The 57,671-nt window shown below is 35.7% G+C and carries 52 protein-coding genes (2 of these 52 cut by a window edge); 50 read left to right on the forward strand and 2 right to left on the reverse strand.

Features of this window, described 5'->3' with window-relative positions; all coding sequences use genetic code 11:
* The 21 genes from KW2_RS04490 to deoD all read left to right on the forward strand — a co-directional run.
* Positions 1-1,858: the 3' portion of a glycosyltransferase family 2 protein gene (locus KW2_RS04490; RefSeq protein ID WP_021037055.1), read on the forward strand. The gene continues 344 nt to the left of window position 1, outside the view; 1,858 of the gene's 2,202 nt are visible here — the last part of the coding sequence; its start codon lies beyond the left edge, outside the window; the stop codon is at positions 1,856-1,858.
* Positions 1,855-2,883, forward strand: coding sequence for a hypothetical protein (locus tag KW2_RS04495; protein WP_021037056.1), 1,029 nt, complete (start codon positions 1,855-1,857; stop codon positions 2,881-2,883). The genes KW2_RS04490 and KW2_RS04495 overlap by 4 nt, the downstream gene beginning before the upstream one ends.
* Positions 2,870-4,219: an XcbB/CpsF family capsular polysaccharide biosynthesis protein gene (locus tag KW2_RS04500; RefSeq protein ID WP_021037057.1), complete on the forward strand. Its 1,350-nt coding sequence runs from the start codon at positions 2,870-2,872 to the stop codon at positions 4,217-4,219. Before KW2_RS04495 ends, KW2_RS04500 begins: the two co-directional genes overlap by 14 nt.
* A 3-nt stretch (positions 4,220-4,222) precedes the next feature.
* Positions 4,223-6,571, forward strand: coding sequence for a glycosyltransferase family 2 protein (locus KW2_RS04505; RefSeq protein ID WP_021037058.1), 2,349 nt, complete (start codon positions 4,223-4,225; stop codon positions 6,569-6,571).
* Positions 6,544-7,881: an XcbB/CpsF family capsular polysaccharide biosynthesis protein gene (locus KW2_RS04510; RefSeq protein ID WP_144063209.1), complete on the forward strand. Its 1,338-nt coding sequence runs from the start codon at positions 6,544-6,546 to the stop codon at positions 7,879-7,881. Before KW2_RS04505 ends, KW2_RS04510 begins: the two co-directional genes overlap by 28 nt.
* 1 nt (position 7,882) lies before the next feature.
* On the forward strand, positions 7,883-11,002 hold the full coding sequence (gene menD / locus KW2_RS11760) for a 2-succinyl-5-enolpyruvyl-6-hydroxy-3-cyclohexene-1-carboxylic-acid synthase (protein ID WP_021037060.1): 3,120 nt from the start codon (positions 7,883-7,885) through the stop codon (positions 11,000-11,002).
* A complete protein-coding gene (locus tag KW2_RS11765; RefSeq protein WP_021037061.1) occupies positions 10,999-12,471 on the forward strand; it encodes an NAD-dependent epimerase/dehydratase family protein in 1,473 nt (490 codons plus the stop codon). Before menD ends, KW2_RS11765 begins: the two co-directional genes overlap by 4 nt.
* Positions 12,472-12,489: 18 nt before the next feature.
* Entirely contained in the window at positions 12,490-13,647 is a 1,158-nt protein-coding gene (locus tag KW2_RS04525) for a hypothetical protein (protein ID WP_021037062.1), read from the forward strand.
* Positions 13,648-13,680: 33 nt separating this feature from the next.
* Positions 13,681-14,103, forward strand: coding sequence for a hypothetical protein (locus KW2_RS04530; protein ID WP_021037063.1), 423 nt, complete (start codon positions 13,681-13,683; stop codon positions 14,101-14,103).
* Positions 14,104-14,122: 19 nt separating this feature from the next.
* Positions 14,123-15,253 carry a UDP-galactopyranose mutase gene (glf, locus tag KW2_RS04535; protein WP_021037064.1) on the forward strand — a complete coding sequence of 377 codons (1,131 nt, stop codon included), beginning with the start codon at positions 14,123-14,125 and terminating at the stop codon, positions 15,251-15,253.
* A complete protein-coding gene (locus KW2_RS04540) occupies positions 15,246-16,532 on the forward strand; it encodes an SGNH/GDSL hydrolase family protein (protein ID WP_021037065.1) in 1,287 nt (428 codons plus the stop codon). Before glf ends, KW2_RS04540 begins: the two co-directional genes overlap by 8 nt.
* Before the next feature lie 17 nt (positions 16,533-16,549).
* On the forward strand, positions 16,550-17,536 hold the full coding sequence (locus KW2_RS04545; protein WP_244878748.1) for a glycoside hydrolase family 43 protein: 987 nt from the start codon (positions 16,550-16,552) through the stop codon (positions 17,534-17,536).
* A 96-nt stretch (positions 17,537-17,632) separates the two neighbouring features.
* Entirely contained in the window at positions 17,633-18,814 is a 1,182-nt protein-coding gene (locus KW2_RS04550; protein ID WP_021037067.1) for a DUF6270 domain-containing protein, read from the forward strand.
* Positions 18,815-18,865: 51 nt separating this feature from the next.
* Positions 18,866-19,321, forward strand: coding sequence for a glycerol-3-phosphate cytidylyltransferase (gene tagD, locus KW2_RS04555; protein WP_021037068.1), 456 nt, complete (start codon positions 18,866-18,868; stop codon positions 19,319-19,321).
* Positions 19,318-19,749 carry a hypothetical protein gene (locus KW2_RS04560; protein ID WP_021037069.1) on the forward strand — a complete coding sequence of 144 codons (432 nt, stop codon included), beginning with the start codon at positions 19,318-19,320 and terminating at the stop codon, positions 19,747-19,749. Before tagD ends, KW2_RS04560 begins: the two co-directional genes overlap by 4 nt.
* A gap of 22 nt (positions 19,750-19,771) precedes the next feature.
* Positions 19,772-20,959, forward strand: coding sequence for a CDP-glycerol glycerophosphotransferase family protein (locus KW2_RS04565; RefSeq protein ID WP_021037070.1), 1,188 nt, complete (start codon positions 19,772-19,774; stop codon positions 20,957-20,959).
* Entirely contained in the window at positions 20,949-22,064 is a 1,116-nt protein-coding gene (locus KW2_RS04570) for a CDP-glycerol glycerophosphotransferase family protein (RefSeq protein WP_021037071.1), read from the forward strand. The genes KW2_RS04565 and KW2_RS04570 overlap by 11 nt, the downstream gene beginning before the upstream one ends.
* Positions 22,065-22,074: 10 nt before the next feature.
* On the forward strand, positions 22,075-22,995 hold the full coding sequence (locus KW2_RS04575; RefSeq protein WP_021037072.1) for an LCP family protein: 921 nt from the start codon (positions 22,075-22,077) through the stop codon (positions 22,993-22,995).
* Positions 22,996-23,181: 186 nt separating this feature from the next.
* Positions 23,182-24,417: a phosphopentomutase gene (locus KW2_RS04580; protein WP_021037073.1), complete on the forward strand. Its 1,236-nt coding sequence runs from the start codon at positions 23,182-23,184 to the stop codon at positions 24,415-24,417.
* 57 nt (positions 24,418-24,474) lie between these two features.
* Positions 24,475-24,744, forward strand: a complete 270-nt coding sequence (locus KW2_RS04585; RefSeq protein ID WP_021037074.1) for a zinc ribbon domain-containing protein — start codon at positions 24,475-24,477, stop codon at positions 24,742-24,744.
* 70 nt (positions 24,745-24,814) lie between these two features.
* Positions 24,815-25,519, forward strand: coding sequence for a purine-nucleoside phosphorylase (deoD, locus tag KW2_RS04590; protein ID WP_011675883.1), 705 nt, complete (start codon positions 24,815-24,817; stop codon positions 25,517-25,519).
* A gap of 238 nt (positions 25,520-25,757) precedes the next feature.
* Here deoD and KW2_RS04595 read toward each other — a convergent pair whose 3' ends face one another.
* Positions 25,758-26,246: a hypothetical protein gene (locus tag KW2_RS04595; protein WP_021037075.1), complete on the reverse strand. Its 489-nt coding sequence runs from the start codon at positions 26,244-26,246 to the stop codon at positions 25,758-25,760.
* A 611-nt stretch (positions 26,247-26,857) separates the two neighbouring features.
* On the opposite strand from KW2_RS04595, the gene KW2_RS04600 reads away from it, so the two are divergent.
* The 13 genes from KW2_RS04600 (at position 26,858) to KW2_RS04660 (ending at position 39,335) form a co-directional block, all read left to right on the forward strand.
* Positions 26,858-27,304 (forward strand): ASCH domain-containing protein, encoded by a 447-nt coding sequence (locus tag KW2_RS04600; protein WP_021037076.1) that lies wholly within the window; start codon positions 26,858-26,860, stop codon positions 27,302-27,304.
* A gap of 83 nt (positions 27,305-27,387) precedes the next feature.
* A complete protein-coding gene (locus KW2_RS04605; RefSeq protein ID WP_011675885.1) occupies positions 27,388-27,714 on the forward strand; it encodes a heavy metal-binding domain-containing protein in 327 nt (108 codons plus the stop codon).
* 160 nt (positions 27,715-27,874) lie between these two features.
* Positions 27,875-29,542 carry a formate--tetrahydrofolate ligase gene (locus KW2_RS04610; protein ID WP_021037077.1) on the forward strand — a complete coding sequence of 556 codons (1,668 nt, stop codon included), beginning with the start codon at positions 27,875-27,877 and terminating at the stop codon, positions 29,540-29,542.
* A 126-nt stretch (positions 29,543-29,668) separates the two neighbouring features.
* Positions 29,669-30,244, forward strand: coding sequence for a C40 family peptidase (locus tag KW2_RS04615; RefSeq protein ID WP_051303728.1), 576 nt, complete (start codon positions 29,669-29,671; stop codon positions 30,242-30,244).
* Between the two features lie 143 nt (positions 30,245-30,387).
* Positions 30,388-31,236, forward strand: coding sequence for an amino acid ABC transporter substrate-binding protein (locus KW2_RS04620; protein ID WP_021037079.1), 849 nt, complete (start codon positions 30,388-30,390; stop codon positions 31,234-31,236).
* A 268-nt stretch (positions 31,237-31,504) separates the two neighbouring features.
* On the forward strand, positions 31,505-32,392 hold the full coding sequence (locus KW2_RS04625; RefSeq protein WP_021037080.1) for an amino acid ABC transporter permease: 888 nt from the start codon (positions 31,505-31,507) through the stop codon (positions 32,390-32,392).
* Positions 32,393-32,403: 11 nt separating this feature from the next.
* Positions 32,404-33,156: an amino acid ABC transporter ATP-binding protein gene (locus KW2_RS04630; RefSeq protein WP_021037081.1), complete on the forward strand. Its 753-nt coding sequence runs from the start codon at positions 32,404-32,406 to the stop codon at positions 33,154-33,156.
* Between the two features lies 1 nt (position 33,157).
* Positions 33,158-33,385 (forward strand): DUF4059 family protein, encoded by a 228-nt coding sequence (locus KW2_RS04635; protein WP_011675891.1) that lies wholly within the window; start codon positions 33,158-33,160, stop codon positions 33,383-33,385.
* A 197-nt stretch (positions 33,386-33,582) separates the two neighbouring features.
* Positions 33,583-34,509, forward strand: coding sequence for a thioredoxin-disulfide reductase (trxB, locus tag KW2_RS04640; RefSeq protein WP_021037082.1), 927 nt, complete (start codon positions 33,583-33,585; stop codon positions 34,507-34,509).
* A gap of 140 nt (positions 34,510-34,649) precedes the next feature.
* Positions 34,650-34,898: a preprotein translocase subunit SecG gene (gene secG / locus KW2_RS04645; protein ID WP_011675893.1), complete on the forward strand. Its 249-nt coding sequence runs from the start codon at positions 34,650-34,652 to the stop codon at positions 34,896-34,898.
* A 241-nt stretch (positions 34,899-35,139) separates the two neighbouring features.
* Entirely contained in the window at positions 35,140-37,593 is a 2,454-nt protein-coding gene (gene rnr, locus KW2_RS04650) for a ribonuclease R (protein ID WP_021037083.1), read from the forward strand.
* 18 nt (positions 37,594-37,611) lie between these two features.
* Positions 37,612-38,199 (forward strand): isochorismatase family protein, encoded by a 588-nt coding sequence (locus KW2_RS04655; RefSeq protein ID WP_021037084.1) that lies wholly within the window; start codon positions 37,612-37,614, stop codon positions 38,197-38,199.
* Positions 38,200-38,276: 77 nt separating this feature from the next.
* Positions 38,277-39,335: an endonuclease/exonuclease/phosphatase family protein gene (locus KW2_RS04660; RefSeq protein ID WP_021037085.1), complete on the forward strand. Its 1,059-nt coding sequence runs from the start codon at positions 38,277-38,279 to the stop codon at positions 39,333-39,335.
* Between the two features lie 23 nt (positions 39,336-39,358).
* Here the strand turns inward: KW2_RS04660 and KW2_RS04665 are convergent, their stop codons facing one another.
* Positions 39,359-40,300, reverse strand: a complete 942-nt coding sequence (locus KW2_RS04665; RefSeq protein ID WP_021037086.1) for a UbiA family prenyltransferase — start codon at positions 40,298-40,300, stop codon at positions 39,359-39,361.
* Between the two features lie 153 nt (positions 40,301-40,453).
* On the opposite strand from KW2_RS04665, the gene KW2_RS04670 reads away from it, so the two are divergent.
* The 16 genes from KW2_RS04670 to KW2_RS04745 form a co-directional block, all read left to right on the forward strand.
* On the forward strand, positions 40,454-40,717 hold the full coding sequence (locus KW2_RS04670) for an ACT domain-containing protein (protein WP_011675898.1): 264 nt from the start codon (positions 40,454-40,456) through the stop codon (positions 40,715-40,717).
* A gap of 116 nt (positions 40,718-40,833) precedes the next feature.
* A complete protein-coding gene (locus tag KW2_RS04675) occupies positions 40,834-42,171 on the forward strand; it encodes a PFL family protein (RefSeq protein WP_011675899.1) in 1,338 nt (445 codons plus the stop codon).
* Between the two features lie 95 nt (positions 42,172-42,266).
* Positions 42,267-42,746: a hypothetical protein gene (locus KW2_RS04680; protein WP_021037087.1), complete on the forward strand. Its 480-nt coding sequence runs from the start codon at positions 42,267-42,269 to the stop codon at positions 42,744-42,746.
* Between the two features lie 70 nt (positions 42,747-42,816).
* On the forward strand, positions 42,817-43,512 hold the full coding sequence (locus KW2_RS04685) for a histidine phosphatase family protein (RefSeq protein ID WP_011675901.1): 696 nt from the start codon (positions 42,817-42,819) through the stop codon (positions 43,510-43,512).
* Positions 43,509-44,255, forward strand: coding sequence for a M15 family metallopeptidase (locus KW2_RS04690; protein WP_021037088.1), 747 nt, complete (start codon positions 43,509-43,511; stop codon positions 44,253-44,255). Before KW2_RS04685 ends, KW2_RS04690 begins: the two co-directional genes overlap by 4 nt.
* A 14-nt stretch (positions 44,256-44,269) precedes the next feature.
* Complete coding sequence (locus tag KW2_RS04695; RefSeq protein WP_021037089.1) at positions 44,270-44,674, forward strand: hypothetical protein; 405 nt, start codon at positions 44,270-44,272, stop codon at positions 44,672-44,674.
* A gap of 147 nt (positions 44,675-44,821) precedes the next feature.
* The gene (gene hrcA / locus KW2_RS04700; protein ID WP_021037090.1) at positions 44,822-45,865 is read left to right on the forward strand and encodes a heat-inducible transcriptional repressor HrcA; all 1,044 of its coding nucleotides are present in this window, start codon (positions 44,822-44,824) and stop codon (positions 45,863-45,865) included.
* A gap of 29 nt (positions 45,866-45,894) precedes the next feature.
* The gene (gene grpE, locus KW2_RS04705; protein ID WP_011835409.1) at positions 45,895-46,434 is read left to right on the forward strand and encodes a nucleotide exchange factor GrpE; all 540 of its coding nucleotides are present in this window, start codon (positions 45,895-45,897) and stop codon (positions 46,432-46,434) included.
* 71 nt (positions 46,435-46,505) lie between these two features.
* Complete coding sequence (gene dnaK, locus KW2_RS04710) at positions 46,506-48,329, forward strand: molecular chaperone DnaK (RefSeq protein ID WP_011675956.1); 1,824 nt, start codon at positions 46,506-46,508, stop codon at positions 48,327-48,329.
* Between the two features lie 163 nt (positions 48,330-48,492).
* The gene (locus KW2_RS04715) at positions 48,493-50,337 is read left to right on the forward strand and encodes a glycosyltransferase family protein (RefSeq protein WP_021037091.1); all 1,845 of its coding nucleotides are present in this window, start codon (positions 48,493-48,495) and stop codon (positions 50,335-50,337) included.
* 169 nt (positions 50,338-50,506) lie between these two features.
* Positions 50,507-52,270 (forward strand): oleate hydratase, encoded by a 1,764-nt coding sequence (locus KW2_RS04720; RefSeq protein WP_021037092.1) that lies wholly within the window; start codon positions 50,507-50,509, stop codon positions 52,268-52,270.
* A 66-nt stretch (positions 52,271-52,336) separates the two neighbouring features.
* Positions 52,337-53,476, forward strand: a complete 1,140-nt coding sequence (locus KW2_RS04725; protein WP_021037093.1) for a M20 peptidase aminoacylase family protein — start codon at positions 52,337-52,339, stop codon at positions 53,474-53,476.
* Between the two features lie 121 nt (positions 53,477-53,597).
* Positions 53,598-54,299 (forward strand): DeoR/GlpR family DNA-binding transcription regulator, encoded by a 702-nt coding sequence (locus KW2_RS04730; protein WP_021037094.1) that lies wholly within the window; start codon positions 53,598-53,600, stop codon positions 54,297-54,299.
* Between the two features lie 82 nt (positions 54,300-54,381).
* Complete coding sequence (pfkB, locus tag KW2_RS04735) at positions 54,382-55,299, forward strand: 1-phosphofructokinase (protein ID WP_021037095.1); 918 nt, start codon at positions 54,382-54,384, stop codon at positions 55,297-55,299.
* On the forward strand, positions 55,299-57,203 hold the full coding sequence (locus KW2_RS04740) for a PTS fructose transporter subunit IIABC (protein WP_015082323.1): 1,905 nt from the start codon (positions 55,299-55,301) through the stop codon (positions 57,201-57,203). The genes pfkB and KW2_RS04740 overlap by 1 nt, the downstream gene beginning before the upstream one ends.
* A gap of 216 nt (positions 57,204-57,419) precedes the next feature.
* On the forward strand, positions 57,420-57,671 hold the 5' portion of the coding sequence (locus KW2_RS04745; RefSeq protein ID WP_021037096.1) for a DUF805 domain-containing protein. 1,080 nt of this gene lie beyond the right edge of the window; 252 of the gene's 1,332 nt are visible here — the first part of the coding sequence; it begins with the start codon at positions 57,420-57,422; its stop codon lies off the right edge, out of view.

Genomic DNA, 57,671 nt, shown 5'->3' on the forward strand with positions numbered 1-57,671 from the left:
TAATGTCGGACTACTTCACGCGCGGGGGAACTATCTTGTGATTTTGGACGCTGATGATTGGTATGCGACTGACGGACTTGAAAACTTATATCAGCTACTCGAAAAATCTGGCGATGATATGGCTTTTGGTGGAGTCGCTCGCAGTAAAAATGGTCAGCTTGATTTGCTATCACGCGCTTATATTGACATTGAGAACGAGATCAGCAACCGTCCAATTTCTGACTTACCTTATGATTTTTATAACTGGCTTGGTCCTCAAGGGAATATGGTCCGTCACAGTCTAGTCAAAGAAAATAATCTGCATTTTATTGACCAAAGAGTAGCAGATGACGTGACTTTTTTCTACCAAGCTCTGCAACTTTCACAGACAATCTCTCAAACACAAAAGATAACAACCTATGTCAATCGTGATGATGACAATATTTCTTTGAGTAAAAATATCAATGAAACTTTTTTGCTCGGTTGGTTGCGCTCATTGAGTTATATGCTGACAAATTATCCAAATACCGAGAGTTTACAAAAATTTATCACGCGCCGTTTGGAATGGTTGCTGGTAGATTTTACTCTGCGTTGGGATACAAAGTATGGTTTAAGTTTGACCTCTTTACGTCATTTTAGGGAACTTTTGGCAGACTATTTGCCCGATTTGACATTTAACCCAGAAAAATACTTTAGTCTGGATATTTATTCTTATATTTGGCAATTTTTACAAGCAAAAAAAGATGAAAAACTACTGAAATTTGTCGCTTGGCATAGCTTACCAAGTATTGATAAACAACTTAAAAAAATTGACAACCTCTATTATTTTGTACCAGAAGACAAAAACTTACCGTCAGTAAATTTGCCACTGATTAAAGCTAAAAAATTACTGATTGATGATAAGGAAATCAAAATTTACTTTGAATATTACATTGCCGAAGAACCTGATTATATTGAGTTTCGTAATGACAGCGCCCTTGATACTAGCTTACGAAAGAAAGCACATAAACTTTCAGAAGTAAGCTATGAAACGCAAATGACGCGTGCCGAATATGAGCAGTTAAAAGCCGGCGACTACAAACTCCACGTTGTCCTTGAAAATCAGACAGAATATCTGATAGCCATTGACCAACTCCAAACCTATTGTGGCGCTGACACGCTTCTGTCAGACAGAGAGGGTGTCCTTGCGCTCCATAAGATTGTGGATACAAGACTCTACCTTGCTTTCAAGGCACTTGACCCTACCTATTTAGGACAATTTATTCAAGTTGTTTCAACACTTGATGACGATGGCAACTTTGTATTTAAATTGCCTCATGGCGAAAAAATCTCTCGTGAAGAATACAACAATTCACTGATAGCATTTCCTCAGACTTACACTAGTCTTTTGGAAAGTGAACTTAGTCAAAAATACAGCTGTCAGGCAGGTATTTATCGATTGGTCAAAGAAATGACCCTTCATCAGGAAAATGAAACGACGGAGCTGACCTTAAAAGTGGGTACTGTCCTCACAGTCACTCACGTCAGATTTGACGCAAATGATGAAATGCTCCTTGTTACGTCACTCGGTCAGGTCAAATTTGACGCAAGTGCGCTCGAAGCCATTACTGAGCTAGTAGAAGTGGTAGCCCTGAAAAATATCTATTCATACTCTGAATCCGACTTTAGTAAAGAAGCGAAGAAAAAGCATTATCTACAAGGAACGACCTTAAAAGTAAGCAAACTTGATTTTTCAAAATCCTATCGTCCCAGATTTGTAACAGAAGACGGCAACTACATCACGGAAAATCCAAATTTTGTTGCTTTCACAGCAAATGGAAATACCGCAACTAAACCACCGCTCTGGCAAGTCCTCGTCCCAAATAGGAGGTTAAAATGAAAAAAATATTTGATAATCTTCTCATAGAAAAATTCAATATTGACAATCAAACGCTCCATATCAAGCTTGAAAAAGAGGTCAAATTTGATGCCCTCTATTGGTCAGAAAATGCCTTGACGCCAAGCATCAAAATCCAGTCTAAGCATTATCAACTGGACGGTAAAAACCTGATGATTGACCTCAAAGATGACAAGCTGATTCCTTATATTCGTTATTATCTTGTCGCAAGTCAAAACGGATTACCTTTAAGACTTTATGATGCCAGACACAGTGAGCAACCGCGCCTGCAACGCTATTATGACTTAGGAAAAACGCAAACAAATACCAGTTTGCACAAGATTGTCTATCTTAACGATTATGGAAATATCGGTATGAAATTTGTCCCACAGGTTATTTTAGATACTTATGACAGACACTTGCCGATTAATGTTGAACTAGCTGATTTGGCAACACAGATGTCAGCCATCGTTGCAAAGCTCTCGCTCGACTGGAATCCAGACCGTTTAATGCTCTTAGAAAATATCAAACCAATTTTAATTCGACTAAACAGTCTGACGGACGAAAAAATTGAAGCAACAGATTTTTCCGTCAAATTTGACGGAAATGAAGCAGAAATTACAGCCAAATTTGACGAGTTGGCAGGATTAAAAATCAACACAGATTACGCTTTTGGACTTGAAGTGACGAGTGAAAAAGAAAGTTATCAACTCCTTGCAACACGTACGAGTTTCAAACTTTTCCAAAAGTTTAATCCCTTCTACAAAGGGATTAATATTGTCCCAAGCAACTTCATTGACTTTACTTTCACAATGAATGCTGCTGTCACGCTTCAACATAAACGACTCCTAGAAAGTAAAGAAGAAGTCCCAACATTGGAAAATTTCTTTGTAAGAAAGCAATTTTTGACAGCTAGCGAAAAAATACAGCTCAAAGAAAGCTATAAAGAATTAGAAAATACTTGGATAGCAAATGCAGCCTATCACAACTTCTTAAAAGAAAGTGAGGCGGATAATGAAAAACTTTGAAGTTTCGCCAGAAAAAGACCATAAGTCTATGGACACTTTCTTAGAAGACTGGGATTATTATGCGACACTCAGACAGTATGCCCTAGAAAACAAAACGATTGATGGTTACAAAAATGGCCGCTATATCGTCAAAAATCGCACAGAAATTGCGACAAAGCTAGACTCTTACGAAGAGGTTTATTATGACCTAGAAGCTCCGCATGAAAAAGAAAACTATCTCACAAATAAACTCATTGTCTTTTTCATGCCAGCTGACGCGATGACTTCGCCAAGCGCCGAAAAACGCTATTTTGGCAATGCTCATTGGGATTCACTTGCAGCATCTATCGCTAAAAATACCTATATTTTGCGGATTGCGGATACTAATCTCATCTCAGGCTCTTATTATCAAAATACTTCAAATTTCCCTAACTATGAAGAAATCATTCAAAACCTTATCAAAAAGATAGCTTTGGAAAACAATATTTCCCCTCGAAATATCATCACTTATGGAAATTCCCGAGGAGCGACAGGTGCACTCTATCACGGCTTACTTGGTAATTATAAAGTTGTCGCTGCTGACCCAGTGATAGACCGAAAAGCTTGGGTCGAACGCAAAGATATGCAACACATGTTTGATTTTATCGACTATAACATGTCCATGAAAATCAACCAATTACTGGCGCAAACAACTTTGAAATCTGAGGATATAAAAATTCTTTCGTCAGACGCGGCTTTTATTACCTATCCCTATATCAATCAGCTCACTCTTGATAAACTGACTTTACTTAATCTCAACTTGAGAAACCCCTATATGACGGATATGTTTCTCAGCCATGCCATTGTGATAGGAAAGACAGTGCCATTACAGCTTGCTCTGATAAATCAATTACTATATAATGTCGACCTGCAAGTACAAACAAAAAGTATTAGTTTTCCTGAGGAGGGTTGGGACGTTCTCTTACCATGGAGTTCCTCTTATTTTGATTTACATTTAAAATCTTCAAGCCTACAAATTGATAGAAATCAAAATGTTACGAAAAATGATAATCCATGGCTCAATTTCATGCTTACTCAAAGTTTAGAAAAAGGTAGAAACTACGTAATTACCCTTATAACAGATGCAACAGATATATTTGAAAAAAACAATCTGTTTTTTCACACGGACAATTATTTTGAAGAAGCCACATTGCAGGATAAAGAAGTAAGCGAAAGTCTCCCCCAAAAATATATCTGGAAATATGAAATTAGGCCTAAAAGAGAGTTATACTATTTTGGTTTAAATGCCACAACATGGACTTTAGGAAATTCAATTAATATTTATTTAATCAAAATAACAAAAAAGGAAGAAAATTAAAAAATGAAACAAGCAGCAAAAATTAAGCGTGCGGTCCGAAAAGTCGTCCCTAAAAACTCAAAACAACAGATACCTAATGTAGCGCTGAGAAATAAATTGACCGGTTCTATTTTCTCATTTGGTAAAGTAGATGAAATCCCGTTTACGACCAAATTTAAGTTGGGAGAAAGTTTAAAAATTGAAAATTATCAGGACGATAATGAGTACGCATGGGATATTTATGGGAACAAACTTCAAATTTTTAACCGTGAAGGAAAAGTGTCATCTGAATTTATAGTCAAAGACGACATATCCCTCCTGACAGGAAAAAGCCTCATCTATCGTGATGTTGACTTTGAACTCAAGTGGCTTTCGTCAGAAAAAGTAGCAAAATTGGATGAGAGCTTCACTGAAAATGATGCGTTTCGTATACAAAACATTATTTTTCCAACGACACTAGTTGATAGAACAACTCGACGTGAATTATTTTATAGAGGGGATGAGATTGGCAGTTTCGGTCAACTCAACATAATCGATGGGTACAATGATTTCAATACCTACATTAATATCCTATCTGCAAAAAAATGGAAAAAATATACAGCTGCTAAAAATTTTTACTTAAAGTTAACCATTAAAGGGAAATTTGAACTTGAGATAATCAACCACTGGTTGAACTTTAAATCCAAAGAACTGCAAAAAAAAGGATTGGAAAAAACTTTTCAAGAACTTCACGATTCACAAACAGATGATATTTTCAAAAGAAATTCAATGAATTATCAATCTACAAACTCAGATATCAAAAAAACAACCCTTAAATATGAATTTACTCTTGATAAAGCAACTGAAGTTATCATTCCAGTAGAGCAAGAGAACGAATCTGCTGTACTTGGTTTCACAATTAAAGGAAACGCAGAGATATCTGATGCGGGTTGGTACACAACAGTTAATGATGATGCCATCAATCCTGTAGATATCGTCATTAACACAACAACCTTTCAAAAAGAAAAATATATTCTTGGAAATCTTAGAAATATCAAAGAACAAATTATTGATTTTGAAAATAAAGATCGAGGGCTCAATCAGATTGGAGAAAAACATCTTTTCGTCAATGTTGTAGATAATGGTAGAACGTTGGATGAAAAAGTTATTAATTCCGATTTTTCGAGAGTATATGGGAATCCAAATGTTGGAGGTGCGGGTGGTTTTTCTCGCGGTATGATTGAAACCCTCAACCTGATTAAAAACAAGGAATTTCAACCTACTCATGTTATTTTCATGGACGACGACATTGAAGTCCTCCCTGAAAGTTTCAAGCGTGTTTATTCTATTCTAAGTCTGATAAAACCAGAATACAAAGATTATTTCATTGAAGGTGCAATGTTAGATAATATTGATGGAATTACTCAGTACGAAGACACGGGATTTATCTCTAAAAATGTAGATATTGTCTATTTCCCAACAAAAGACCGATACAATCAAACAAACCTAAAAGATGTATTGCGTAATGATATTGAATATCCTGTTGACAATGAATACGGAGCATGGTGGTATTGTACCGTCCCAATCAAGTATATCCATGAACAAGCAATGTCGCTTCCTATCTTCTATCGTGGGGACGATATTGAGTTTTCAATAAGAAATAATGCAAAATTTATCACTTTAAATGGATTGGCAGTTTGGCATTTACCATTTTATACAAAAAAATCCAAGGCTTTAGAAAATTATCTTGTCCCTAGAAACAGCTTTATTGATCAATCTATCAATGGTTTTGTCCAAGATGTCAATTACCTTGAAAAATACATTGAACTTTATAAAAAAGAGCTAAGAATGTTCAACTACGGAGCAGCAAGTCAAGTTCTTGATGCTCTTGATGACTATCTCAAAGGTCCAAGCTATGTTGCTTCTTTAAATGGCATTGAAACGCTCAAAAAAGAAGGAAAGAAAAACGAAGTGTTCTCAGCGGAAATTCCCGAAGAAATTCAGAAAAACGTTCATACTGCAAATGAATACTTTTTACTTAATCCACAAGACATGAAGTTGTTTCTTGATACAGACAATGGGCATGGATTACCAGAGATTGTCTTGAATAGTGAGGACGATCAATTAGACAAAGTAGCAATCGTCAATCAAGATATGCTTGATAATCCGGGCAAACAATTTATGAAAAAACGGATTGCAGTCTATGATACTTATAACAAAACTTACGTCATGCGTGAAAGAAATCAAGAAAAATACGAAGAGGCTCAAGCACGTTTTAACTCCTTAATGACCCAATTTGAAAAGCAAGGAGATAAAGTGGCAGCTGAATATCGTGCGGCCGCAGATAAGTTCCATAGTAAAGACTTTTGGATGGAACATTTAGAAAAAATGTAAAAAATAAGGAGGATATAATGGTCGACAACAGGCAGATTTATAAAGCTGAAAACAGATTTGAAATACTATCCTCTAATCAGGAACATTATCTAGCACTTAAAGAGCTTTCGTCGCAAGGAAAAACACTTGATGGCTATTCTCAAGAAAATCACGGATATTTCATTAAATCAATAACTAAGATTGATGCCTATGAGTTTGAAAGATTTGAAGAACTTTATTATTTACTTGAAACCCCTAAAAAAGAAGGTAAAACTCGACCTAAGCTCATTGTATTGTTTAGTCCAGCAGACGGAAAATTTAGCGATCAAGCTATTACAAGATATTTTGGAGTTGAACGATTTAGAAGCATATCGAAAATACTTGATAAAGATAATCTTTATATATTACGTATTGCAGATACTTCTGGAATAAGTGGCTCTTGGTATCAATCAACGGTATTTAATAAAAGATTTGAAGAAAAAATTCAGCAACTTATCAATAAAATAAGAAAGCAATTTGATATCCTCACTAATGATACTGTATTATATGGAAGTTCACGTGGGGGGGGAGGAGCGGTCTTACATGGTTTGATTGGAAGATATAAAACAATAGCAATAGATCCTGTGCTTTCATTGGGCTATACAGAGAAAGATGACTATTTTTTATATGGAGGATTATCAGTTCTTCTCAAGAAAATGAATGATTATCTCATGCAAGAAACGGTTGATTATAAAAAGCTGATTACAATTATAACTTCTGATCAGTCATTGAACACCTACCCTTATTATCAAAAACTATTAATAAATAAACTTGATTTTGTAAATATTTCGCAAGGAATTGCGATAAATGGTTCCAGTCAGTATCACGCCTCTTTTATTGGGAGCGCACTCGCTCTTAGTAAATATTATTTAAAAAAATCATTAGAAGAAACAAGTGAAGCCAATAATTTTTTGGAGCAATGGTCTGTTTTTCCTCCTCAATATGTTCCAAAGTATTACTTTACTGTGCGTTGGTCAATAGAAAAAGGTTGTTTGATTCTTGAACGAACAAATAAGGCTCTTAACGATAAAGAAATCGATCGATGGATACGCTTTGACTTCAAAGAAAAATTAGAAGCAGGTAAGAACTACCAACTTAAAATCGACGCAGATGATACACTAGAGTTCATTCTATTCCATGAAGACAACACATGGGAAAGACTGGCCGATGGAAAAAATTACTATAACTTTATAGCCTCTCGCGATTGGAAGGGTTTGTTTGTAACAGCAACTTTTGTGCCACAGATTTATGAACAAAGCAGGATATATAATATCAATATTAAGGAGATTTGACATGACAAAAAAATACGACGTAGCAATCTTAGGTTGGTGGCATAATAGCAATTATGGTTCAATCATGACCTACTACGCATTGAACAAAGCGATTTTAGAAAAAGGTTACTCGACATTACTTGTTAATGAGGCTTTAGGATATCCTGCACGAAACAAGTTAGCAGAAAATGCACCGGCCATTAAGTTTACTAAAAGACAAGGCTTTGATTATACAGAACAAACACATTTTTTAGAAAATGATAAACTCAACGAACAAGCAGACACGTTCATTGTTGGTTCTGATCAATTATGGAATCCTTTTATTCCAAGAATTAATGATGATTTATTTTTAAGTTTCACAAAACCTGAAAAAAAACGTATTGCTTACGGAACGTCCATTGGAAATTTTAATCGTGAACATTTTCAATCGGAACATTTTGGAATGGATTTTGAAGCTGTTCAAAAACAAAATTTGGAACGCTTTGATTGGATTTCAATGCGAGAAGATGATGGGATCGAATATTTTAAAAAAACTTTTTCCTTTGATGTGCCTCAAGTAGTTGACCCTGTCTTTTTGATTGACCCCCAAAACTATCGGAATTTAGCGGATATGGCGACTTATAAAACCGAAGGACGTTATATGTTAGCTTTTATTTTAGATCCAAATGAAGATAAACGTCGTGGTGTCCAAGCAGTAGCCGATAAATTAGGTTATGACCGAATTGTCATTTATACAGATGCTAATCCTGCTCAGCTCAAAAAGGCGAGAGAAATATTTGATGGTTCACAATATATTTTTGATGATGATATTCGTTCTGAAAATTGGTTGAATGCTTATCAAAATGCAGGATATGTGGTAACTGATAGTTTTCACGGTTCAGCATTTGCCTTTATTTTCCAAAAACCTTTTTCCGTTTTCTATAATAAAATCCGAGGCACTAATCGTTTTTCAAGCCTGATGCGGCTGTTTAAACTGGAAGATTCACGACGTATTTATGAAGAAAATACAACTGAAGACATTCAAAACAATCCAAATGTATCCATGAATATTGATTTTTCGCAAGGAAATCAAAATTTAGCAGAACAAGTGACAATATCTGATATGTGGTTACAGCAAGCATTACAAGCTCCTAAAGCTGAAGATAAAATCTTATCTGGAGCAACGATGCTAGCCAATCGTGAAGCTGGTTGGATGAATATTCCAAAAGATAAAAAAGTTCCTCTTTTAGATGCATTACTATCAAATAAATTCGTTTTCTACCGTGAAGCAATGCATGGGGAGGTTATTCGTCAAGATGTGCAGTTTTTACCAGATGGTTTCTTGGGCAACGTTTCAAATGTCAATGAGGCTTTTTGGAAACTGGAAGGAAACAAGCTTTTAATCCTAAGTAAAGATAAGCAAGTCACAACAAGGTTTGAAAATTTAGAGGCAGAGTACAGTGGATTAAATATGCGCATTGTCGGTGAGTTTGTTCCGAATCCCCAAGTGAAACACGTGCTAGAAACTCAAACAATGTCCATTAAAAGAAGTAATGATGATCCAGATTTTGCGCGTGTGAAACTTTTGGTTACGAAGTTACGTGATTATGGGGTCAAGGATATTATCTTAGCGGCTGGTGGTCGCGATGTGGTTCTGAACCGAGCGTTTGAAAATAACCAAAATGTATTTAATATTCATTATGTTATTGATGAAAGAAGTGCAGGATATTTTGCTCTGGGGGTTGCAAATAAAACGAAACGTCCAACGGCTGTTGTAGTGACTAGTGGTACTGCAGCCTCTAACCTAGCTCCAGCGATGACGGAAGCCTATTATATGAATCTTCCATTGATTGCAATTACAGCAGATCGTTATGTAGAGTACCATGGCATTGGTGAAGATCAAACCGTTGAGCAAGCCAAAATGTTTGAACCAATGATTCGTCGTTCTGTTGATCTCTCCAATAGAGTGAGTCCATTAACAACTTGGCAAAGTAATCGTCTGATTTCTCATGCGATTTTAGATACTCAATATGGGCCTACCCATATTAATGTTCCTATTCATAATCTTCCAGATATGGCACCTATACACTTGGCGTATAAACTTTTACCCGTCAAGCACATCAAAAGAATTAGTGCAATGGACACTGAGCAAGCATGGCAAGAATATGCAGATATTTTGTTGAAATCAAAACGGATTTTACTCATTTACCGTCAGAATTATAAGCCGACAGCAGAAGAACAAGAGCACATTAATGCATTCGCTGAGCGTTATAATGTAACGATTTTAGCAGATTGGCTTTCTAATATTCATGGGCCTCAAGTCGTTCATCCATACATTGCTTTGAGTTCAATATCACAAGCAGAATTTAATGAAAAACTACTTCCTGAGGTAGTCTTAACAGTTGGAACGAAGAACACGATGAACCATCCAATAAATTTCAAGCTAAGAGGCGCACCAGCCTTTAGACATTGGGATGTTGATAGACGTGGTGAATTGCGTGATATGTACTTCCATTTATCAACAGTATTTAATGTTACGGATGATTGGTTCTTTAAAAAATTTGGTGATTTTGCCCAAGGAAAAACTAATGACAACGAATATTTGAAAGTCTGGCAAGACTATGAACAAAAATATCCAGCACATCACTATCAAAACTATAATAGTCATTTTGTAACTCAAAAATTATTAGAGGCAATACCTGAAAATTCTCTCTTTCATATTGGTGTAGGGACTGCTTTTATTCAAGTGCATTCAGACAATACTGTTCCAAACAAAAACTTAGAGGTTTTCCTGAACATGGGAACAAATGGTATTGACGGTTCAGCCTCATCCTTCATGGGTCAAGTTGCTGTTGATGAAGATCCACGTTTAAAATTTTTAATTATCGGAGATGTGAGTTTCTTTTACGACATGAATTCCATTTGGAATAAGGAATTAAAAGGAAATATTAGAATCCTACTCATCAATAATGGTGGGTCAGGACTTTTGGAACACTATGGTTCTAAAGGCTCTAGGGCAACACATACTGCAGTAGCAGAAGGTTGGGTTAAGAGTTTAGGTTTTACTTATCTGTCCGCAAGAAATAAGGAAGAATTTGAAACAGGATTAGAGCGTTTTGTATCTTCTGAAACAGCTCCACTTTTCTTTGAGGTATTTCTATGAAGGAAATCTTAGTAATGGGAGGAACGGGTGCAATGGGAATGTATCTCGTCCCCCTGTTGTTGCAAAAAGAGTATAAGGTATGGGTCACAACCAGAAGAGAGTATAGTTCTACAGATAGTAATCTCGTTTATTTAATTGGCAATGCTAAAGATTCTGAATGGTTGTTAAAAGTGATTGGGGGTAGAAAATTTGATGCTGTATTTGATTTTATGATGTATAGTAATTTAGAATTTGAAGCAGCAGTTTCTAAACTTCTATGTATGACTAAACAATATTTTTATTTTTCTAGTTACAGAGCCTATGGAGACAACTCAGGTGAATTGACTGAACAAAACACGGATTTAAAAATTGATTTAGTTGATATAAATAGTAATTACAAAATAGACAACTATGGTTTAAGAAAAGGTCATCAAGAACAGCTTCTATGGAATTCTGGCAAAAAAAATTGGACAATCATACGCCCAACGATGACCTATGGGAAAAATAGAATTCAATGGTTTGCTGGAGATAATTTTGATGTCATGCGAGCAGTTAGAGGAGTTTTAACAGCTCTTCCATCGTCGGCATATAATTCTTATACAAGTTTTACGTATGGAAAAGATGTAGCTCTCATGTTAGAAGCCTTGATTGGTAACAAGAAAGCCCTTGGGGAAGATTTTCACACTTCAACTGAAGCAATAACGTGGGGAGAATCGATTGATATTTTTTATCGAGTTTTTGGTTTGCAGGTTCTCCTTGTCAAAGATGAAGAATATCTGAAAAGTATTGATATCGATGATGGACGCATAGTGGATAGATTTAGAAATAGAAACTTTTCTAATCACAAAATTTTGGGAGTGACAGGTTTAAGCAAAAATACCTTTCATACGTTGGAAAAAGGATTGAGCGAAGTTTGGCGAGAATCAGATACATCATCTTATCAAATAAGCAATATTGCCGCCTATCATCAAGCTAAATTTGATGCCTTAACTCATAGTTTGACTGACTTGAAATATATTCCTCAAACGACTCGAATACAATTTGATAGTATAAGAAAAAACAGTTTGTTCAAGGAGAAGGTAAAAATTGGAGCCTTTCGTCTTTGTGTTATCAACGACTACTGGAAAGTTCAACAGAGTATCGAAGGGGTGAAAATTTTTCGAACAGAAAAACTTAGTAATGGTCCTGTAATGGATAATCGTTGGTTGAACTTTGAAATTGATAACAGCGCCAATACAAAGGAAGGTGAAAATTATTGCTTAGCTCTAATCATTGAGTCAGAGATAGAAACAGAGTTCACGCCTTTCCTACATCACTGGGGAGTAGGTGTCCAGCTCTTAGGAAAGCAGCATTTAAGAATTGGACTAAATCAACTTGAAATTTATTTTAAAGCTGTCAGAGACAACTTTACAGATTTTTCTTTGACGGCTACAGATTTTACAATTCAAATTAGCTTTTTCATTAAAGAAATGCAATTAAAAAAAGTATAAACGGAAGTTGAGGTTATTATGGAAAATACTACCAGTGACTTTAAAGATCAAAAATGGTTGATTTGCCAGCCGATATTTTCAGAAATAATTGGCTCAACAATTCTTTCTCTTGAACTTGCTGAATATTTACAAGATGAAGGAGCAGAAGTTTGGCTTTATTCTTACCACATTGGTAATCCTATGGAAAAGATTGCCCAGAGTAGAGGAATAAAATTTATTGAGCATTCAAATTTCAAAGCAGAAGATTTTGATTATATTTGGAGTAATTCACAGTGTTTACCTCGATTTATTGTGGATAATTTAAGAGGACTCAAAGGGAAAACAAAACCAGTTTTTCTGTTTGCGCATCTTTCGTCTTTGAAGTTTATAGCGCCCGATGAATTTCCCTATATCCCTTTTTTGGAAGAAAGGTTAGCAAGTATGAATCTATTTGTTTCTAAAGAGGCTTTAGGTGTTCAAAAACCATTTTTCAATGAAAAACTTAATCCAGAACTTTTTGAAAATCCTGCCCCAGTAAAATTCGGAACCTATATCCATGAACGCCGAAAGAACTTAAAAAGAATTTTAATGGTAAGTAACCATCTCCCAAAAGAACTTGATGAAGCCAAAGAAAGACTAGAAGAAAGTGGAGTTCTTATCACTCAATTAGGATGGTTGAAAAATGATTATAAGTTGATTGAACCAGAATTTTTGGCACAGTTTGATGTGGTTATTACAATAGGAAAAACTGTTCAATATTGTTTATGTGAAGGAATTCCTGTTTATGTTTATGATCATTTCTCTGGAGATGGTTATCTGACAGTGCAAAATTTCGATGAAAATCGTCAAAATAATTTTTCAGGGAGAAAAAGAGGGAACAATTGGGCATTTATCCCAAGAAAGAAAAAAAGTGGTAAGGAGATTGTAGAAGAATTATTCACAGGCTATCAGTTCGCCGTTGATTTTCATACGAGCAAGCGCAAGGAAATGGTTGAAAATTTTTCTATTTCAAATGTTTTACCAAAAATCGTCAAAGCAATTCGACCGTTTGAATTTGGGGAGTTTACAGTTTCAGAAGTTCTAAACTTGATTGAAATGCAAGTGTTTAGTAAAAGAGCTTTTAAAAATCAGGTATTGCTAGGAAAATATAAAAAAGCTGTTTTGCAGTTACAAGAGCAGCTTGAAAATTTAAAATAAAAAGTTAAAAAGTGAGGGAAATAAACAGATACTATGCAAAGAAAAAATAAAAATAGTAAAAAAATATTTATCCCGATTATTATCGTTGTTTTAGTTTTAGTTATTGGAGGAGGTATCTATTTTATAAGAAAGCTACATCCTAGCACTGTCAGGGATAAAGTACAGACAACTCAAACGAGTCAAGTAGTTCAGACATTAATAGCTTCAGGTGAGTACACAGTTAATGCGCCATGGGAGTGGAAAACGGTAAAAATTGACGGTAACGCAGCGGTGGCTGATAATAATCCCAAGCGTACTTACATATTGAAGTCAGCAAGCAATAATAAAATCCAATTTCTGCAAAACGGGAAAATAGTAGCAAGTTATACTGTTGTAAAAAAAGGTACTAACTACTCACTTACACGACTTGATACAACAAAATATAAAGGAAAAATTGTGATCTTTACGCGTAAATAAGGAATCATGGAGAAAAATAATGAAATATAACACAAAAAATTACGATTATCTTATCGTTGGCAGCGGTCCTTATGGCGCAATTTTCGCTTATGAAGCTGCCAAGCGTGGTAAACGTTCGCTCATTATTGAAAAACGCACGCATATTGGTGGGAATATGTACACGCACAAAGAAAATGGCATTAATGTCCATGATTTCGGCGCACATATCTTCCACACGGATAACAAAGAAGTCTGGGACTATGTCAATCAATTTACTGAGTTCAATGGTTATATCAATCAAGTCGTTGCCAATTACAAAGGAGAACTCTATAATCTGCCTTTCAATATGAATACTTTTTATCAGATGTGGGGCGTGAAAACACCAGCAGAAGCAACCGCAAAAATTGCCGAAGAAAAGGCAGCCGCGGGGATTTCAGGCACACCGAAAAATCTGGAAGAACAAGCGATTTCGCTGATTGGGACGGATATTTACAGCAAACTCATCAAAGGTTACACAGAGAAACAATGGGGACGTAAGGCAACAGAACTCCCTGCTTTCATCATTCGTCGCCTGCCTGTGCGTTACACTTTTGATAACAACTACTTCAATCATCGTTATCAAGGCGTCCCAGTTGACGGTTATAGTGCGATTTTTGACAAATTGCTTGCGTCAGATTTGATAGATGTCAAAGTCAATACCGACTTTTTGACGGATAAAAAAACCTATCTGTCAGAATTTCCAAAGATTGTTTATACAGGCATGATTGACGCCTTCTTTGACTACAAACATGGCGAATTGGAATATCGCTCTGTCCGTTTTGAGAGTGAATTGCATGAGGCTGACAATGTTCAAGGCAATGCGGTCATTAACTACACTGACGCTGAAACTCCTTATACACGCGTCATGGAATGGCGCCATTTTGACAATCATGCAGATACTGGAAAATCAATTATCAGTAAGGAATTTCCACAAGATTGGGATAGAAGTAAAGAAGCCTACTATCCTGTGAATGATGAAAAGAACTCGGAACTTTTCAAGAAATATCGCAAAGAAGCAAATGAGCTAAAAAATGTTATCTTTGGTGGCCGGCTTGGAAATTATCAATATTATGATATGGATCAAGTTTTTGGAGCAGCGTTAAAGACTGTGGAGAAAGAGTTCAATGAGTAATAAAGCAAGAAGAAGAAAAAGGCGACAACCAAGAATTTTAAAAATTGGGCTTAGTTTGCTTCTTATCCTCATCGTGGCGCTCATTGGTCTGCTAGGTTATGAAAAAATTCGCTCGGCAGCACCTTCTGGCAAAGTTACTTCACTCAATGCATCAAAACATAACAAGGCTAGTTCTTGGGTTTCTACTTGGGCGGCTTCGCCTGTTGATATGGGAAATCATAACTACACAGGAACAATCCGCAATCTATTGGTGACTGATGTGAGTGGTACAGCCTTTCGCCTTAACTTTACGAATACTTTTGGTAATGCTGGTTTGCAGATAGAAGATGCTTATATCGGGATTGCGGACGCAAAAGGAAATATCATTGGGCAAAATGTACCAATTACTTTTCAAGGAAAGTCGGCAACAACGATTGCCCAAGGAAAAGAATTGCTCAGTGATACGATTAAACTAACTGTGCCAGCCAGAACAAGGTTAGCAGTGACTTTCTATACACCAAAGGCAATCGAGCAAACAGGACATTGGTTGGCAAATGAAACGTCTTATATCACCATCGGGACAAACCAAACGACAGCTAAGAATACAGCAGGTTGGCTTGAAACACCAAATTGGTGGTTTATTGATAGTCTTGATGTGCAAGCTTCTGATACGGGAGCATCAAAGACCATCGTTGCATTAGGAGATTCACTTACAGATGGTTTTCACTCGACGAATGAGGGAAGATACACGGATACTCTAATGAATAGACTGAATTCGCAAAAAGGTAATGAATGGAGTCTTGTCAATGAGGGGATTACAGGAAATCAAGTTTTAACAGATTCACCGACGAATGTGGCAAAAAATGCTTATTTTGGTCAATCTGCCTTATCACGTCTTGATAGAGATGTTCTCAATCGGCCTGCACTCAAGGATATTCTCTTGTTAGAAGGTGTCAACGATATCAATACTGGGGCTTCTGCTAATAAGATTATTGAAGGTTATAAGAAAATAATCAATCAGGCACATACATCGGGTGTTCGAGTTATTGCTGGGACAATTCCTCCTTTTAAAGGTTATCCTACTTGGTCAGTGAAAAAAGAAAAAGTTCGGCAGAAAGTAAATCATTGGATTTTGACGAGTGGTGCTTTTGATGGGACGGTTGATTTTTCCAAAGTATTAGTGGCTTCAGGTAATTTGGAAGAACTTAATCCGATTTATGACAGTGGCGATCACCTGCATCCTAATAATGCGGGCTATAAGGTGATGGGGAATGCAGTTAATCTGAGTTTGTTTAAGTGATTATGATTTCAAATAAAATGAAAGCTTTCAAAGTTATCTTACGTATTGTTGTGCTTCTGGGAGTGTTGTTTTTGGTTGGTTTCTTTTTTCCACATGAACAAGAAGAACAAGTCAATCTTGCGACAGATAATTTCCCAGACCCAACAGGGATTTATGAACAGGGAACTTACTATGCTTATGCGACATCGACAGACGGTTTGAATATTCCATTGGCAACATCAAAGTCAGGGAAAAATTATCAGATCATCGGAGATGCTTTGCCAGACTTACCAGACTGGGCGCAGAGGAGTATTTGGGCACCTCACATCAGTCAAGTGGGCAAACGTTATTTACTTTATTTTTCGGCTATTGATAAAAAGTCGAAAAAACGCTCTATTGGGGTCGCATGGGCAAATAAGCCGCAAGGTCCTTTTAAAGCGGAAGAAGAGCGCGTGGCGACAGATAATTCTGCGGGCGGTCTGATTGATCCAGATACTTTTCAAGATAAGGATGGGCAGAACTATCTCCTTTATAAAAATGATGGGAATGCAATAGGTAAAACGAGTTCTTTGTGGCTTCAAAAACTAAGTAAAAATGGTTTGGAGGTTACAGGGAAAGCAGAAAGACTTTTGACAAATACAGAGGTTGCAAATCCGAATGATAATGGGAAAGCAGGAGTTGTATCAACGATTGAAGGACCTTATTTGACCAAAGCACCTGATGGAACATATGTTTTGCTATTTTCAGGGAATTCGTATGTCACTTCTGATTATTTTACAGGATATGCAATAAGTAAAAAGTTGTCAGGTCCTTACCAGTACCAAGGGGCTTTGCTCACAACGGCATCGTTGAGAAATCAAATTGTTGGACCTGGGGGTGCTGAGCTTGTACAAGGAAAGGGTTCTAAGGAAACGTTGCTTTTGCATGGTTGGATTAAGGGCGTTAATACGGCAGAAAGCAGTCGTCAACTCTATGAATTATCATTTTTGTGGGAAGAAGGACATGTCCCCGAGGTAACGAAATAAAGAGTTAATAAGCACTGAGAGACCTTAATGTTCTCGTATTGAATAGTTATGGATATGTAAAGAGATGATGAGTGATATGGAAAAAGGAGGAAATTAATGATGAAAAATCGGGTTGCTATTATTGGTTCAGATTTATCGCGAGAGCTGTTCGATAAGAATAAACAAAAAAGTGAAGAGGAATTTGAAATTGTACTTTATCGAAAAAATTTATCTTTTATTTCCTTAATGTCAAAGGCAATTGAGTATGATTATAAAAAGTTAGATACAAAATTAAAAGTTGATGATGTTCAACAAATGTTAGATGAGTTAGACAAAGATACTTTGAGTGCTTTAATTGCAGTGCAACCGGATATTTTAATATTAGATTTCTATGGTGACGTTTTTAACGGTGTGATTGAAACTCAAGAAGGAAGCTTTTTAACAAATAGTTTTAAAGATGTAACAGGAGCTTACCTTTTATCTGATGTCAAAATTAAAAGGCAAATGAGTTCAAACCAATCAGTTCAAGAATTTTTAGACTATTCATCTATTTGGTGCCAAGCGTTCGATAGCTTCGTTGAATTTATTCAACGCTTTTTACCAGAAACACTCGTTTTAGTTAACACAATTAATTTTCTAGAAGAAACAAAAAGAAAAAATAATGTCAGTCAAGTTTGGCTAAGATTTAATGAATATGCTCAAAAAAAAGGTATTCCAGTCATTAATGATAGCCTTTTAGAACTTTATCAGCATATCTTTGGAAATTTTAAGATTAACCAATTGGAACTTTTTTCTCAAGCAAAAAATAAAATTGAAAAAACAAAGAAAATTTCAGAAACATCTCTTAGTTATAATTTAATCAATAATGCTGATTTCAGTGAAGGAAAAAAATATTGGCAAGATGATTCTGGAGAATACTTTGTCAAGAATGGAATTTTAGAGATTAATCGGCAAACTATGGAGGGCTTTACTATTTTGCATAGTGCACCGATTCAGATTTCAAATGATGGGAATTCAGTACATAAATTTGAGCTATCAATGGAAGTTTGGGTTGAAAATCTCTTTGCCCTTCACCTAAACGATGCATTTTTCTATATTTGGACTTATGATGACAAAGTGACTAGGGAAATTAAAGAGACCAAAATTTATTCTTCCAAACTTGAAAATCTGAGTTCTGGTAAATGGAAGCATATTAATATTGAGCTAAAATGCAAGGGAAAATATTTGGAATTAGGACCTCATATGGTTGGAGCAGGACATTTCCGTTATCGGAATTTATCACTATCATTGAAGGATTAACTGTTTTCAATAATTATCATAGATAAAGATTAAATAAAAAGAGAGCTAAACATGGATAAAGAAAAAACAGTCTTAGTTGCGGGAACTTTTGATATTTTACACGAGAGTCATGTGAATATGTTGCGAAATGCTAAAAATTTGGGCAGTAAGTTGATTGTAATGCTTTCGACGGATGAATTTAATGATGAAAAGGGTAAGAAGTGCTTTCAAGATTATGATACGAGAAAGTATGTTTTGGAATCCATTCGTTATGTCGATTTAGTTGTTCCAGAGCAATCTTGGAATGATAAGAGTCTTTATATTGATATGTTTGATGTAGATATTTTTGCGATGGGAGATGATTGGAAAGGGAAATTTGATTTTCTTAAAGAAGAGTTTCCTAATCTAAAAATTATGTATTTTCCGCGTGGCAAAGTTTCTTCATCAAATATAAAAAAAGAAATTGGGAAACTTTACTCAAATAATGATAAAGACATAGCAAAAGAAAAAGAGAAGAAGATTTTATGAATGATCTAAAGCTTATTTTTTCTAAATTATCATTTTTAGGAAATCCAGCAAAACTAATCAAACTTGTGTGGCAAATTGAAAGTTTGACGAAAAAGCAGAATTCTACTTATCCTAACTCATTAGAGACTGAAGAACTTTATGTGAAAATTGGTGAGGGGATTTCTCTGCTACAAAAGAAGAAATTTATCAAAGTAGAGTTTCTGCCTAATGAAGCAAACTTAATCATTATTTCTCAAAAAGCTTTCGAGCAATCATTGAAAATAGTGGGAAAACCAGTAGATGGAGATATCAATCAACTTCTCAAAGGATTACGTAAGGAAAAAAGTCTTGCAAAGTCCCAAGAAATTATTGATGCAATATCGGAATCATTTCTGACGAATGTACCAATGAAAAAACTGATTAACATTGTTCGCAAACAGATATTTTAAAGTCGTATGGAAAGGAGAAAAAATGTTAAGTTTATTAGTTAAAACAAGGTTAATGGTCTTAAGAACGATTCTTTCTCTTTTTCTTAGGATTTTAGGAAAATTTGTAAGAATAGATGACCGATTGATTCTTTTTGTTTCTTTTAATGGTAAATCTTATTCAGATAATCCACGTTATCTTTTTGAATACATGAGAGAGAGTGAAGAATTTGCTGATTATCGTTTTGTTTGGGCTTTTAAAAAGCAAGAGTCGATTTTGGGGGCGAGAGTTGTTAAATTAAATTCTTTGACCTACTATTATTTACTGACCAAAGCGAAGTACTGGGTTTTTAATGCGAAGATGCCAACTTATTATCAAAAAAAGAAAGGTCAGATTTACTTACAAACTTGGCATGGAACGCCTTTGAAACGTTTAGGTCATGATCTTTTTGATAATGGAAATACTTATTATCGGAGTCGTTTATCTTATGAGCAGATGCTCAAAAGTTATGACCAAGATAGCTGTCAGTGGGATTATTTGATTTCATCGAATACTTTTTCTAGTCAAGTTTTTGTCAGTGCTTTTGAAATAGAGAAAGAAAAACTGTTAGAGGTTGGCTATCCTCGAGTAGACTATTTGGTAAATAGTTCAGCAGATAAGCTAGTGGACTTAAAAACTCGTTATGGTCTGCCAACTGGCAAAAAAATTATTTTGTATGCTCCAACTTGGCGAGATGATTCTTTTGATATTAAGGGTTATAAGTTTGATTTGGCTGTTGATTTTTATAAATGGAAGGAGCGATTGGATGATAAAACTATCATTTTATTCAAACCTCATTATTTGATAGCGAATGCTTATCAAGTACCAGAAGAATTGCGTGATTTTGTCTTTGTCATGTCAGCAAGTTCAGATATTAATGATGCTTATTTACTGAGTGATATTTTGATTACTGATTATTCAAGTGTATTTTTTGATTATGCGGTGTTAAAGCGGCCAATATACTTTTATATGTATGATTTTGAACAATATGAGCAGGACTTAAGGGGCTTTTATTTGAATGTCCCTGAGGATTTACCTAATGACATCATCAAAACAGAAGAAGAATTATTAATGAAAATTAATGACGGAAATTTTGATTTTGAACGATTGAAGGATTTTAATCAAAAATTTAACTTATGGAATGATGGGAAAGCTTGTTCTAAAGTTGTTAAGAGGATTTTTAATGAAAACTAAATCAATTATTTTGACAATAATTCTTGGAATTTTTTATCCTTTTGCCTTCATTATGAGGGTGAAGAAGAATCGGATTACTTTTATTTCTTTGGAGCATGATAATTTGTCAAAAGATTTTAAGTTAATTTATGACCGTTTGAAGCAAAAAGATAAATATGAACTGCGGACGGTTTTGTTCAAGTTTGAATCTTCTCTTTGGGGAAACATAAAATATGGCTATGCTTGTATTCGTCAGTTGTTTTTAATTGAGAGTTCACGTTTAGTCATTATTGATTATAATAATTTTGTTGTTTCCAAGTTTCCACACCGTAAGAATGTTAAAGTCTTGCAGTTATGGCATGCGACAGGCGCTTTGAAAAAATTTGGAAATGATGTGGAACGAGATTATATCGTTAATCATTATGATTATACAATCGCTAACTCTGATTTTTTAAAACCAATTTTTGCACGTGCATTTAATGTGACAGAGGCTCAAGTCTTTGTGACTGGAATTCCAAATAATGATAAGATTTTTGACCAAAAATTTGTTGACCAGACTTCTCAGAGATTACTAGAAAAATATCCTCTTTTAAAGGGAAAGAAAATTATTACTTATGCGCCAACATTTAGAGGACGAATTAGTACGCATTTTAAAGAAGCACTAATTGATTTAGAGAAGGTTCATCAGGCAGTTGGAAATGATTATCTTATTATTTACAAAAGTCACCCGCTTATTCAGCATTCAAATTATGCCAAAAATGAACATGTTTTGTATATTCAAGATGAATTGATTTCTTCACTTTTTTGTGTGACAGATATTTTAGTGACAGATTATTCGGCGATTGCAATTGATTGGATGGTCTTTAATAAACCAATTATTGCTTATAGTCCTGATTTAATGACCTATTCGCATAAGCCGGGATTTACGATTGATTATGAAAATGAATTTCCAGGTCAAGTTACTAAAAATGAAGATGAGTTAATTAAAGCAATCGCGGCTGTTAATGGTGAAACAGAAAATGATAATTTGAAACGGCAACGATTTACTGACAAAATGTATAAATTTAGAGATGGAAAATCAACGGATCGAGTCTTAGATTTGATTGAATCAATAATGGCGGGTTAAGGAGAATAAAATGAGTAAATCCAGAATTGCAGAAAATGACAGTCACTTAAAACGTGGAGCTAAAAAAAAGAAAAGGACTACTTTAAAAATAATTTTGGCTGTGCTTTTGTTTTTGGTCCTTCTTATAGGTGCTGTTGGTGGAAAAGTTTATTTTGATGTGAAAACAGCTGTAACGAAGGCATATGTGAATCCGCCAACGCAAATGACTTCTGTTTCCTTAAAAAAGAAGGAGGCGTTTACGACGGCCATTCTTGGAATAAGTAAAATTGATGGGAAAGACGTCTTAGTTTCGGCAGATATGGCAGCGATGAATCCGCGTTTGCAACAAACGACGATTATCAATCTTTCGACAAGTGCTCTGCTGCCAGACAATCAAAGTTTACTGACTCTCTATAATTCTGGGGGAGAAGCAGCGGTTATTAAAGAGATGGAAAATCTTCTTCAAGTTAAGACCAATAAATTTGTAAGAATTGATTTAGACCAAATGGGAGAATTAGTTCAGGCCATTGGTGGTGTATCTATTCAGAACGCTAATGAATTTACTGCCCAAGGTTTCAAGTTTCCTCAAGGAACTGTTGCCTTAAACAACACCAAGGAAGTGGCAGCTTATTTCACTCGTTTAAATACCGGAGATACAAAAAAAGCTTTTGCACGTCAGCAAGAAGTTGTAATGGCAGTTATCGGCAAACTCAAAAGTCCGCTGCTTTTAATCAGACATTATGGTCAAATTTTGACAGTCTTTCCTAAGGTTTTTAAAACTACTTTTAATTTTGGAAATGTTAAGGCTTTAGCTTTAAATTATCATGGAGCAATAAGTATTAAAAAAATTAATATCCACAGTAGCAAAGTAGCAGGTCAGTCAGAAGTCACTGCGATTTCACAAGCAAATCTCGATTTGGCTAAAGAACAATTTCAAGAAAGTTTAAAATAAAAAGATAAAAATCATTGGTCAAGTATCCAATGATTTTTTTGTGACATCTATTTATTAAAAAAAGCAATTTTTGGCAAAAAGAATGTCTTTTTCTTAACAGCTTTGACTGCCCTTTTTTGGATAGTTTATGTATAATAGAATTAGTTAGTTTTGCTATTGATATAGCATCAGAAATGGAGAGATATAATGCCTAAAAAATTTGGTCGTATTCATCTTGTTGTAATGGACTCTGTCGGAATTGGTGCTGCACCAGACGCTGACAAATTCTTTAATCATGACGTTGAAACGCATGAAGCAATTAATGATGTGAAATCAGACACGATTGGTCATATTTCAGAAATTCGTGGACTTGATGTGCCTAACCTTCAAAACTTAGGTTGGGGAAATATCCCGCGTGAAAGTCCACTCAAAACGATTCCTGCTGCACAAAAACCAGCAGCTTATGTCACAAAACTTGAAGAAATTTCAAAAGGTAAAGATACAATGACTGGGCACTGGGAAATTATGGGCTTGAATATTCAAACGCCATTCCCAACTTATCCAGAAGGATATCCAGAAGATTTACTTGAAAAAATTGAAGAATTTTCTGGTCGTAAAATCATTCGTGAAGCAAATAAACCTTATTCTGGGACAGCGGTCATTGAAGATTTCGGCCCTCGTCAATTGGAAACTGGAGAGTTGATTATTTATACTTCAGCTGACCCTGTTTTACAAATTGCTGCACATGAAGATGTTATTTCTCGTGAAGAACTTTATAAAATTTGTGAATATGTTCGTTCAATTACCCTAGAAGGTTCTGGTATCATGATTGGCCGAATCATCGCTCGCCCTTATGTTGGAGAAGCCGGAAACTTTGAACGGACTGATGGACGTCGTGACTATGCGCTCTCACCATTTGCTGAAACTGTATTAGAAAAACTTTACAAGGCAGGGATTGATACTTACTCAGTCGGAAAAATTTCAGATATTTTCAACACAGTAGGTGTTAAATATGATATGGGTCATAACCATAATGATATGGATGGGGTTGATCGTCTACTTAAAGCAATGACGAAAACTGAATTTACTGAAGGATTTTCTTTTACAAACTTAGTTGATTTCGATGCGAAATATGGACATCGTCGCGATGTTGAAGGTTACGGAAAAGCAATTGAAGACTTTGATGGTCGCTTGCCAGAAATCATTGATGCAATGAAAGAAGATGATTTGTTGATGATTACTGCTGACCACGGGAATGACCCTTCATACGTAGGAACTGACCATACTCGTGAATATATTCCACTCGTAATTTTCTCTAAATCATTTAAAGAACCTAAAGTTTTACCTGTGGGACATTTTGCTGACATTTCAGCAACTATTGCCGAAAACTTCTCTGTTAAAAAAGCTCAAACGGGTGAATCATTCTTGGACGCATTAGTTTAAAATAAAGTGCTTCTGTCAGTCAATTTTACTGACAGAATTAGAAAGAAAAATCTATTTATGGCTAAAAAAGCATTTTGCCAATCTTGCGGAATGCCAATTGCTGATGATTCTTACAAAGGAACAGAAGCAAACGGCGAATTTTCAGCAGACTACTGTATCTATTGCTATATGCAAGGTCGTTTTGTTAAACCAGATCTTACTTTTGATGAAATGGTTGAAATTGGACGAAAAGGTTTGGATAATAATCCAATGCCTAAAATGCAAAAATGGCTTTTCAAAAAACTTTATCCAATGCAACTCAAAGGTTTGAAACGCTGGAAAAATTAAGTTCTTAACTTACTGACGAAAATTCTGTCAGTAAATTTGATAATTATATTAAAAGAAAAGGAAATTAAAAATGCCAACACCACATATCGAAGCTCAAAAAGGCGAAATCGCAGATAAAATTCTCTTACCAGGAGATCCACTTCGCGCAAAATTTATCGCAGAAAACTTCCTTGAAGATGCTGTGCAATTTAACCAAGTTCGCGGAATGCTTGGCTTTACTGGAACTTACAAAGGCCACCGTGTTTCTGTCATGGGAACAGGAATGGGAATTCCTTCAATCTCAATCTATGCTAATGAATTGATTACAGAATATGGCGTTAAAAGATTGATTCGTGTTGGAACTGCAGGCTCTGTCAATGAAGATGTTCATATTCGCGACCTTGTCATTGGTCAGGCAGCAGCAACAACTTCAGCCATTGTCCGTCATGATTTTCCTGATTTTGATTTCCCGCAAATTGCTGATTTTGATTTGCTTGATAAAGCTTATCATATTGCAAAAGACCTCGGAATTACAACTCACGTTGGAAATATTCTCAGCTCTGATTTGTTCTATGGTGGACCAGATGCAGTTAAAGTTGGGAAACTCGGTGTGAAGGCTGTCGAAATGGAAGCAGCTGGTCTTTATTATCTTGGGGCAAAATATAAAGTGCAAACTTTGGGAATTATGACGATTTCTGACCATATTTTGACAGGAGAATCAACAACGTCTGAAGAACGTCAATTGACATTTACAGATATGATGAAAGTTGGTTTGGAAACTTTGATTGCTGAATAATTAATTTAGAGCTTTGTTTTACTGACAAGTTGAGTTAATTCTCAAGCTAAGTAAATTTCTGTTTCTTAAAAAAAAAAATAGACCTTTAGAAGGTCTATTTTTTATCACTCAAGTTCTATTTTATTAGAGGAGTTTTCCATCTTCTGTTATTTCTGAAAATAAAAAAGCTTATTCAAAAGCTTTTTTTTTATTTTAGATAAACTTTCCTTCCATCTTTTCAGAGATGAGGTAAAGTTTCTTATGCATTAAATTTAGATTTACTTGTAATTTGGCCAGAAGCTTTGTCGTATTGAACGGTAACACTTTCTGTTGAACCTTTTGTCCAAGAAACTGAAGTCCAGTTTACTGTAACTAAAGTTTGATCTCCAATGCTAGATTCAGAGGTTGTAGTTGGTTTACCAACTTTTGCTTCAATATCAGCATAAGGTGTACCGCCACTGTAAGCCATTGTTCCATCATTGTTAAAGTTTGCAGTTGCTGAAACGATAGAATCATAAATTTCTTGTGTCCATCCAGATTTTGGTTTTTCAGAAGAGCTAGATGAAGCCTTAGAATTGCTAGAAGATTTAGAGGCCGCCGTAGATTTTGAAGAAGAATCTTTATTCTTATCTTTTCCTCCGCCTCCAAGCGCGCTACCAATGATAACAACAAGGATGACTACGACAATCCAAAACCAAATTCTTTTATAGATTGGTTTTTTTGGTTTTGGAGTTTTTCCATTTCTCATAAAGTTTAATATTCCTAACCCAGCTTTTAACGAGTATCAAAGTGTTGCTCGTAATTTTTAGTTCCGTTAATTTAGTACTCTCTAAAAATTTATTATACCGAATTAAAGCTTATAAATCAAAAACATTTGGGGGAAAAATCAAGTTTTTGTAGTTTATTAATTCTTTGAAATATCCTTTAATAGTAATGTAATTTACCCATATAAACAATCAAAGTGAAAAAATGTTTTTAAAAAGTATTTATAAATACGGTTACAAGAAATATTAAATATAGTGTAAGTAGAAACTTATCAAAAAAGTAGGAGAGGTGAGAAGGATTTTTGTAAAATAAAAACTTCACTTAAAGAATTTTTTTATATTCATTTTTTAGTCAGGCGGGTCAATACAAAAGGAATCTATCAATTTCATCTGGCTTTTGAAAAAGTAGATAGAAATCTTAAAAATTTAAGCATCTCGCAAGGATTTTTTGACTACATTTAATAGCTATGACCATCTGGCAATTTATTAGTGAAAATATTCATTTTTGGATGGAACATTTCTTAGTCAAAAGCTGTAAATTTTTGATATGATGGAATAAATGAAGGCAATTTAGAAAGCCTCAAAAGGAGAAAAGATGACTTACGAAAAATTTATTAAAGAATCGGGCTTGGCAGTCGAAAATTTTAGGTGGGCTTGGGCTTTTTGTAATGAGATTGATGGTCCAATAACTGAGCCAGAGCTAGCAGATGAATTATTAAACTTAGTTTTAGTGGGAAAAAAGAGTGCAACTGCAAGTGCTCTTGCTGATTATGGTGAAGATGAACCATTGCCAAGTGTTGATGGGAAGTTTGATATTTTATTAGATGGGAAGGGTCAACCAAGAGCCGCAATTAGGACTTCAAAAGTATATGTTCGAAAATTTTCTGAAGTGAGTGCGGAACATGCTTACAAGGAAGGCGAGGGAGACCAAAGTTTAGAATATTGGCGAGAAGTTCATCAGGATTTTTGGAATGGATTAGGCATCTATCAACCGGATATGGACGTTCTTTGTGAAGAATTTGAAGTGCTCTACCAAAAATAGAAATAGTAAATAAAAATCGTTGATTATTTTTAAAGTCGTGCTATAATTATCTTAAATTTATGCTTTACGAAAAGAGGAACAGGATGGATGATATGCTTATTGTGACCACCAATGAGGTTGCGGGTTATCGAATTGTAGAAGTTTATGGTGAAGTTTTTGGCTTAACGACTCGTTCTCGGAATTTATTTTCAAGTGCAGGTCAACAAATGAAGACTGTTGTGGGTGGTGAAATAAATGGTTATACAAAGCTTCAACATGATACTCGTGAAACTTCGATTGGTCGAATGAAAGAAGAAGCGAAAGCAAAGGGAGCCAATGCGATTGTTGCAATGCGCTTTGACTCATCAACTTTCCAAAATATTGACTCTGTCGCTGCTTACGGAACAGCAGTTAAAATTGAGAAAATCTAAAGATTAGCTGAGGCTAGTCTTTTTTTATTTCCGAACAATTTTTGACCAAAGGAACTATATTAAATATTTTTGAGAGTAAATTATAGAAAAATTTGTTAGAATAATATTAAAATTAGTATGATTTAAAGAAAATTGAAGCTTATATTTTCAGAGGAGAATTATGAAAACAGATATTGAAATTGCCCAAGCTGCTGAAATTCAACCAATTACTAAAATTGCCGAAAAAATAGGATTATCTTTTGATGATATTGAACTTTACGGGAAATATAAGGCTAAAATTCCCTTAGAAGTGTTAGAAAAGTTTGATGAACAAACCGATGGGAAATTGGTTTTAGTGACATCTATTAACCCTACACCAGCGGGTGAGGGTAAATCGACGGTGACAGTGGGCCTTGCTGATGCCTTTGCCAGACAAGATAAAAATGTAATGGTTGCTCTACGGGAGCCTTCTCTTGGTCCGGTCATGGGAATTAAAGGTGGAGCAGCTGGTGGTGGATTTGCTCAAGTTCTTCCAATGGAAGACATTAATCTTCATTTTACAGGAGATATTCATGCCATTACAACGGCTAATAATGCAATTTCGGCTTTTCTGGACAATTCGCTTCATCAAGGGAATCCTTTAAATATTGACCCACGAAGAATTATCTGGAAACGTGTGCTTGATTTGAACGACCGTGCTTTACGTCATGTAACGATTGGACTGGGTGGACCGCTTAATGGGGTTCCTCGTGAGGATGGTTTTGATATTACGGTGGCTAGCGAAATTATGGCTGTTCTTTGTTTGGCGACTTCTATCAGTGATTTGAAAGAGCGCTTAGCAAGAATTGTCATCGCTCAAAATTATGACCGTAAACCTGTCAGTGTCGGAGATTTAGGGGTTCAGGGGGCAATTGCAATGCTCTTAAAAGATGCCCTTAAACCAAACCTTGTTCAAACAATTGAAGGAACGCCAGCTTTAATTCACGGTGGACCTTTTGCTAATATTGCCCATGGATGTAATTCTGTTTTAGCAACAAAAACAGCACTTAAATTGGCTGATATTGTCATTACAGAGGCAGGATTTGGAGCTGACCTTGGTGGTGAAAAATTTTTGGATATCAAGACACGTCAGTTAGGGAAACAACCTGATGCTGTGGTAATTGTGGCTACACTTCGTGCGCTTAAGATGCACGGTGGCGTTGATAAGAAAGAATTGACAAGTGAAAATGTCGAGGCTGTTAAAAAAGGTTTTGCTAATTTGGAACGGCATATCAAAAACATGCAAAGTTATGGCCTGCCAGTGATTGTAGCGATTAATCAATTTGCATCGGATACAGAGTCAGAAATTTCAACTTTAAAAGAACTGACAGAAGCTTTGGGAGTTTCAGTTTCACTAACTCAAGTTTTTGCTAAAGGTGGTGAAGGCGGTTTAGATTTGGCTGAAAAACTGTCAGTAATGTTACAAGAAAAATCTGATTTCCGCTATCTTTATGAGCTAAATCAACCCTTGTCAGTAAAACTTGACAAAGTTGTGACAGAAATTTATGGCGGTTCCAAAGTTAATTTATCTCCGAAAGCTAAGCGTCAGATGAGAGAAATTGAAGAAAATGGTTGGAATAACTTGCCGGTTTGTATGGCTAAAACGCAGTATTCATTTTCAGACCAAGCGAATCTTTTAGCAGCTCCCGAAGGCTTTGAGGTTACAGTGCGTGAGCTGATTCCGAAAATCGGTGCTGGATTTATTGTTGCTCTTTTAGGAGATGTGATGACGATGCCAGGTCTGCCCAAAAATCCTGCTGCTTTAAAAATGGACGTGACTGATGATGGTAAAATCTCAGGATTATTTTAGAAATGGATTTCAAGGGATTTGTTACTGTAAAATTAAGTGTAAATTTTTTTGGTAACAAATTTACAAAAAATTAAAAGCTTGTAAAACCGCTTGTCAGGCGGTTTTTTTGTGTTATACTTGCTAACAATGTTGAAAAAAATAATTATTTCCGCAGCACTTATGGCAAGTTTTAGTGCTGCCATGATTGCTAATCCTGCAAAAGCAGATTCAGTATTTGAAGACAATGACGCGCAAAGTTCACTGACAGATCTGTCAGCAGCGACTAGTTCACTTGATGTTTTAACAAAAACAATGAATGAAACAGTCAGTGCCGTATCCAAAGTAGAAAAAACACAAAGTATTGCCAAAGAAGTTCAATCACGAGCTGATAAGCTTGTAAGTACAGCTAAAAAATATATGGGTGTTCCCTATGTTTGGGGTGGAACTACACCAGCCGGCTTTGATTGCTCAGGATTCACAAGCTATGTCTATAGAGAAGTTTTAGGTAAAGAAATTGGTCGTACCACTTGGGACCAAATCGCAAGTGGCAAACAAGTAGCACTCGACCAAGCCAAAGTTGGAGATTTGATTATCTTTTACGGTGGGGACCATGTAGGAATTTATCTTGGAAATGGTCAGGTTATACATGCCCCACAACCAGGAGAATCAGTTAAGATCAGTTCAGTTACCGATATGCCAGCTGATTTTGCCTTAGAATACTAAATATAATAGAAGAAAGTAATGATATATCGTTACTTTTTTTATTTGTTATTCTTATAGCCAAAAGTGGCTATAAGTTTTTTTTATGGCAAATTGGTTAAGTTCATGTTAAGATAGGTCTATCAAATTTTTAAAGGGGAACTTTTATGAGAACATCACTAAAGGTCACATTTGCTGCTCTTTCACTTATCGCTGCTGGAACTTTGGTTGCATGCTCCTCAGGTTCAAAAAAGACGTCAGATAATAAAACAACATTAATTGTAATTGCAACAGATGGTGCAACAAAACCATTTACCTATTCAGATAGTCAAGGAAATTTAACTGGTTATGATATTGAAGTCGCTCGTGCTGTCTTCAAAAAATTGCCGCAATACACTGTGAAATTTCAAGCCACAGACTTTTCTGGAATTGCGCCAGGGATTGATTCCGGTCGTTACCAAATGGGTGCTAATGATTTTGGTTGGGAAAAAAGCAGAGCTGAAAAATACTATTTCTCATCACCACTTTCCAAATCTAATAACGCTGTTCTTGTGAAATCTGGAACTTATAAAACCTTGGCAGATTTGGCTGGAAAATCAACAATTGGTAATCCAGCTTCAAATTATACAAAATCAATTCAAGATTGGAACAAAGCCAATCCAGATAAACAAATTAAAATTAGTTACTCAGCAGATTCCACTTCTATTAATACTCGTTTCACACAAGTAGAATCAGGTAAGATTGATTTCATGCTTTATGATAAAATTTCTTTACAGTCAGCTGTTAAAGAACAAGGATTTGATAATCTAAAAATTGAAGATATCAGTATGGATACTGGCGATGCTGAACATGACGGTTATGAATATTTCCTTTTTGGTAAAGATAAAGAAGGGCAAAAGCTTCAAAAAGATGTGAATGGAGTATTAGCTAAAATGCAAGCTGATGGTAGCTTGGCTAAGATTTCTAAGAAATATCTTGGTGGAGATTTCGTCCCAAAAGCTGAGATGTTTAAATAGATAGTTCTGACGAACAATCCTATTTTAATTAGCTCATTCTGTCAGTAAAATAAATGTTTTATAATTCATCAATTTACTGACAGCTCTGTTCGTAAAAAATAGGAGAAAAAAAGGCCAAAATTTTGTATAATAGTAGAAGTGATGGTCAGGTAAAAAATCGAGCCAATTAGTAAAAAGCATGATGCTAAACTGATAAGCTCAAAAATTCCTAATAAACTCTGTCACTTTTTTACTGACAGAGTTTTGCCTATTAGAAAATTAAAATAATATGAAAAAAAACAAAAAAATAATTCTTGGAATTGCCTTACTTTTGGCACTTATCATTTTGCCAGCTCTTCCATTTCTCTTAATTAAAGGTCAGTACAACTTTCATGACTTTTGGACAATGTTTTTCACAAAGATTTTCAGTTGGTCAGCCTTTGTGGACGCCTTTGTACCAATTATTAAAATGATTCCATCTTCACTTGAAATGACAATCATTGCCATGATTTTTGGTTTGCTTTTGGGACTTATTCTTGCCTTAGTTCGTATCAATAAAATTCCTATTTTAAATCAACTTCGTGCTTTATTTGTCAGCTTTATTCGTGGAACGCCAATTTTGGTGCAATTATATCTTTCTTATACAGGGATTCCACTGATTTTAAAAGCAATCAATATGAACTATGGAACGAATTATAATGTGAACACGATTCCGGCAATGCTTTTTGTAATTGTGGCCTTTGCCCTTAATGAAGGGGCTTATAATTCAGAAACCATTCGAGCAGCGATCCAATCGGTAGATAAAGGACAAATTGAAGCGGCTAAATCACTTGGAATGACGAATTTCCAAGTCTTTATGCGTGTCACTTTGCCAGAGGCGGCAACAGTTGCGACAGCTCCGTTAGGAAATGCTCTGATTGGTCTTTTGAAATCTACTTCACTCGCTTTCGTAGCGGGTGTGGTAGAAATGACGGCTCGGGCTCAAATTATTGGTGGCTCAACTTTCCGACTGTTTGAAACTTATTTGGCCTTAGCCTTGGTTTATTGGCCAATCTGTATCATTTTTGAAATTTTGATTAGAGCATTAGAGCGCAAGTTGGACGTCAGAATGCCAAATGATAAACGTAAAAATCGTGCTCAAATTTCTTTGAGTAAAAATCCGTTTGACCAAGCATAAGGAGGGCTCTGATGATTAAAATTACAAATATAAGTAAAACATTTTCTGGCAATCAAGTTCTTGAAAATATAAGTTTGGACATTGAAGAAGGAGATGTCGTTGCACTCATCGGTGCTTCTGGTGCAGGTAAATCAACTTTTTTAAGAGCATTAAATGATTTAGAAAGACCCGATAGTGGTCAGATTGAAATTGATGATTTAAAGATTGATTACTCTACAATCACCAAACAAGAAGTGCTTGAATTGCGCCGTAAAACCGGAATGGTCTTTCAACAATTCAATCTTTTTGAGCGTCGGACGGCTCTTGAAAATGTGATGGAAGGTTTGATTCAGGTTAAAAAATTATCTAAAGCAGAGGCGACAGTAATTGCTGACGCCGAATTGGCTAAGGTAGGTTTGACAGACCGTAAAGATTACTATCCTAAATTCTTATCCGGGGGTCAAAAACAAAGGGTTGGAATTGCTCGAGCTTTAGCGATGGAACCAAAGCTCTTGCTTTTGGATGAACCAACATCGGCACTTGATCCTGAATTAGTTGGCGAGGTTCAAGAAGTAATTCTTAATGCCGCCAAAAATAAACAAACAATGGTTCTTGTCAGCCATGAAATGGACTTTGTTTATAATGTGGCGACAAAAGTACTTTTCCTAGAGCAGGGAAAAATTATAGAAGCAGGAAGTCCTAAAGAAGTATTTTACTCACCGAAGAATCCTCGTACACGAGAGTTTTTATCACGGCATGTCAAGAATTTAGAGGTCAATAACTAAAATGATGATTTTACAGTTTTATCTAAAAGGTTTACTAATTTCAGCCATCTTTGTTTTATTGGTGGGTGGGTTTTATGCTTTTACTTACCTAGTGAGAAATACAAAAAAACCATGGGCTGAAAGAAGAAATAGAATTTTTGATTTGATTTTGGTTGGGATATTAACAACACCAATTTTGAGTTTTGCCGTTTTAGGCGTTCTTGTAATTTTAAAAATTCGGGGCCTATGAATTTAATTTATTTTTTTAAATAAATCTAATTAATGGAAAAAAATCGTTTGACAATGTAAAATAAGGCTATAAGATTTTAGATATTAGAAAAAAGAGTTTTTAGATCTGATAAATGAAGAGCTCAAGTTTGCTTAAAAGCTAGCTTGAGTTTATAAATTTAAGGGGAGTTCTTAAGCTCTTAGAAAAGGGATTAAAAAATGACAGAAAAGAAATATGATGTTGTCATCATTGGTTCAGGCCCTGCGGGAATGACGGCAGCGATGTATACTGCTCGTTCTGAAATGAAAACTTTGCTTTTAGAGCGTGGTGTTCCTGGCGGTCAAATGAATAATACAGCGGAGATTGAAAACTATCCTGGTTATGAAACAATCATGGGACCTGAACTTTCAATGAAAATGGCTGAACCTTTGGAAGGTTTGGGAGTTGAAAATGCTTATGGTTTTGTGACTGGCATTGAAGATCATGGTGATTATAAAAAAATTATCACCGAAGATGATGAGTTCATCACAAAATCAATCATTATCGCGACTGGAGCTAATCACCGTAAGTTAGAAATTCCTGGAGAAGAAGAATATGGAGCTCGTGGAGTTTCTTATTGTGCCGTTTGTGATGGTGCATTCTTTAGAAACCAAGAAATCTTAGTCATTGGTGGTGGGGATTCGGCTGTTGAAGAAGCACTCTATTTGACTCGTTTTGGTCAATCAGTGACAATTATGCATCGTCGTGATAAATTACGTGCACAAGAAATTATTCAACAAAGAGCTTTTAAAGAAGAAAAAATCAACTTTATTTGGGATTCTGTTCCGATGGAAATCAAAGGAGATGATAAAAAAATTCAATCTGTTGTTTATAAAAACGTTAAAACAGGTGAGGTAACTGAAAAAGCTTTTGGTGGAATATTCATTTATGTAGGACTTGATCCAGTAGCTGAATTTGTGAGCAATCTTGGAATTACTGACGAAGCAGGTTGGATTATTACTGACGACCACATGAGAACAAATATCCCTGGTATCTTTGCCGTGGGAGATGTTCGTCAAAAGGATTTCCGTCAAATCACAACAGCGGTTGGTGATGGTGCTCAAGCAGCTCAAGAAGCTTATAAGTTTGTTGTTGAACTTGGATAAAATAAAAATTACTGACAAAGAAGTCAGTAATTTTTTGTTAAAGGATTCGGAATGACATTTAATAGAAAATATGGTAAACTGTAAGTAACGCAATTTTGAAAAAGGAGATTAGGCTCATCGCCTAAATAATTTATAAGACTATGGAAAAAGTAATTTATGACATTTTGCTTGTTGCAATGCTTGTTGTTTCAGCATTTATTATTATAGCGATTTTCATGCAACCTTCAAAACAAGATGGAGCGGCAGATGCTTTTTCTGGTGGAACGGGTGAATTGTTCGAACGTCGTAAAGCGCGCGGTTTTGAAGCTGTGATGCAGCGTTTTACAGCAATCATGATTGGTTTATGGCTAGTCATTGGATTTGCTCTTGTTGTTTTATCAACACGTTAAAATTGCGGGCTGAAAACAGTCCGTATTTTATTTTTTAAAATTGTGTTAAATGTTTCAATGTCGCAATTGTCAGTGGTAGAATTGATTCTATCAGCCAACTGGGTCTGATAAAATGATTAATACCACTGATAATCATTAGAATATTAGCTAAAAATCGAGCCAATATTTAAAAATATTATAATAAGAAAGGGGCTTCTTGTCCGATTTTTGTGGTCAAGAAAGCTCACTTGAGAGAATAAAAATGAGTATTAGAGAAGTAATTATGGACTATCTTGAGAATAGTTCAAAAAAAGCTCTGTCAGTGGAAGAATTGTCAGTTGCTTTACATATGAATAAGGCCAAAGATTACAAAGTTTTTGTTAAAACTTTGGCTTCACTAGAAGCTGAACACTTGCTTCATTTTACTGCTAAAGGGAAAGTAGAATTAGCAGAACAAGAGGAAGCAAAAGTAGTTATCAGCGGGATTTTCCGAGCAAATGCGGCTGGATTTGGTTTTGTAAGTATTGATGCTGACGAACCAGACGTCTTTATTGGACGCGGGCAAACAGGTTTTGCACTTGATGGAGATGAGGTTTTCATTGAGATTGATAAGAATGCCAACTCCCTAAAAGGAACGGCTGCCGAGGGGCATGTTGTTGAAATTATCCGTCATGAGCTTCATCAAGTCGTTGGAACTTTTGTTGCTTTAAATGATGAAGAAAAAGAGCAAACTGGACTGATTGGTTTCGTTAAATCTAGAAATAAAAAAATTCCTTATCGGGTATATCTGGGTGATGAAGGACTCAAACCAGAAAATAAGGCAATTGTTCGTGTAGAAATCACACATTATCCTGATAAAGAATTTCCTCAAACCATGCAAGGACTGGTAACGGAAATTATTGGACAGGCAAATGACCAAGGGATAGATGTGTTAGAAGTTTTGGCTTCAATGGATATTGTATCAGAATTTCCAAAAGAGGTTTTGGAGCAGGCTGATTCAGTGCCAGAAGAAGTGCCAGAAAGTGAAATTGCGGGTCGAGTTGATTATCGTAATGAAATTACTTTCACAATTGACGGAGCTGATGCCAAAGACCTTGATGATGCTGTCCATGCCAAATGTTTAGGAAATGGGAATTATGAATTAGGTGTTCATATTGCGGATGTTTCCCACTACGTAACGGAAAATTCACCTTTAGATAAAGAAGCTTACGAACGTGGAACATCAGTCTATGTTACTGACAGAGTGGTACCAATGTTGCCAGAGCGTTTATCAAATGGGATTTGTTCATTGAACCCACGTTTGAATCGCTTGACTCAATCCTGTGTGATGGAAATTAGCCCAGAAGGTCGAGTGGTTAATTATCAAATTTCACAATCAATTATTAAGACAACTGAAAGAATGACTTATGATGCGGTCAATCAAATGATTGCAGGAGATAAAGACACGCTTGAAAAGTATGCTAAAATTGCTGATTCTGTAAAAATCATGGTTGAAATCCATCATATTTTAGAAGCGATGCGTAAACAACGTGGAGCCATTGATTTTGACACGGTAGAGGCAAAAATCATTGTAAATGAAAAAGGCTTACCTATTGAAATTAGAAAACGCAGTCGTGGCATTGCTGAACGAATGATTGAATCATTCATGCTTGAAGCCAATGAAACGGTGGCCACTCATTTTGAAGCACATGGCTTGCCATTTATTTATCGGATTCACGAGCAACCAAAAGCAGATAGATTACAAAGATTTATTGATTTTGCAGCAACATTTGGAATGCAAATTGAAGGAACCTCAAACGGAATTGATCAAAAAGTTTTACAAGCCTTCATGAAAAAAATCAAGGGGCAACCGGGTGAAATGGTCTTGTCAACAATGCTATTGCGTAGTATGCAACAAGCTCGTTATTCAGAAAATAATGAGGGGCACTTTGGTTTAGCTGCCGAAAATTATACTCACTTTACCTCACCTATTCGTCGTTATCCTGATTTGTTGGTTCATCGTTTGATTCGTGAAATTGGTGCGGGTAAAATTCCAGCAAATCTTTTACAAAAATGGGAAGAAAAAATCCCAGAAATTGCGGAGCACTCTAGTCATCGTGAACGTCGAGCGGTTGATGCTGAACGTGAAGTTGAAAAAATGAAAAAAGCCGAGTTCATGGAAGAACATGTGGACGAAGAGTTTGAAGGAATTATTGCTTCAGTCACTCGTTTTGGTATGTTTATTGAACTTGAAAATACAATCGAAGGATTAGTTCATATTTCAACGTTGAAGGGTGATTATTTCACTTATCATGAGCGAATGTTAGCTTTGATTGGTGAAAGAACAGGATTGACTTTTAAAATTGGTCAACCAATTAAAATCAAAGTCGTCAAAGCGGATAAGATGACTGGCGAAATTGACTTTGAGTACCTTCCATCAGAATTAGATTTGATTGATAAATCGGCTAAAGCTAAGAAAAAGCCTGAATCTAAAGGTCGCAAAAAATCAAATCAATCCCTTAAAGTTAAATCTGTCGCACCAAAAGCTACTAGTAAAGCTGGCAGTAAATCAAAAGAGGGTAGAAGTACTGATGGAAAACCTGAATTTGATAAGAAAAAGAAAAAATCGGGCAAAAAACCCTTTTATAGCAAAGCAGCCAAAGGTAAATTTACTGACAAAAAAGAGAATGGCAAAAAATTTACTGATGGAAGAAAAAAAGCACACAAAAGACCTTAAATTTTGAAAGAAGAAGAAATGAAAACTTTGAATTTAAATAAAACAGCATTAGTCATCATCGATTTGCAAAAAGGAATCGCTGGTCGTGAAGGTTTTGCTCCTTATTCTGCACAAGATGTGTTGGCCAAAAATAAAGAGCTCGTAACAAGTTTAAAAAATACAGAAGCTTTGATTGTTTTTGTTCATGTTAAAAATTATGGTGGAGAAGCTCTAAAACCAAAAACGGATAATCCCCCTCTTGCACATGGGCAAATACCAGCGGACTTCTCTGATTTTGTCATGCCAGAGGCTTACGATAAAGACTATGACAATGTTATCCATGTTGCTAAACACAACTGGGGGGCCTTTTATGGAACAGATTTAGATGTCCAATTGCGCCGCCGTGGAATTGAAGAAATTGTTCTGAGCGGAATTGCTACAACGATTGGTTGTGATACAACGGCTCGTGAAGCTTTCCAACATGGCTATCAAGTGATTGCCGTAGAAGATGCAATGACTGATTTTAATGGAAGTTTGCACAAGGGAATTGTGGACGGAATTTTCACTAGACTTGGACGGGTGCGTTCAACACAAGAAGTAGTAAAAATGATTGAAGAAAGTAAATAAGTTTAGGCCACCCATTTTACTGACAGAGATTTTCGGAGTCTTCGTCAGTAAATTTCCTAAAATATTTAGTGAATAATATGAAAAATCGTTTGAAATTAATTGGAAAAATTATTGTCAGCATTATTTTAGTTTTTGCTGTCATCATCGGCTCATACGTTATTTATGTCTATGCTCAATATCATCGTCTGCCAAATGATATCAAGCAAAGTATCAAAAATCCGCAAACTCAACAAGTTGAATTGGGAAAAACCTATAAAATGATGACATTTAATATTGGTTATGGTTCCTACCCACCTTCTTTTAATTTTTTCATGGATGGTGGTGGTGATGTGCGTGCTTACAGCAAATCTGCTGTCAAGTCTGCGATTCAAGAAGATATTAGACTTATTAAAAAAGAAAATCCTGATTTCGGAAATATTCAAGAAATTGATTGGCAAGGAGACCGAAGTCAGCAGGTGAATGAACCTCAGTTGGTACGCGCAGGTCTTCCTGATTATAGTAGTGTATTAACGCAAAACTATGACTCTGCTTATCTATTTTATCCCGTGACAAAACCAATTGGAAAAGCTAAATCTGGCATTATGACTTATTCTAAATATGAAATTGAAAATTCAACCAGATATAAGTTACCAATCGAAACCAACTTTAATAAATTTTTTGATTTAGACCGAGCATTTTCTGTCAGCCTTTTGCCTATCAAAAATTCAGATAAAAAGTTTGTAATTTTTAATACTCACTTATCAGCATTTATCACAGACCAAAAAATTCAAAAGCAACAATTATTGACACTCTTTGATGCGATGAAAAAGTATGTCAATAAAGGGGATTATGTGATTTGTGGAGCAGACTATAATCATGCCCTAGCTGGTAAAGCTCATCCAGAATTGACTTGGATGAAGGAGTTTCCAACGGAGAATTTGACTAAAGGAATGCGAGTAGTTGCACCAACTAATGCACCAACCGTGCGCTCACTTGATTTTGCTTATCATCAAAAAAATCCCAAAAATACTTTTGGAATTATTGATGGATTTCTAGTTTCAAATAATATAAAAGACTTAAAAATACAAACCATTGATAATCAATTTAAATCGTCAGACCATCAACCAGTTCTCATGGACTTTTCTTTAGAAAAATAAAAAGCGCTTAGCGCTTTTTTTGTTCATCTAAAAATGATACCTAGTAAAAGAGTGATAGCAAGTGAGGCATTAAATAGCATAAGATTGTTAATCTGTAAATGGAAAGTTTCTGATTTACTTTGCTTTGCCCTGAATTTTTGAATATTAGGAATGACTCTAACTGAAATGATTATCATGAGTAGTGACCAAATGGGTAAAATTTTGAGACAAATAGCAAGTAGAATACAAAGCCCGGCAAAAAGATAAAGTCCAGTAAATATTTTTAAACTCAGTGGAATTTTTAAATAATAAGGAAGGGTATAACGTTCGTTACGAATGTCTTGGTCTAAATCGCAAATATTGTCAGAAAACATGATATTAAAATTTTGAACAAAACACATCAAGCCGACTAAAAGTATTGGGAGAAGAATTTTAAAATCCCAAGTCCAAGTCATGAGCCAGTTTTTGTCAAAGCTAATGAAAAAATATCCTTTGTCATAAGAATTAAGATAGACCGCAAGGAAAAATCCAAAAAATCCCTCACAAAGACCGGCTAAAAGTTCACCTAGAGGAAAGCGAGAGAAAGCAAAAGGACCGTAGGTATAGAAAATAGCAATCAAAAAACAAAGGCCACCAATGGGAAGAACAGCAAGATTAGTCATGAAAAGAACAACTAGTCCAACAATTACATCAACAACTAAGAAAGACAAGCATATTTTTAAAGCAAGTTTAGGATTAATTGATTTGGCAACGATAATATTCCATTTTTTATATTCAGGGTCAAGAGCTTTTTGATAATCCATTAAATTATTCCAAGCAGAGACAAAAAGATTAATACTAGCTAAACCGATAAAAAAGAAAAGGGTGGGCCAAAAGTGGAAGCTTTTAAAATACCAAAGAGCAAAAAGACAGCCAGCAATTGGTGAGAGCAAAGCCGCTGGTAAAGTTTGAATACGTGTAAAATTAAAGAAAGTTTTTAAAGTCATGATAAGCTGATTATAGCAAAATAAGGGAGATAAAACATAATTCAAATGTACTGACAAAGCTGCCTAAAAAACTTTATTTACTTGACAAGAAAATTGACTGAAAATTTAAATAAAAATGTTATAATAGTATAAAAATTTGAATGGAGAAACAAAATGCGCGCAGTTGTAACAGTAGTCGGAGCAGATAAAATCGGGATTGTCGCTGGAGTCACAGCAACATTATCAGAATTAGAAGCAAATATCATTGAGATTTCACAAACTTTGATGAGTGGAGCTTTTACCATGATGATGGTTGTTGAAACTAGAAACAGTGATTTTTCAGCTTTTCAAGCTGAACTTTCAAGAAAAGGTGAAGCACTTGGCGTTAATATTCATGTTCAAAATGAAGCTATTTTTAACGCGATGCACAAATTGTAATTGACTGACAGAAAAAATTAGTCGACGAATTACTTTTATTATTAAGCATTTTTACTGACAGAGATTAAAAATATTTCTGTCAGTAATATTTTAACCAAAACTAAGGAAATCAAATAATGGACATCCAAAATATCAAAGAAACAATTGCGATGATTGAAGAACAAAATTTCGATATTCGCACAATAACAATGGGGATCAGTCTTCTTGATTGTATTGATGCTGATATTGACAAAGCCGCTGAAAAAATCTATCAAAAAATTGTCAATAAAGCAGGTAAACTTGTCGAAGTCGGCAATGAGATTGGGCACGAACTTGGGATTAAGATTGTGAACAAACGAGTTTCGGTAACGCCAATCGCAATTATTGGTGCAGCAACAGCTGCTGATGATTATACTCCGCTTGCCCTGGCTATGGATCGCGCAGCAAAAGAAATAGGTATTGATTTTATCGGTGGCTATTCGGCACTGGTGCAAAAAGGCTATCAAAAAGGGGATGAGATTTTGATTAAATCTATGCCTAAAGCCCTAGCAGCAACTGAGCGCGTATGTGCATCAGTAAATGTTGGTTCAACTAAGAGCGGAATTAATATGACAGCAGTTCGTGATATGGGTGAAACCATCAAAATTATGTCCAAAGGGGACAAATGGCTCAATGCTAAACTTGTCGTTTTTGCTAATGCTGTAGAAGACAATCCCTTTATGGCAGGGGCTTTTCATGGTGTAGGCGAAGCGGATACGATTATCAACGTTGGGGTTTCAGGGCCAGGCGTTGTTAAACGTGCCCTCGAAAAAGTTCGTGGCGAATCTTTTGATATTTTAGCTGAAACTATCAAGAAAACAGCATTTAAAATTACGAGAATTGGTCAACTGGTTGGACAAATGGCTTCTGAAAGACTGAATGTTGAATTTGGAATTGTTGATTTATCACTCGCACCTACACCGGCAATTGGGGATTCAGTTGCGCGTGTCTTGGAAGAAATGGGTTTAGAAACTGTTGGAACTCATGGAACAACAGCCGCACTTGCCATGCTTAATGATGCCGTGAAAAAAGGCGGAGTCATGGCAGCTGAACGTGTTGGAGGACTTTCAGGAGCCTTTATTCCAGTTTCGGAAGATGAAGGAATGATAGCAGCCGTGAACTCTGGAGCGTTAAATATCGAAAAATTAGAAGCGATGACTTGCGTTTGCTCAGTTGGGCTGGACATGATTGCGATTCCTGAAGAAACACCAGCCTCTACCATTGCAGCTATGATTGCTGATGAAGCGGCGATTGGTGTCATTAATCAAAAAACAACTGCTGTTCGGATTATCCCAATGGGTAAAGAAGGAGAGCAAATTGAATTCGGAGGTCTCTTTGGTGTGGCCCCCGTCATGCGTGTCAACAAGGCATCGTCAGCAGATTTTATTGCTCGTGGTGGACAAATTCCAGCGCCAATTCACTCATTTAAAAACTAAAATTGACTTCAAGGTCAATTTTTAATATTTTAAAAAAATGAAGAGCGCTTCCAAAAATGATATAATGATAGAAGTGGAAAAACGGAGGTTATTATATGGCTTACAAAGTAAATTTTAAAGAAGTAGAAACGGTCGGACTAGAAAGTTCGCCCGTAGCAGAGGCTTTAGCAGGTTTACGGGCTAATGAAGCACGATATTTTTGGAATAAATATAAATTTGAATATCTGACTTATCCAGCTAGTGAAAAGCAGGAAGAAGTTGCTTTGTTTGAGCAGATTTTACTTGAAGAACGCGATTTGAAATTTTCAGCAAAACTGCTTGAAGTGGCTATTTATGAAAGTGATGAACTCTACTGGCCAGAATTTTATTATGAAGATGGAATGGTTTTAAATCTGCTTTATGAAAAGGTCGGTCAGGAAGGCAAGAAACCGAAACGTGCGGTCGGCATTAAACTTTCCGTTGGGATGGAAATCCCTAAAGAGCTTGAAGGAAAGTTTAAATTTGCGCGCCAACGCTCAAAATTAGCAGGTGAAGTGCGTGGCTCATTTTTCACAGTTAAGCAAGAATGGCTTTAAATGTACAAATAGAAAAAAGATATCGTAAAGCTTTTTTATTAAAATCAAATCATTAAAAAGGGGAGTAGTGATGGTAAATATTTATTTAGTTCGACATGGGAAGACAATGTTCAATACAATTGGACGAGCGCAAGGTTGGTCTGATACACCTTTGACTGAAGCTGGAGAACAAGGAATTATTGAACTTGGCTTAGGTTTTAAAGAAAAAGGAATTAAATTTGATCGGGCATATTCGTCTGATTCTGGCCGAACAATCCAAACAATGGGCTTTATCTTAGCTAATTCTGATAACGAAGGAATTCCTTATACTTACGATAAAAGAATCCGAGAATGGTGTTTTGGCTCGTTTGACGGAGGCTATGATGGCGAATTGTTTGATGGAGTTTTACCAAGAATATTTACCGAAACTGGGAATAATCATACTGATGAATTTCCGCCTGATGAAGTGATTGCTAATGCAATTTTTGAAGTTGATACGGCAGGCTGGGCTGAACCATGGGAAAAACTTTCAGGTCGTATCATGGATGGTTTTACAGACATTGCTAAAGAATCTGAATCAAAAGGAGCCAAAAATATTGTTGTTGTCAGCCATGGTATGACCATTGGAACTTTTGTAAAATTGGCTCAACCCGAACTTCCTCGTCCGCATGGTCTTGATAATGGTTCTGTTACTCATTTGACTTTTGAAGACGGAAAATTCACTATCGGAAAAGTTGGGGACATGTCTTATCGAGAAATAGGAAGTGAAAAGTTAGCTAAAAAATGAAAAAAAGAATTACTTTTAGTTTAATTGTGCTTGTTCTTTTAATCGTCGGAGCTTTGGGATTTATATTAATCACAAACAATAAGTCGAATTCAACCAATGAATCAACAAAAAAAACAAGTATTTCATCATCTAAAGAAGTGGCAAAGAAAAAAGACTTACCAGATTCAAAAAGGTCTGACTGGGATTTAGTTTTAGTCAGCCGAGCATCTCCTAAACCTGAAATGAACCCAACATTAGCAACTGTTAATGGGATTCAAGTTGACCAACGGATTGCACCAGCAGTTCAACAATTTTTGGCTGCGGCCCAAGAAATTTCACCAGCCGAGCATCTTATTTCAGGTTATCGGTCAGTTTCATACCAAGAAGGACTCTATCAATCTTATGTTCAAGCAGAAATGAATGGTCAAGGAACGGTCAATAGTACAGGGAATCCTATTTCTGAGGAAGAAGCAATAAAAGATGTACAAACTTATTCTCAACCACCAGGAAGTTCAGAGCATCAAACTGGTCTTGCAATTGATATGAGTAATATTGATAGCCTGAATGAAAGCCAATATGCCAAACAAGTTGCGGCGATTGCTCCCAAATATGGTTTTGTGCTTCGCTTTCCAGATGGTAAAAAAGCAGTCACTGGAATTGGTTATGAAGATTGGCATTTCCGCTATGTTGGTTTAGAAAATGCCAAATACATGACTGAGCACCAATTGACGTTGGAAGAGTATCTTAAATTATTACCAGCTTAAAGGAAATTAGGAACATGTTAAATCGAACTAGACTTTTACTTTATGTGAACGTTGCTCTCTTTATTTACAGCCTGTCAGAAATGATTAAAATCCTTCTTGTTCATAATAATTTCTTTACTCAATTTTTTAATAATCTCTCTAGTAACCTCAAATCTTTAACGGATAAGATTTCGTCAGCAATTACAAGTTGGCAAAGTATTATCTATTTATTGATTTTTGTCTTATTAATCTTTTTGTTATTAAAATTTTGGCGTGTGACTTTTATTCTTTTAGAGATTATTTTGGCACTTTTAATTATTGACTATGTTTTGCTTTTTGTTCAACATCAAGTTGGATTTGAAAATCTTTTTATCATTGCTGTAATGGTAGTTACACTAATGAATATCTGGCAGACATCCAAAGATTCTAATCTTTTATAACAGAAATTAGCACTCTAATAAAAAGAGTGCTAATTTTTATGTCTTTTTTCTTGACAAGGTATAAACAAAGGGTTATAATAAACTTGTTAGCACTTAGAGGTAAAGAGTGCTAAAAGAAAAAACTTAGAGATAAAGAAAGGAGCAGCTATGATTACAGAACGTCAAAGACAAATTTTAAATTTGATTGTTTCACTTTATGCTAAGGACCATACACCAATCGGTTCAAAATCGCTCCTTGATAGTATCCAAGCCTCTAGCGCAACCATTCGAAATGATATGAAAGCTTTGGAAAGGCTGGGTTTGATTCAAAAGGAACATACTTCAAGTGGACGCATTCCGAGCGTTTCGGGCTATAAGTATTTTGTGGAAAATGTCATCCAGTTAGAAGAGTTCAGTCAAAATGACTTGTTCAAAGTGATGAAAGCTTTTGATGGCGATTTTTATCGCTTGTCCGATTTGTTTAAAACTGCGGCTAAAAGCTTATCAGAACTAACAGGATTGACGAGTTTTGTTCTTAATGCTCCGCAACGTGACCAACAATTAGTCTCATTTGAAATGGTTATGCTTGATAATCACTCGGTGCTCTCGGTCATTACTTTGGGAACTGGTGAGGTAAGAACAAATCAATTTGTTTTACCAAAATCAATGACAGAAGCAGATTTAGCTGTTTTTAGCAACTTGGTTAAGGAACGATTAGTCGGTAAAAAAGTGATTGATATTCACTATACGTTACGCACTGAAATTCCACAAATTGTTCAACGCTATTTTAAGGTTACGAGTGAAGTTTTACAACTCTTTGAATCAATCTTTGATGATTTATTCAAAGAACATCTGACAGTCGCTGGTCGTAAAAATATTTTTGACTATGCGACGGATAATCTTGCAGAGCTCTATAAACTCTTTAGTGATGATGAGCGAATGCTTCATGAAATTCGCGAGATTACAAATAATGATGAAATGAGAGCTGTTAAATTTGATAATGATGAAAAATTTATGAAAAATTTAACAATTATCTCGCAAAAATTTGTCATTCCTTATCGTGGATTTGGTACATTGACAGTTGTAGGACCTGTAGAAATGGATTATCAAAGAACATTATCAGTTCTTGATTTAGTTGCTAAAGTTCTAACAATGAAATTAAGTGATTATTATCGTTACCTTGATGGTAACCATTATGAAATTAGTAAATGATTAAAAAGTTATTTAAAAAAGGAGGGCCTATGTCCGAAGAAACTAAAGAAGAAATCAAAAACGAAAAAGTTGATGAAGAAGTGACTGAGGAGTTAACAGAAGAAGCGCTTGAAGATATCGTTGAAGAAGAAATCAATGAACTTGATGAAGCGCAAAAGTTAGCAACTGAGTGGGAAAATAAATTCCTTCGTGTTTCTGCTGAAATGCAAAATGTGCAACGTCGCGGAAATGAAGAACGTTTACAACTTGTCAAGTATCGCTCGCAAGATTTAGCAAAAAAAATCTTGTCTTCATTAGATAACCTTGAACGTGCACTTGCTGTTGAAGGTTTGACAGATGATGTTAAAAAAGGGCTTGAAATGGTACAAGAAAGTTTAATTTCAGCCCTTAAAGAAGAAGGGGTTGAAGAAGTTTCTTATGAAAGTTTCGACCATAACCTTCACATGGCTGTTCAAACTGTTCCAGCTGATGACGAACATCCAGCTGACAGCATTGTGCAAGTCTTCCAAAAAGGCTACCAACTTCACGAACGTTTACTACGTCCTGCAATGGTTGTTGTAGCACAATAATTTAATAAAAAATATTGACCGCAAAGTCTTTAAACTATTCATAAGTAAAAGAAATAAAGGAGATTTAAAATATGTCTAAAATTATCGGTATTGACCTTGGTACAACTAACTCAGCAGTCGCAGTTCTTGAAGGAACTGAATCAAAAATTATTCCAAATCCAGAAGGAAATCGCACAACTCCATCAGTAGTTGCATTTAAAAATGGTGAAATCATTGTTGGTGATGCTGCAAAACGTCAAGCAGTAACAAATCCAGAAACAATCATTTCTATCAAATCAAAAATGGGAACATCTGAAAAAGTTTCTGCAAATGGTAAAGAATATACACCACAAGAAATTTCAGCAATGATTCTTCAAAACTTGAAAGCAACAGCTGAAAGCTACCTTGGCGAAAAAGTTGAAAAAGCAGTTATCACTGTTCCTGCTTACTTCAATGACGCTCAACGTCAAGCAACTAAAGATGCTGGTAAAATTGCTGGTCTTGAAGTAGAACGTATCGTTAACGAACCAACTGCCGCAGCTCTTGCATATGGTCTTGATAAAACAGATAAAGATGAAAAAATCCTTGTCTTTGACCTTGGTGGTGGGACATTCGACGTTTCAATCCTTGAACTTGGCGATGGTGTCTTTGATGTTCTTGCAACTGCTGGTAACAACAAACTTGGTGGTGATGACTTTGACCAAAAAATCATTGACTGGATGGTTGCCGAATTCAAGAAAGAAAACGGAATCGACCTTGGTCAAGACAAAATGGCTTTGCAACGTTTGAAAGATGCTGCTGAAAAAGCGAAAAAAGACCTTTCAGGTGTAACAACAACTCAAATCAGCTTACCATTTATCACAGCAGGAGCTGCCGGACCTCTTCACTTGGAAATGGCTTTAACTCGTGCTAAATTTGATGAATTGACACATGATCTTGTTGAAGCGACACGTCAACCAGTTCGTCAAGCCCTTTCTGATGCTGGTTTGTCAACTTCTGATATTGATGAAGTCCTCTTAGTTGGTGGTTCAACTCGTATTCCTGCTGTTGTTGAACTTGTTCGTCATGAAACAAACAAAGAACCAAATAAATCAGTAAACCCTGATGAAGTTGTTGCTATGGGTGCCGCAATTCAAGGTGGTGTCATCACTGGTGACGTTAAAGACGTTGTCCTTCTTGATGTTACTCCATTGTCACTTGGTATTGAAACAATGGGTGGAGTCTTCACAAAATTGATTGACCGTAACACAACTATCCCAACTTCTAAATCACAAGTCTTCTCAACTGCCGCTGATAATCAACCAGCTGTTGATATTCACGTCCTCCAAGGTGAACGTCCAATGGCCGCTGATAACAAAACTTTGGGTCGTTTCCAATTGACAGATATCCCTGCAGCACCACGTGGAATTCCACAAATCGAAGTAACTTTTGATATTGATAAAAATGGTATTGTTTCTGTTAAAGCTAAAGACCTTGGCACACAAAAAGAACAAACAATTGTTATCAAATCAAACTCAGGTCTTTCTGATGAAGAAATTGATAAAATGATGAAAGACGCCGAAGCAAATGCTGACGCTGACGCAAAACGTAAAGAAGAAGTTGATACACGTAACGAAGCTGACGCTTTAGTTTTCCAAACTGAAAAAACTTTGAAAGACCTTGAAGGAAAAGTTGAAGAAGCTGAAGTTAAAAAAGCCGAAGACGCTAAAGAAGAACTCAAAAAAGCGCTTGAAGGTGAAGATATTGATGATATCAAAGCTAAATCAGAAGCACTTTCTGAAATCGCTCAAAATCTTGCTGTAAAACTTTATGAACAAGCAAACGCAGCTCAAGGAGAAGCGGGTGAAGCAACAGATGCTCAAGAAGGACCAAAAGATGCTAATACATTTGATGGCGACTTTGAAGAAAGCAAATAATATTTTAAAAAAGTACTGATCGTTTCGTCAGTACTTTTTTTATGTTTAAAAGGATTCACTGACAAGCTGTCAGTGGATTTTTTGTTTATTTTGACATAGGGACGAATTGAGTAATATGATATAATTGGACAAGATTAGGATTAAATTTTAGGAGAAATAATAGATGGAAAGATTAGAAAAAAGAGGGCAAGAATTAGAGAATTTCAAAAAATACAATTTTGTATTTTATATCATTATTCTTTTTATTACTATATTAGCAACCTTCCCTTTTTATAGAGGAAATTTTCATGCTGGAAATGATTTTGCATTTAATTATGCAAGGGCGATGTCAACAATTAGTGCATTAAAAGATGGACAAGTAATTCCGCAATTTGATCCAGATGCTTTAAGTGGTTTTGGATATGCCTGGAATGAATTTTATGGTCCACTTCCAACTTATTTTATTTCTGTCATTAAATTTATTGTCAGGTCATGGTCACTATCCTTTGCCCTTTTTTATAGTTTATGCCTTTTTATATCAGGTGTTTTAATTTTTAATTTTTCGAGTTTTCTATTAAAAGACCATACTAATAGTAAATTATTTGGCTTATTGGCAGTTGCCCTTTTTACATTTTCGAATTCAACATATATCAATCTTTATTATTATGCCAACCCTAGCCAACCTCTTGCTCTTTTATTTGTAATCCTCTTGTTTTGGGGAATGACCAAAATGTTTAATAAACGGAGCTTTGTTGCCTTTTTAATGGTAGCTTTTGGGGCAGCAGGCTTACCTCTTTCACATACAGTGACCACGATTTGTACTCTTCCCTTTGTATTATTATATCTTCTCTTTTTGCTAATAAAAAAACGGAATTTGAAAGAAAATATAAAAATCATTGGTCTGGGATTTCTGTCAGTGATTTCGGCAATTGGGCTGTCAGCATTTTTCTTATTTCCTTTATTGGAGAATTTGAAATCTGGAATCTATAACGTTTCTAATTCAGATTTTTCTCGTAGTTTTGGTTGGAATAATATTGCTTATTTTCAAGGGAAATGGGAGCCAATTTATAAAATTGAATTTTCATATTATAAATTTCCTTCTCTTCTATTTGTTTTTATTATACTATTTATTTTTATTTTTTCTCTGATAAATTTCAAGAAAACTAATGCCAAGTATAGCTTGATTTTCTCCTGTTTTTCATTAGTCTTGGTTTTGATGCAACTTCCGATATTTCCTTGGAAACTATTTTCTGTTTTTACGATTGTTCAAGATCCAGCAAGGTTTTCAACTCTTTTTGGACTATTTTCTGCTCTCAGCCTCGTATTAATATTGCCCATCTTATTGGACAAAATTTCAGGAAAAACTTCTTATTATCTGACAATCGGTTTATTAGTCATTTTTTCAATCCTAGGGTTTACTGAATTTAGAAATCGAATCCAAAAAGGTTCTCAACCATTATTTGCTTCTGCTCAAAGTTTATTAAATAAAACTCCCTTTAATTATATGGAAAACCCGGATTCTATTGCTATTGGTGAATATTTACCCCAAGTTATTGGAAGCCATAATCAACCTTATGAAAAGACTATTCAACAATTTTATAAAGATAAGAATGTCTATGGAATGCGCAATCAAGCGATGACATATTTGAGTCAAAGAGGAAAACTCCCAGAGGGGCTTGCAAAAAGCATTCAGATATCAGACTATAGTAAAAAAGGCTCACATGTCACTTTTACAGCGACAACTGGTTCAAAAAGTGCTAGTGTTGAAATACCAGAAATTTATTACAAAGGATTTATCGCCTTTACGAAAGAGGGAAATAAAAAAATAAAGCTCACAAGCCAAATTTCTAAAAATGGATTTCTAGAAATAAAAGTCCCCGCAAAGTTTTCGGGGAAAATTTATTCCTACTTCGCAATGAGTTCAGCAACAAAATATGGCGGACTTTTATCACTTTTGACATTTGTTAGCCTGCTGATAATTCTTATCACTAAAACTTTCATAAAAAGGAAATTATCCAAAGATAAATAATAAGAAAATGGACAAAATGGACAAGGTGTCCAAGAAACGTTTCAGATTCTTGCAATCGTTTTACTCTTGTACTATGATGAAATTAGTAAGAGATTGGAGGAGAATTAAAAAAGAAAGGCTAAAATTTTAGCCGAAATATGTTGTTTAGAATTCGAGGAGGTTAATTATTATGCGTTATACAAATGGAAATTATGAAGCTTTCGTTCACCCAAGAAAACCAGAAAATGTTGATGGAAAATCAGCTTATATCATTGGGGCAGGTCTTGCTGGCCTTGCAACAGCAGTATTTTTAATTCGTGATGGTCAGATGTCTGGTGACCGTATTCATATTTTAGAAGAATTACCTTTGTCAGGTGGCTCCTTAGACGGTTCATTTATTCCACATGATGGCTTTGTTGTACGTGGTGGTCGTGAAATGGAAAATCATTTTGAATGTCTTTGGGATTTATTCCGCTCAGTTCCATCTCTAGAAGTAGACAATGCGTCTGTTTTAGACGAATTTTATCGTATTGACCGTGATGACCCTAATTCATCTAATTGTCGGATTATTCATAATCGTGGTGAACGAGCGGATGATGACGGGAAATTTACATTAAGTCCGAAGGCCCAAGAAGAAATTGTCAAATTATTTATGACAAAAGAAGAATTACTTGTGGGCAAAACCATTGAAGATTGTTTTACTGACGAATTTTTCGAATCAAATTTCTGGCTTTACTGGTGCTCAATGTTTGCTTTTGAAAAATGGCATTCAGCCATTGAAATGCGTCGTTATATCATGAGATTTATTCATCATATTAAAGGATTGCCTGATTTTTCAGCTCTAAAATTCACGAAATATAATCAATATGAATCCCTTGTTAAACCATTACTTTCATATCTGAAAGAACATGGCGTCGATTTTAAATATGGTGCTCAAGTCGAAAATGTTGAAGTTGATTTTTCAAATGGTAAAAAAGTCGCTAAGTCCATTATTTTTGCTGACAAAAAAACAATAGAACTGACAGAAAATGACTTGGTTTTTGTTACAAATGGTTCAATTACTGAAAGTTCAACACAAGGTTCGCCAACACAAGCTGCACCAAAAACAAATGAATTAGGTGGCTCTTGGAAACTTTGGCAAAATTTGGCTAAACAATCAGAAGAATTCGGACATCCAGATGTTTTTTGTAAGGATATTCCTAAAGAAGCTTGGGTTGTGTCAGCAACTGTTACTTGGAAAAATTTGAAAATCCAACCTTATTTTGAAAAATTAACACATCGTCAATTACGTTCAGGAAAAGTAGTGACAGGTGGTATCATTACTGTAAAAGATTCAAATTGGTTACTTTCATTTACAACACACCGCCAACCTCACTTTAAGGAACAAAATGACGAAGAATCAGTCACTTGGGTCTATGGTCTTCTTTCAAATACACCCGGGAATTATATCAAAAAACCTATTGAAGATTGTACAGGTGAAGAAATTACTCAAGAATTACTCTATCATTTAGGGTTGCCAGAAGACGAGATTGAAGCATTTGTGAAAGAAAATACCAATACAATTCCAGTTTATATGCCTTTCATTACTTCATATTTCATGCTTCGTGAACCCGGTGACCGCCCACTTGTTGTACCTGAACAATCAGTAAATTTAGCTTTTCTAGGTAATTTTGCTGAAACAGCCCGCGATACCGTTTTTACTACAGAATATTCAGTAAGAACAGCCATGGAAGCTGTATATCAATTATTGAATGTTGATCGAGGAATTCCTGAAGTGTATGCTTCAGCTTATGATTTACGAACTTTGGCTAGTTCAGTCTACTATCTATCAGATAAACAAAAATTAGAAGATTTGGATTTGTCATTCATCAAGAAACAAGCTTTGAAAGTTGGTCTCAAAAAACTCAAAGGAACCTATCTTGAAGAAATTTTAGAAGAGGCTGGATTGATTTAAAATTTAAATGGGGTCAATAGAAATAGCGAAGTCTAATGCTTCGCTATTTTTGCTACAATTATTTTTATGATTAAAGAAAAATTATATAAGGAACTTGTTGAGATTCGTCATTACCTTCATGCTCACCCTGAAGTATCAGAAGAAGAATTCGAAACTACAAAGTTCATTCGTGAAAAATTATTAGACTGGCAAATCGAGATACTAGAAAGTAACTTAAAAACAGGACTTGTTGCCAAAATAGGTTCTGGAAAACCAGTGATTGCATTGAGAGCAGATATTGATGCCCTACCAATTTTAGAAGAAACAGGTCTAGAGTTTGAATCTAAAAATAAAGGAGCAATGCATGCTTGTGGTCATGATTTGCATATGACAAGCCTCCTTGGTGCAGCTCAATTATTAAAAAAACAGGAGCAGGAGTTAAAAGGGACAATAAAACTTATATTTCAACCTGCTGAAGAAATCGGTGAAGGGGCTAAGCAAGTTTTACAAACCGGTCTACTATCAGATGTACAAGCTTTTTTGGGTTATCATAATATGCCAACTTTACCAACCGGACTCATTGGATTGCGCGAAGGAGGGGTCATGGCTGCAGTCGAACGATTCGAAATTATTGTTAAAGGACAAGGAAGTCATGCAGCGTATCCTCAAGAAGGAAGAGACCCTATTTTAGCCAGCTCTGCAATTGTCCAAAATCTCCAACAAATTGTATCCAGAAATATTTCACCTCAAAAAACGGCGGTAGTCTCAATAACCCATATTGAATCGGGCAATACTTGGAATGTCTTACCAAATAATGCCAGATTAGAAGGGACAATAAGAACGTTTGAGAATGAAGTGCGGACTTTGACTAAAAGAAGGTTTAGCGAAATTATTGAAGCAACCGCAAAAGCGTATGATGTTCAAGTAGAAATTAAGTGGCTTATGGAAGCAGAACCGACCTTTAACGATTTTGACCTGACAGAACAAATCAGGCAGAGAACAGAACAATGGTACGATAAAGTGATTTATCCTGAACCTTCGAGTGCTGGGGAAGATTTTGCTAATTATCAAAAACAAGCACCAAGTTTCTTTGCATTTATTGGTTCAAATGGACCAGAGGCTTCTGGACTTCACTTTCCTGATATGCTTGTCCAAGATGAGGCATTAAAAGTTGCTGTTGAATACTACATACAATCTGCTCAGCACTTACTCGAATATCTTAAATAAAGCCGTATTTTTGAACGGTTTTTTATTTTTGAACTTTTTTGAAAGAAAATGATAGTTAATGATTGATTTTGAAAGATAAAGGTGTTATAATAATTTTTGTAAACGAATTCAGGAGATGGAAATGTTAGCAAATGAAAGAAAAAAAAGGATTGTTGACTATCTAAAAATAAATAGGAGAGCAACAATAGAAGAACTTCTCACCCTGATGGATTGCTCTATTTCAACACTTAGGCGTGATTTGAATGAATTGGAGAAAGAAAAGAGTTTAAGGCGGGTCCATGGTGGAGCCGAACTTACACAGGATTTATCAGAAGAGTTAAGTATTTCTGAAAAAACGTCCAAAAACATTCAAGAAAAAGAAGAAATCGCGCAAATTGCCTTATCAAAAATTAAAGACGGAGATATTGTCTTTCTAGATGCTGGAACAACAACTGGTCTTTTAGCAGAACTTATCAATCAATCACATCTTTATCTAACGATTGTAACTAACTCTGTCACGCATTTAGCAAAATTGACAGATGACCGATTGATTGTTTATTTACTCGGTGGTCGAGTGAAAAAGGTAACAGATGCAATCATTGGAAGTCAGGCCTTGGAACAACTATCTGCCTATCAATTTAATGTGGCCTTTGTGGGTGCGAACGGTTTTGATACCAAGCATGGCGCAATGACGCCAGACCATGAAGAAGCAGCAATTAAAGGATTAGCGGTTAAACAAAGTCAGAATGCTTATGTTTTGGCTGACTCTTCCAAATTAGGCCAAATGAGTTTCGTAAAATTTGCTAATTCTGAAGAGGTTGAATTAATTACCGAGAATAATTAGAGTATGTTTTTTATGAATAAAAGTGAAAAGATTTCACTAAATGTTAATATTTCAAACTTACGTCTTAAATAAAAGGAGAACTATGATTTATACAGTAACACTCAATCCAGCGCTTGACTACTTCATGAACTATGAGTCTTTATCACTGGGTGAGGTTAACAGAACAGGAAAAACACAGATTTCAGCAGGTGGTAAAGGAATTATGGAAAGCCGCATGCTCAGTCTTCTAGGAGCCGAGAGCAAGGCTTTGGGATTTCTAGGTGGTTTTTCTGGTCAATATATTAAAGATTTTTTAAATGAGAATCAAATTGATTCAGATTTTACAGAAATAGCAGATTTGACTAGAATTAATGTGAAACTTAAGAGTCAAGAAAATGAAACCAGCCTAGATGCTAGTGGACCGAAACTTGAAGAAAAAGAAATCAAGGATTTTCTTGAAAAATTTAATCATTTGACCCCAAATGATATTGTCGTTTTTGCGGGAACAATTCCTAAAACTTTAGGTGAAGATTTCTATGAGCGTTTGATTGAAAAAGTACAAGATTGCGGGGCAACATTCGTTATGGATGTTGATGGTCAAAAACTACTTGATTCGCTCCCAGCACATCCCTTGCTTATCAAACCAAATCGTGAAGAATTAGAAGCGATTTTTGGGACAAGCTTTGAAAATAATGAGCAAATTATACCTTATGGTAAAAAACTATTAGACATGGGTGCTCAAAATGTTATTGTTTCAATGGCTGGAGATGGAGCACTCCTCTTTACAAATGAGAAAGTTTATTTTGCTCAAGGGATTAAGGGAGAATTAAGAAATTCTATTGGAGCTGGTGATTCGACTGTTGCAGGATTTTTGGCCGAATATAGTCAATCTAAAGATCCACTCTTAGCATTCAGACAAGCGATTGCTTGCGGAACTTCAAAGGCATTCTCAGATGATATGCCAAGCCGAGCATTTTTGGAAGATATTTATAAAAAAGTTAATATTTCAGAGGTGAAATGATGGAAATTAAAGATTTATTAAAAACAGAGGTTATGATTCTTGACCTCCAAGCAACTAGCAAAGAAGCTGTTATTGATGAAATGGTCAATAAATTAGTTTCTGAAGGTTATGTCAGTGATTTTGCAACTTTTAAAGCAGGAATTATGGCACGTGAAGCGCAAACTTCAACTGGACTTGGTGACGGGATTGCCATGCCTCACAGTAAAAATACCGCTGTTAATGAACCGGTTGTTCTATTTGCAAAATCAAAAACTGGTGTTGATTACGCGGCATTAGATGGTCAACCTGTCAATCTTTTCTTTATGATTGCAGCCCCAGATGGTGCTAATGATACTCACTTAGAAGCTTTGGCACAACTTTCCACTTATCTTCTTAAAGACGGTTTCCAAGACCGTTTGAGAAAAGTTGAATACCCACGCGAAGTCATTCAACTCTTTTCTGAAAAACAAGAAGAAGTTGCAACTCTTGAAAATGCTGAACATTATATTGTAGCTGTAACAGCATGTACAACAGGAATTGCCCATACTTACATGGCTGAAGAAGCACTTAAAAAACAAGCCTTGGAAATGGGTGTTGGAATTAAGGTTGAAACCAATGGTGCGCGTGGAATTGATAATAAATTAACTTCAGCTGATATTCAAAAAGCTGATGCTGTTATCGTAGCTGCGGATAAAAAAGTCGAAATGAATCGTTTTGCTGGTAAAGAAATGGTTCAAGTTCCAGTTGCACACGCCATTCGAGATACGGAAGAGTTAATTAATCGTGCGCTTTCAGGAAATGCACCAATCTATGAAGCAGATGGAACGGATGAAGTAAAAGAAGAATCATCTGGTGGCTTAGGTAAAGCTTTCTATAAACACTTAATGGGTGGTGTTTCTGCAATGCTTCCATTCGTTGTCGGAGGTGGGATTCTTATCGCTCTTGCTTTCTTGATTGACCAAGCGATGGGAGTTCCTCAAAGTCAATTGGCCAACCTTGGAGTTTATCATCCTTTAGCTGCTTACTTTAAAAATGTTGGGGGCGCGGCTTTTGCCTTTATGTTACCTGTTTTAGCCGGTTTCATTGCAAACTCAATCGCTGATAAGCCTGGTTTAGTTGCTGGTTTTGTCGCTGGTTCGATGGCATCATCTGGTTTGGCTTTTGGTCATTTAGACCCTGCTAAAATGATTCCGTCAGGTTTCTTAGGCGCCTTGGTTGGTGGTTTCCTTGCTGGTGGAGTGATTATCCTTCTTCGTAAAGTCTTCGCAAAACTTCCACGTTCACTTGATGGGATTAAAGCTATCTTGATTTATCCATTAGTTGGAACATTTATCACAGGTTTCCTAATGCTTTTTGTCAATATTCCAATGGCTGCAATTAATACTGGACTTTCTAACTTCTTAGCAAGCTTATCAGGAGCATCTGCCCTTGTTCTTGGTCTAGTTGTTGGTGGAATGATGGCTATTGACCTTGGTGGTCCAATCAACAAAGCTGCTTATATCTTTGCAACTGGTACTTTAGCAGCAACGGTTTCAACTGGTGGTTCAGTAACAATGGCAGCAGTTATGGCTGGTGGGATGGTTCCACCACTCGCAACTACAGTAGCTGTTATCTTGTTTAAAAATAAATTTACCAAAGAAGAACGTAATGCTGGTTTGACAAACATTGTGATGGGGCTTTCATTCATCACTGAAGGGTCAATTCCATTTGGCGCAGCCGACCCAGCACGCGCAATTCCATCATTTATGATTGGAGCAGCAGTAGCCGGTGGTTTGACTGGTATGGCCAATATTAAATTGATGGCACCACATGGTGGAGTCTTCGTACTTGCTTTGACTAATAACCCGTTACTTTATCTCTTGTTCATCTTGATTGGAGCAATTGTTTCAGGCCTATTATTTGGAGCTTTGAAAAAAGCTAAATAAAATTTAAGAAAATGAAAGAAGCGGATAATCCCGCTTCTTTTTTATTTATTCTATATAATATATCTGTGATGTTATAAAGTACATCAAAATGAAATTATTTTGTAAAATAAGTTTACAATGGAAATTAATAGAGTTATAATAAGCTTATCAAACTAAAGAGAGCGTTTGCTCAACAAAAGTGTAAGATACTTATTGCTACAAACAAAGGTAATCATTATGATTCAAGTCTACATCGAATATTGGAAACAATATTTTAATTGGTCGGGGCGTACGACACGTAAGAGTTTTTGGTGGGTTTTTATTATGAATCTAGCCATTGCGCTCACACTCATCTTGTTATGTATAGTTACAACAGGGGCCGCAGTCGTATTGTCGTTTGACTTTGAGGGCTTCAATGTTGCAACTTATATTTTCGGAAGTTTGCTTATTTTGTGGTCGCTCGCGACGCTCATTCCAACATCAAATCTT

This window comes from Lactococcus cremoris subsp. cremoris KW2 (genome assembly GCF_000468955.1).
Taxonomy (GTDB): Bacteria; Bacillota; Bacilli; order Lactobacillales; family Streptococcaceae; genus Lactococcus; species Lactococcus cremoris.

Coding starts and splice junctions, on each gene's coding strand:
- KW2_RS04495 (WP_021037056.1), top strand. CDS start 1,855: ATGAAAAAAATATTTGATAATCTTCTCATAGAAAAATTCAATATTGAC.
- KW2_RS04500 (WP_021037057.1), top strand. CDS start 2,870: ATGAAAAACTTTGAAGTTTCGCCAGAAAAAGACCATAAGTCTATGGAC.
- KW2_RS04505 (WP_021037058.1), top strand. CDS start 4,223: ATGAAACAAGCAGCAAAAATTAAGCGTGCGGTCCGAAAAGTCGTCCCT.
- menD (WP_021037060.1), top strand. CDS start 7,883: ATGACAAAAAAATACGACGTAGCAATCTTAGGTTGGTGGCATAATAGC.
- KW2_RS11765 (WP_021037061.1), top strand. CDS start 10,999: ATGAAGGAAATCTTAGTAATGGGAGGAACGGGTGCAATGGGAATGTAT.
- KW2_RS04525 (WP_021037062.1), top strand. CDS start 12,490: ATGGAAAATACTACCAGTGACTTTAAAGATCAAAAATGGTTGATTTGC.
- KW2_RS04530 (WP_021037063.1), top strand. CDS start 13,681: ATGCAAAGAAAAAATAAAAATAGTAAAAAAATATTTATCCCGATTATT.
- glf (WP_021037064.1), top strand. CDS start 14,123: ATGAAATATAACACAAAAAATTACGATTATCTTATCGTTGGCAGCGGT.
- KW2_RS04540 (WP_021037065.1), top strand. CDS start 15,246: ATGAGTAATAAAGCAAGAAGAAGAAAAAGGCGACAACCAAGAATTTTA.
- KW2_RS04545 (WP_244878748.1), top strand. CDS start 16,550: ATGAAAGCTTTCAAAGTTATCTTACGTATTGTTGTGCTTCTGGGAGTG.
- KW2_RS04550 (WP_021037067.1), top strand. CDS start 17,633: ATGATGAAAAATCGGGTTGCTATTATTGGTTCAGATTTATCGCGAGAG.
- tagD (WP_021037068.1), top strand. CDS start 18,866: ATGGATAAAGAAAAAACAGTCTTAGTTGCGGGAACTTTTGATATTTTA.
- KW2_RS04560 (WP_021037069.1), top strand. CDS start 19,318: ATGAATGATCTAAAGCTTATTTTTTCTAAATTATCATTTTTAGGAAAT.
- KW2_RS04565 (WP_021037070.1), top strand. CDS start 19,772: ATGTTAAGTTTATTAGTTAAAACAAGGTTAATGGTCTTAAGAACGATT.
- KW2_RS04570 (WP_021037071.1), top strand. CDS start 20,949: ATGAAAACTAAATCAATTATTTTGACAATAATTCTTGGAATTTTTTAT.
- KW2_RS04575 (WP_021037072.1), top strand. CDS start 22,075: ATGAGTAAATCCAGAATTGCAGAAAATGACAGTCACTTAAAACGTGGA.
- KW2_RS04580 (WP_021037073.1), top strand. CDS start 23,182: ATGCCTAAAAAATTTGGTCGTATTCATCTTGTTGTAATGGACTCTGTC.
- KW2_RS04585 (WP_021037074.1), top strand. CDS start 24,475: ATGGCTAAAAAAGCATTTTGCCAATCTTGCGGAATGCCAATTGCTGAT.
- deoD (WP_011675883.1), top strand. CDS start 24,815: ATGCCAACACCACATATCGAAGCTCAAAAAGGCGAAATCGCAGATAAA.
- KW2_RS04595 (WP_021037075.1), bottom strand. CDS start 26,246: ATGAGAAATGGAAAAACTCCAAAACCAAAAAAACCAATCTATAAAAGA.
- KW2_RS04600 (WP_021037076.1), top strand. CDS start 26,858: ATGACTTACGAAAAATTTATTAAAGAATCGGGCTTGGCAGTCGAAAAT.
- KW2_RS04605 (WP_011675885.1), top strand. CDS start 27,388: ATGGATGATATGCTTATTGTGACCACCAATGAGGTTGCGGGTTATCGA.
- KW2_RS04610 (WP_021037077.1), top strand. CDS start 27,875: ATGAAAACAGATATTGAAATTGCCCAAGCTGCTGAAATTCAACCAATT.
- KW2_RS04615 (WP_051303728.1), top strand. CDS start 29,669: ATGTTGAAAAAAATAATTATTTCCGCAGCACTTATGGCAAGTTTTAGT.
- KW2_RS04620 (WP_021037079.1), top strand. CDS start 30,388: ATGAGAACATCACTAAAGGTCACATTTGCTGCTCTTTCACTTATCGCT.
- KW2_RS04625 (WP_021037080.1), top strand. CDS start 31,505: ATGAAAAAAAACAAAAAAATAATTCTTGGAATTGCCTTACTTTTGGCA.
- KW2_RS04630 (WP_021037081.1), top strand. CDS start 32,404: ATGATTAAAATTACAAATATAAGTAAAACATTTTCTGGCAATCAAGTT.
- KW2_RS04635 (WP_011675891.1), top strand. CDS start 33,158: ATGATGATTTTACAGTTTTATCTAAAAGGTTTACTAATTTCAGCCATC.
- trxB (WP_021037082.1), top strand. CDS start 33,583: ATGACAGAAAAGAAATATGATGTTGTCATCATTGGTTCAGGCCCTGCG.
- secG (WP_011675893.1), top strand. CDS start 34,650: ATGGAAAAAGTAATTTATGACATTTTGCTTGTTGCAATGCTTGTTGTT.
- rnr (WP_021037083.1), top strand. CDS start 35,140: ATGAGTATTAGAGAAGTAATTATGGACTATCTTGAGAATAGTTCAAAA.
- KW2_RS04655 (WP_021037084.1), top strand. CDS start 37,612: ATGAAAACTTTGAATTTAAATAAAACAGCATTAGTCATCATCGATTTG.
- KW2_RS04660 (WP_021037085.1), top strand. CDS start 38,277: ATGAAAAATCGTTTGAAATTAATTGGAAAAATTATTGTCAGCATTATT.
- KW2_RS04665 (WP_021037086.1), bottom strand. CDS start 40,300: ATGACTTTAAAAACTTTCTTTAATTTTACACGTATTCAAACTTTACCA.
- KW2_RS04670 (WP_011675898.1), top strand. CDS start 40,454: ATGCGCGCAGTTGTAACAGTAGTCGGAGCAGATAAAATCGGGATTGTC.
- KW2_RS04675 (WP_011675899.1), top strand. CDS start 40,834: ATGGACATCCAAAATATCAAAGAAACAATTGCGATGATTGAAGAACAA.
- KW2_RS04680 (WP_021037087.1), top strand. CDS start 42,267: ATGGCTTACAAAGTAAATTTTAAAGAAGTAGAAACGGTCGGACTAGAA.
- KW2_RS04685 (WP_011675901.1), top strand. CDS start 42,817: ATGGTAAATATTTATTTAGTTCGACATGGGAAGACAATGTTCAATACA.
- KW2_RS04690 (WP_021037088.1), top strand. CDS start 43,509: ATGAAAAAAAGAATTACTTTTAGTTTAATTGTGCTTGTTCTTTTAATC.
- KW2_RS04695 (WP_021037089.1), top strand. CDS start 44,270: ATGTTAAATCGAACTAGACTTTTACTTTATGTGAACGTTGCTCTCTTT.
- hrcA (WP_021037090.1), top strand. CDS start 44,822: ATGATTACAGAACGTCAAAGACAAATTTTAAATTTGATTGTTTCACTT.
- grpE (WP_011835409.1), top strand. CDS start 45,895: ATGTCCGAAGAAACTAAAGAAGAAATCAAAAACGAAAAAGTTGATGAA.
- dnaK (WP_011675956.1), top strand. CDS start 46,506: ATGTCTAAAATTATCGGTATTGACCTTGGTACAACTAACTCAGCAGTC.
- KW2_RS04715 (WP_021037091.1), top strand. CDS start 48,493: ATGGAAAGATTAGAAAAAAGAGGGCAAGAATTAGAGAATTTCAAAAAA.
- KW2_RS04720 (WP_021037092.1), top strand. CDS start 50,507: ATGCGTTATACAAATGGAAATTATGAAGCTTTCGTTCACCCAAGAAAA.
- KW2_RS04725 (WP_021037093.1), top strand. CDS start 52,337: ATGATTAAAGAAAAATTATATAAGGAACTTGTTGAGATTCGTCATTAC.
- KW2_RS04730 (WP_021037094.1), top strand. CDS start 53,598: ATGTTAGCAAATGAAAGAAAAAAAAGGATTGTTGACTATCTAAAAATA.
- pfkB (WP_021037095.1), top strand. CDS start 54,382: ATGATTTATACAGTAACACTCAATCCAGCGCTTGACTACTTCATGAAC.
- KW2_RS04740 (WP_015082323.1), top strand. CDS start 55,299: ATGGAAATTAAAGATTTATTAAAAACAGAGGTTATGATTCTTGACCTC.